The following is a 55861-nucleotide window of genomic DNA, read 5'->3' on the forward strand; positions in this document are numbered from 1 at the left end:
CAGCAGCTTGGGCAGCCCGCGCCGGTAGTGCCGCGAGTAGGAGCCGCGCAGCTTGACCCGCACCCGGGTACGCAGCTCCTTCTCATTCGCCTTGGCCTCGGCGATGATGTCAGCCAGCGTGGCCGTGCCCACCACCGGATAGATCGCCGTACGGACGAGTTCCTCCGGCAGGTCCAGCGCCGCCTGTGCCAGCCGCGCCAAGATGCCGTGCTTGCCCTGCACCCGCCGGAACTCGCTACCGAGCTCGTTCTCCACCTTCCGCTCGGCCCGCACGCTGATCTTGTGCACGATCTGGATCAGCAACTCGACCAGGCCGTCGATCATCTCGGTCTTGCGCACCCAGCACAACGCCGCCAGCAGGGTCAGCCTGATCGCGTCCGGCGCGGCGGCGAAGTCGGAGGGGTACATGCGCATCGCCCGCGCCCGCCACGCCTCCACGACCTTCTCCGAGGTCCCCTCGAACAGCGTCTCCGGCAGCCCGATCGCCTTGACCCGCTCCAGCTTGACGATCTCGGCCAGCAACGTCTCCAACTGCAGCGGTCCGGGGTCCTCCTTCAGTTCCTGCAAGAAGCTGCGCATCGCCGCGCCGCCCTCTCCCTCGCCGTCCGGGACGGGATCGGGGACCGCGATCAAGTCCTCCAGCGCGGCGACCGCCGCGGCCGGCAACCGCTGAGCCGTGGTGGCGGTGAACTCGCGCTCGAACATCGCCTCGGCCGCTCCAGCGAGACGTTCGACGCGCTTGGCCGCGGGAGGCTCCATCCGTTCCTCCCGGCAGCGGGCCAGCAGCGCGGCCCGCAACCGCTCCCGCGCGGTCTCCACCGGGCAGATCTCACCGGCCAGCCAGAAGATCAGCTTGTCTTCATCGGCAACCGTCGGCTGCCGGAAGCCGTGGAACTGGCGGACCTGGGACCGGTGATACTCGATCGTGCTGCCCGACCACTGGTACTGGGCGAACAGGGCCGGATCGACCTTCACCTGGCCCGCCATGTAGTCCACCGCCGCCTTCGGAACGTCCTCGCGGCGAGGAAAACGCCCCTCCAGCTCGAAATACTTAAGGATCAAGGCGAACCCAAGACGGGTGGCACCGCTCTTGTTCGCCAGCAGATCGATCTCGCCCTCATCGAGAGTCCAGCACTCGATGAGGTCCTCCAGCTGCCACTCTCTGCGCATCGGCAGGGATCCCTTCTCCCCCGATCGCACTGAAGATGCGCAAGCCACCCTGCTCGGCACGGACGTGTCTACGGTCCGGTACCGCCCAGCTGTAACCACTACGTGTTGAACCAGAAACATTACACAGCGTTACTTTGGGGCTGGTGGCGCGAACCCGAGCGGTGGGCCTGGTCGGGCGTGCCGGGCGGGTAGCCGCCTACCGGATCGGTCACGAAGACGCCGACGCCGATCAGCCCGATCGCGTACGCCCCGACCAGCAGGGCCCCAGGTCGAGGGTCGTCCAGCGGCGCGAAGACGTCGGCGTAGGCCGATGGCGAAGAGAAGCATCAGCAGGCCGGCGGTGACGAAGTTGGCGATCTGTGTCCACCCGGACGAGCCCAGCGCCAAAAAACTGACCGGATGCCGGATGGGGCCGTAGTCGGCGCGTAATGCGCCCTCGATGAGGAAGGCGATGACGAACAGGCGCTGGCCGTCAGGGCCGGGCGCGCGTGCTAAATTGGCCGTATGACCAATTTGGCCGAACGACCAAATTCGGCACGTGGGGACCGGCGGCGTGAGCAACTGGTGGAGACCGGCCTCGCGCTCCTGAGTGAGCACGGGTGGCCCGGCGTCACCGCGCGCGCCGTGGCCGAGCGCGCCGGCACCAATCCCGGCCTGATCCACTACCACTTCGGCGGCCTGCCCGGCCTGCACGCGGCGATCTTCCGGCGCGGCACCGACCTTCTCGTCAACCCCCTCGTCGACGAGCTGCTGACCGCCGGGGGCGAGCGGGCCGCGCTGGCCTCCATCCGGACCCTGCTGCCGCGGACCGCCGGTGACGAGCCCGCGTCCCGGCTGGCCGCCGAGCTGATCATCGGCGCGACCCGCGACCCCGCGCTCGGCGCCGTGCTCCGCGACGAGCTCCGCCAGGCCCGGCAGCAGATCGCCGACCGGCTGCGCGCGCTTCACCCCGGCTGGTCGGCCGGCCAGGCGCTCGGGGTCGCCACGCTGACCGTCGCCTCGATCGACGGGCTGATGCTGCACCGCATGATCGACGGCGAGCTGCCCACCGGCGAGGCGCTGGACGTGGCGGAGCGCCTGCTCCCCGGGGATGCGACGTGAGAGTCCTCATCAGCGGGGCCGGGATCGCCGGGCTCACGCTGGCCTACTGGCTGCGCCGTCGCGGCATCGAGGCGGTGGTCGTGGAGCACGCGCCGCACGGCCGCCTGGGCGGCTACGGGGTGGATTTCTTCGGTACCGGCTACGACGTGGCCGCCCGCATGGGCATCCTCGACCGGCTGACCCCACACCGGCTGCCCGTCGACTCGGTCGAGTTCGTCGACGCCTCCGGCCGGTCCTCGGCCCGGTTGTCGGCCGGCCTGCTGGAGCGGGTCATCCGGGGGCCGCACCTGCCGCTGATGCACACCACGCTGGAAGGCGCCCTGCTCGACGCCGTCGCCGGCGAGGTGGAGATCCGCTTCGCCGACAGCGTCGCCGAGCTCCGCGACACCGGCGACGCAGTCGAGGTCGGCTTCGCCGGTGGCACCGGCGAGCGGTTCGACCTGCTCGTGGGGGCCGACGGCATCCACTCGCGGACGCGGGACCTCGTGTTCGGCGCGGAGTCGCGGTTCGTCCGCCCCCTCGGCACCCGTCTGGCCTCCTACCCGGTGCCCGACCGCTACGGCTGGGGCCGCGTGCGGGCCCACTACACCGAGCCCGGCCGCCAGGTCGTCGTCTATCTCAGCGGCGAGCCCGGCACGCTGGTCGCCCTGCTGCTGTTCCGCTCGCCGCACAGCGGGAGCGTCCCGCGCGACCAGCGGGCAGGCCTGCTGCGGGAGCGCTTCGCCGGCACGGGCTGGCTCACGCCGTCGCTGCTGGCCGACGCGCCCGCCGGGGAGTCGATCTTCATGGACGCGATGGCCCAGGTCGTCATGCCCGCCTGGTGCCGCGGCCGGGTCGCCCTGGTCGGCGACGCTTGCGGCTGCATGACCATGGTGTCGGCCCAGGGCGTCTCCATGGCGATGGCCGGGGCGTACGCGCTGGCCGAGGCGCTCGCCGCCGGGCCCGGCCACGAGCGCGCGTTCGCCCGCTACGAGGCCCGGATGCGCCCCGAGGTGCGGCGGCGCCAGCGCAACGCGCTCCTGTTCGCCCGCATGCTGCTGCCCTCCGGCCGGGCCGGGCTGGCCGTGCAGGACCTGGCCAACCGAGCCATCACCCGTCAGGCGTTCGCGCCCGTGCTGCGCAGGCAGTTCGGCGCGGGGAGCATCCTGCCGCCCGCGACATCCGCAGAAAGGTGACATCATGGAGATCGTCAAGAGGCCCGCACCACCGACCGGGCTGCGCCGCAAACTGTGGCGCCTGCCCATCCCGCTCTACCGGCTGGGCCTGGGCGCCCTGCTGGGCCACCGCGTCATGCTGCTCACCCACACCGGCAGGGTCTCCGGCCTGCCCCGCCAGGCCGTCATCGAGGTCGTCGAGCACGACGAGCACGGCTACGTGGCCGCCTCCGGATTCGGCGCCAAGGCCGACTGGTATCGCAACGTCATGGCCTCCCCCGAGGTCACCATCCAGGTCGGCGGACACGTCCACCACGTGACGGCCACTCCCCTGCCCGCCGGGGCCGGCCCGGAGATCATGGCCCGGTACGCGTCCCGGCACCCGGCCGCCGCCCGGCGGCTGTGCAAGCTCATGGGCTACGCCGTCGACGAGAGCCAGGAGGACTACCGCGAGGTGGGGAAGCACATCCCGTTCGTCCGGTTCGTCCCGCACCGGGACAGGCGATGACCGCAGGCCATTCGGCGGGCGATCGAGCTGGTGCGAGAGGTGGTGCCCCCAAGGCGGTTCGCAGCCATTGCGGTGATGGCTGGCCCGGGCTGGAAGACCTCAGCGGACGCCCCAAGTGGCGTCGTACCAAGCCGGACCAGATCGCCACCGACCTGGTCCACCGCGCCTTCGCCCGGAAGGGGCCCGACCAGCTGTGGGTCACCGACATCACCGAACACCCGGCGCGCGGGGGCAAGGTGTGCTGGTGCGTGGTGCTGGATGCGTACTCGAGCCGAGTGGTCGGCTGGTCGATTGACCCTACCCAGACTGTCACGCTGGTGACTAGCAGGGTTGCAATGACTGATTGAATCCGAGCAGTTCGGCTCCTGGGCCTTCACCCAGCGCGCCAAGGACGCAAGGCCTGCGGCCGACGACGGATTGCGCCGCCGGCGCCGGTTCCGGCTGACCGCGGCCGGGCTGGCCGCTCGCGGGGCGGGCTGAGCAGCAAGGTGCATCTTGCGGCCGACCGTCGCTACCGCCCGCCGGCCTTCGTCCCGACGCCCGGCCAGGCCGGAGACAGCCCGCAGTTCCGCGCCGTGCTGGAGCGCATCACGATCCGCCTGCCGGTCGGCCGGGCGCGCACCAGGCTGAGAGCGGTGGGCGCCGAGGTGTACTCCTCCCGTGGCAACTGCGCCTACCTGCGCCGGCGCCGGATCAAGGGGGTCATCCTGGAGAAGACCGACCAGGCGGCCAACCGCAAGAACCAGGGCTCTCGCGACGGTCGGTCGGTCGGTCATGATGCCGAGTATGGATCCGAAGCCTCCGACCGGCCTAAAGGTCCGAACGTCGTACAGGCTCTAGCAGCGCCCCACCAGCATGACCAAAGCGGCGGCGGTCATCGGCGTGACCTCGCGCTCCTCGCCGCCCCTCTCGGGGGACCGCACCTCGTCGAGCGCCTCGGGCAGTCGCGGCGGGCTAGGAGTCGAGCCAGAGTCCACAGGTCGGCGGGAATTCGCGCGAGCATCAGCGGCAGCCAGGACACGCGTGGCCGGTGGCGCAGTCCTTTCCCCCGGCGTACAAGCACCGCCGGCCACGCGTACGCCCGCCGCTATGAGTGCCCCCGGCTACCATCTCGACGGGCAGTTAGGAACTGATCAGGTCCAAGTAGCCGCCGAACAGCAGCAACCACAACATGACGAATGCGTACCGTTACCGCGTGGCCGCCCCGAGCACCCGCGTGTGCGAACACCGGCTGGGACGTGGTGGGCCAGCGCGCGGGGGTAGGGAATGGTGAGGTCTCGAAGAGCAGGGGATCCGGGTTGCGGGGCGAGGTGGTGCTCCGGCCGAGCCTGAGCACCGTGCATCGGCCGAGTTCGAGAAACGAGGCGCCCATGAAATTTGCCCGCTTCGACGACTTGTCGCGACTGGCCGGTCGACGCAGAAGACGGCGGGGTGTCGCCCGTGACATCTGGCGGACACGGCTCTGGCCGCTTCCCGCTGCGGGGGTCGTTCTTGCGGTCCTGCTCGGTGTAGGACTGCCTATCTTCGATGCCTGGATGATCGACAATCTACCCGCGCAGGCGACCGCTCTCCTGTTCGGCGGCGGGCCGGAGTCGGCACGCACGGTGCTGTCGGCGATCGCGACTTCACTGATCACCGTGTCGTCGCTGACGTTCTCCTTGACGGTGGTAACGCTGCAACTGGCCAGCAGCCAATATTCTCCGCGCCTGTTGCGGACCTTCGCCCAGGACCGCTTCGTCCATGTCACGCTGGCACTGTTGCTGTCCACCTTCACGTATGTGCTGACGGTGCTGCGTGCGGTGCGTGCCTCGCTGGAGTCGCACTCGGCCTTCGTGCCGCAACTGTCGGTGACCCTGGCCTACCTGATGGCACTGGTGAGCGTGGTCACTTTGGTGGCGTTCCTAGCGCATCTGGCGCGGCAGATCCGGGTGGAGACGCTGCTGGACAGCGTACACACGGAGACCCTGCAGACGATGCGGCGATGCGCGGACGGCTGCGGGCAGACCGAGGAAGCCTCGACCGTGGTGACTCCGGAGACCGGAACTGTGCTGCTGTGCGGCACCGTATCGGGCTTTCTCACCTCGGTCGACGAAGAAGCGCTGCTGCGTACCGCCGTCGACACGGGCAGTGTGGTGGTCCTCGATCCTTTCCCTGGCGCTTGGCTGACCGCCGGCACCCCGATCGCCGTCGCCTGGCCTGTCACCGAGGGAAGGGCCGAGCGGGATCGCCTGGATGCCGCTGGCCTGTCGCACCTCCTGTCGGCTGCGATCCAGACCGGAGCTGAGCGCACCGCGGCGCAGGACATCGCGTTCGGGCTGCGCCAGATCGTCGACATCACGATCAAGGCGTTGTCCCCGGGGATCAACGATCCGACCACCGCGGTGCACGCCCTGTCCCATGCCGCCGCACTCTTGTGCGAAGCGGCCGGCCTGAACCTCGGACCGCTCATGTTGCGCGATGACCGCGGCAGAGTCCGCGTCGTCGTACCACGTCCTGATATGCCCGCGCTGCTTGACCTGGTGATCTCTCAGCCTCTCCTCTATGGCGCCGCCGACCCGCACGTGACCGCGCGGCTCTTCACTCTGCTGGGGGAGGTCGCCTGGTCTACCCGGCGACCCGAGCACCTCGCGGCAGTACACAATCAGCTCCTCCGACTGCGTGCCGCCGTGGACCGTCAGGAATACGACCGCGCCGAGCGGGCGTGGATGGAGGATCTGGTTCGACTGGTGCAGGCAGCCTTGGCCGGGCGCTGGGAACAGGGCGCGTTCCGACAGTCCTAGGGAGATGCCGGCCGGAGTCAGTCCCGGAGCCCGGCCCTGGCCAGTGCGTGCTGATCGGCCAGGGCGATGGCAAGTTGCCCCGCCACTGTGGGGTGGAGAGGGGCCTTGTCCGACAGGCCTTGGACGAACGGCGTGTAGCTGCACACACCGTGCCCGGCGAAATGCTGCCGCACTGCCGTGAAGCCGAAGGTCTTGGCGCCCTCGGCCAGAACGGTGTTGAGGACGTCCAAGAGCGAGCGGAGTGCCTTGGCCTTGGCCAAGGTCATGCCCTCCGGCTTGAGGCAGCCTACGTTGTTCGACAAGGGGTCGTAATACTCGTTCACCAGCACCGCTGGACGTTGTGGTAGAGCCGCCAGTTGGCGCAGCAGTGCGGCGTAGGCGCGGGAGAAGGCGGCCAGCTGCTGTTGAAAGTAGGCGGTGGTCAGCCGGTCGGCGCAGGTACGGGAGGCGGCGCACACCTTGATGATCTCCGGCCATCCCAGATCGTTCGCGCCAACGCTGACGATGATCACGGATGCGGTGGTGGCGCGCTGGGCCACGGCCAGCTGTGGTGGGGCCACCCGGTCGCCGAGGATCTGTGGGCCGAGGAGGCCGTCGCGGACCGTGGCGCCGCTGCAGGCCAGGTTGATGACATTCCACCCGTTGGCCGCGGCCAGGTAGGCGGCATAGGAATCCTTGCTGCGCCCACATGCTCGATCCAATGTGTCCGGCCGCTCCACCAGCGGGTTGCCGACGGCGGCGGCCGTCGAGTCACCGATCACCACGGCTTGCACTCCGCTCAAGGGCGGCCCCTGCGCCGGCGGAGTCGGCCGCGATGGGCTCAGCCCCACCAAATCCCCCAGGCTGTGCACCTGCCGGAGAGCGGCAGGTGTGTTGGCGGCCATGAGGTAGGCTGCGGCGGCGTTCACCACGCACACACCCACTACTCCGGCAGCAACTGCCTTAAGCGTGCCGACAGGAGTGGAGCGGCGCACAGCGGCCGCTGCGGCGACGAAGAGAGCAGCGAAACCGCCTGCCACAGCGATCTCTTGTATGCAGTAGCGCCTCCATCCGGAGGCCAGCTCGCGGCTGAGCCGCAGTTCCAGATTCCGATGGTCGCCGGAGCGGATGAGCGAGGCGACCTGGGCATCGACAGTGATGCGCGCCAACTCCAGGCGAGGGCGAATCGGCCCCGGAAACTGCAGTTGCGTCGGTATCGTCTGGCCGAACAGGTCCAGTTCCCCCGGCCCGGACAAAGTGATGCCCGGCAATGCGGCCCCGACCCGGACAGTCTGTCCGGCCGCGGACACCTCCGCCATAGGAGTCACTCGTATCGACAGCCAGATCGAAACAGCGCACAACACCACGAGTGCACCCAGGCCGAGCGCGGCAGCGCGTGTCAGGTGCAGCAGGCGGCGTCTCATGCCCGCACTCCTTCCCGCTGGTCAGGGGCCCAATGCGGCTTGCTCATGCCATGGGACTCGGCAAGGAACCGACACGACGATCTTGAGATTGTCGGGAACGGTCGCCGGATCGATCCGGCCTCATGGCTTGCCGAGGAACACCTCATGCTCGTGGTTCATCCGGCCTTCCGCGCCATCGTCCGGTGATGCCGTGCCAAGCCGGTACGTCCCGCTCGTCCTCGAAGCCACGGGCGACCACGATGTCAGTAGAAGAGTGCAGCAGTATCGACGCCACGATGGTGACAGCCACGATTTGGAACACCTGCTGTGCTGCGGCGATGCCGGAGCCAAGCACGAGCAGGCCGTAGACGACGGAGGCGAAACCTTTGGGGCCGAACCAGGCCACTGCCGCCTGCTCGCGTACGGACAGTCCCGAGCTCAGGAAGGACAGCCAGATGGCGATCGGGCGGGCCAGCGCCAGGGCGCCGATCGCGAACAGCCAGCCCTGCCACCCCACCGAGCCGAGCAGTGACGGGGTGATGAGCGCGCCGAACACCAGCAGCGCCGCGAGCTTGAACACCTCGGCGATGAGCTCACCGAAGTGCTCGAAGGACTCCCGCTGGCGCTGTCCGCAAGTAGCGACTGTGACGCCGGCGGAAAAGGCGGCCAGAAACAGGTTGCCGTGCGTCACCTTGCCGACCGCGAGCACCAACAGGCCGATGGCCAGGGCGTTCAAGGGTTCGTAGGCAGTGGAGGCGGAGAACCAGCGGGTCTGCTCCAGCTTGATCGCCGCCCACGGCATGGCGACCCCGATGAGTATCCCGAGCCCGAGTTCCAGTCCCAGCTCGCCCAGATGCAGATCCTCTGATCCGGACGCGACGGCCAGGAACACGATGACGAACGGCAGCGCCAGCCCATCGTTGACACCGGACTCGACGTTGAGGAGCTGCCGCAGCCGGGGGGGCACCTTCTCGTTGCCGACCAGTGCGGCGGCGAACACCGGGTCCGTGGGAGCCAGGATCGCGCCGACCAGCAACGACTCGATCCAATCCAGCCCGACCAGGTAATGCGCTCCCGCGGCGGTAATGACCAATGTGAGCGGCAGGCCCCAGCCGAGCGCCCGCCCTGGCAGCCGCCAGGCGCTGCGCAACTCGGCCCAGCCCACCCGCATGCCGTCGGTGAACAGCACCGTGAACAGCGCCAGTTCGGCAAGGGTGGCGACCAGGTGGTCGCCGGGCCGGAGCGAGACGACGCCGAACACGCCGTCGCCCAGCAGGAACCCGGCCACCAGGAACAGCACCGCCGTGGAAAGGACGGTGCGGCGAGCCAGGCTGGACAGTAGCACGGCCAGCAGCAACACACCTGCGAACGCGAGCAGTAGTGCACCCATCAGGGGCACCCAGGGCAACAAGACACCGCAAGCCTCCGGCCGAGATGCTTCACCAATCTCGCCGACCAGCCTTCCCGGCACGCCGGCGCTCACCCTAACAACGCCGTAGATTCGACCGGCCGCGGAGGCCCCCTGGCCGCGGCGTACCCGCCTTCAATGGCCGCCATGGGGGACCGAACAGTGCGGGCACCCATAGAGGTCTGGACACCACCATCCTTGCACCGAGCACCGGATACAGGCTGCGCGCTGCGGGTAGCCCGGGAGCGACCAATAGGACCGGGAAGGAGACGACGATGTCGTTCGATTCCTGGGGCGGGATCATCCGGGTCGTCATCGCCGCCATGACCGCCTACGCGTTCCTGGTGACGGTGCTGCGTGTGTCGGGCAAGCGCACCCTGTCCAAGATGAACGCCTTCGACCTTGTGATCACCATCGCACTGGGCTCCATCCTGGCCACCATCGTGCTCTCGGCCGACGTCGCCCTCGCTGAGGGCGCACTGGCACTGGTCCTCCTCGCGGCCCTGCAGTTCGCCGTCGCCTGGCTCGCGGCGCGTTCGGCGCGGGTACGGAGGCTCATCAAATCCGCGCCCACCCTGCTGCTACGCGACGGACGGCTGCTGGAGCAGCCGATGCGCGAGCAGCGTGTCACCGCCTCTGAGGTGCGCCAGGCGGTCCGTTCCACCGGATCCGGCGCCATGGAGGACATCTCCGCCGTCATCCTGGAGACCGACGGCACCTTCAGCGTCATCGCTCACAACAGGCTCGGCTCCGGCAGCGCGCTCGCCGACCTGACCGATCACGCCGATCCAGACGCCGAGCCCGACGGTTCGCGGCATGCTCCAGGTCCACCTGGGTGAAGAGGCGACTCGCGTGCCGCCGGGAGATGCCCCCGATCGGGGTCGTGGTAACCGCAGAGCCCTCGCTCCTGCCCCGCCGACAAGTGGCCGCCGCCCGCGATATCGACGCTCCGAGCGGCCTTGATGCCTCCTTGCCGTAGGCACCAGCGGATGAGGTCCGTAGCGGCGCCGGGGGCGCAGTCGCCGCCCGGCCGACACGTACGCCCGCCAGAAGCGCTTCTCCGATGCTGATGACATGGCCCGCAGGCGCCGGCCCGCCGAGTTCGATCAGCAGGACGGTAGGGCGTCCGCGTACCCATCTCTGAGCCGGAGGCGACGCCACGGCGGCGAACTCAGGGAGCCGAGGAGCCGGATTCGGTGTGTCCACGGAGGTTTTCGCCGCTGAGGGCGGACAGGCGTATAAGCTCTGCGCGCACTTCTTGCAGCTCGGCGAGTACGGACCGTCTCCACCGCTTGCGGCAGGCCCTTGAGCCCGTCACAGACCAGCATGAGCACATCGTCGACGCCGCGGTTCTTCAGTTCGGTCAGTACCGCCAGCCAGTGCTTGGCACCCTCACCGCCGTCGCCGGCCCAGATGCCCAGGATGTCACGGTGCCCCTCGACGGTGACGGCCATGACCAGGTAGATGGGCCGGTTGGCGACGTGACCGTCTCTGATCTTGACGTTGATCGCGTCCACGAACAGGACCGGGTACACGGCTTGAGCGGCCGGTTCTGCCATTCGGCCATGCCGTCCATCACCTTGTCGGTGATGGTGGAGATGGTCTGCTTGGACACGTTCGCCCCGTAGACCTCGGCAAGGTGGGCGGAGATCTCCCCGTGCGTGAGGCCCTTGGCCGACAGCGACAGGACCATTTCGTCCACGCCGGACCGCCGGCGCTGCCGTTTGCGCACCAGCTGGGGCTCGAAGGTGCCCGCCACATCGCGCGGCACCCGCACCTGGACCGGGCCGACGTCGGTCACCACGGTCTTGCTACGGGTGCCGTTGCGGCTGTTGCCGCTGTTCTTCCCGGCCAGGTCGTGCCGGTCATAGCCGAGGTGATCGGTGATCTCGCCTTCCAGGGCCGACTCCAGCACCCGCTTGGTCAGCTGCTGCAGCAGGCCGCCTTCACCGGTCAGCTGCAGCCCCTCGCTACGCGCTCGATTGACGAGCATCGAGATCAGTTGCTCGTCCGTCATCGAGCGGTCCGGCTCGACAGGCAGTTCGTTCATCGACAGCGACTCCACGGCGGTCTCGGACATCAAGCGTCTCTTCCTTGATCATCAGATCCGCCGTTAGTTTTACAGTCCCGAATGTGAAAACGAGACTTTCCATGATCGTCTGTGTCGTTTTCAGAAGTCGTCTGCACGGATGCGCGAAGTAGTCTGCACGCTGCGGGCGTGCAGACCATCCGCTGGTACTCCCGGCGACGCGATCAGCGGCTCAGACCAGTGCGCTGGCCAGCAGGAAGATCGCGGTTCCGTGGGCGAGGGCGGCCGGGATGACGCCGTTCCGTACCCACAGGAAGGCGCAGACCAGCCCTTCGTAGAAGGTGGTGAGACGCTCGATGTGTATGTATGGGTGGCCTTCTGCTCGCACGACGGTCTGGGAGATCCGGGACCTGCTGGAGCTGTCGGTTCTCCAAACGGCGAGCAGGAGGTCCGCGACAATTTGGCCACCCGGGTGTGGGCGACAATCGAGTGGCCGCGAGTGCGTACGTGCTTGCCCCAGACGCCCACCACCCTGCACAAGCCTGCTCCCCTCCAGCAGCCGACCTCACCCCTTGGGGACGGCGGTGCACCTGATGGCGTCCGATCCGCCGGATGCTTCCGGGCTCACCGTGTTGTTCGGCGGTCAGCTCTCCGGAGCGAGAGGGCCCAGATCGCGGACCACCTCGGCCAGGGCCCGGATGGGCTCGTTCTCCGACTCGCTGCGCCATACCAGCGCGAACGGCAGCTTTTCCATGCCGGTGACCGGCAGGTAGGTGATGTCCGGCCGTACCCAGTAGCGGGTCATGTGGGAGGGGAAGAGCACGACGATCTCGGCCATGCCGGCGAGAGTGATGGCCTCTTCGGTGTTCTGCACCACAGGGCCCCGCTCGATCGTGCGGCCGCGGCGGGTCTCGCGCGGAACGAAGGCGTCGTACCAGTAGCCGGGCGCGGTGCTGGCCTGCGGATGCTGGAAGTCGGCGGCCATCTCTAGCGAGACCGACGTGCGGCGGGTGAGCTCGTGACCGGTGGAGACGGCCAGCACCCGGGGTTCGGCGAGCAGGACCGGTCCCACGGCGAGGTCGGGCTCGTCGACGGGCAGCCAGGCGACCAGGACGTCGATGTCGCCGCGACGCAGCGTGGCGAAAGCGTCGCTGAACTGGGTGCTTCGGACGCGCAGCTTCCACTGTGGGTGCCGGAAGCGGAAGACGTCCCAGTAGGCGCGCAGGTCGTAGGCGTTGGCGGGCAACATGCCGACACGCAGGATGCCGGTGATGCCCTGGCCGGCGAGCTGGGCGCGCTCCACGCTGTGCTTCAGCCCGGCGTAGAGAGGCCGCAGGTCGTCGCGGAGCTGCCGGCCGACCGGCGTCAGCCGTACCGTGCGGCTGGTGCGCTCGAACAACGGTGCGCCGATCTGCCGCTCCTGCTTCTGGATCGCCTGGGTGACGCGAGCGGGTGACAGGCACAGCCGGGCGGCGGTACGGCCGAAGTGCAGTTCCTCGGCCAGGGTCAGGAAGATCTCGATGTCGCGCAGTTCCACGCCTGACCTGCTCCGTTCACTCTCACTGAAGGTGATCTTTCAAGATTCGTCGTTGTTCCGGGCGTTCACCGTACTTGATCCTCGAATCGCACGAATCGTTTATTCGATGGAGCATGGTGATGGACGTCCTCATTTCCGGCGCCGGCGTCGCCGGGACCGCTCTGGCGTACTGGCTGCGCCACCACGGTTTCACCCCCACCGTGGTCGAGCGGGCCCCGCGGGTGCGCGCGGGCGCAGGCGTGGTGGGCTTGCGCGGCGAGGCTCTGGACGTGCTGGACCGCATGGCCCTGCTGGAGCAGGTCAAGGCGCTGCACACGCACCTGGGCGGCACGCCGAGGCCAGACGGTGACGGCGACCCGCCCGCGGTGGCCTTCGCGGGCGACCTGCAGATCCTCAGAGGTGACCTGGTCGGCCTGCTTCATGAGGCCGCCTGTCAAGAGGTGGAGTACGTCTTCGCTGACTCGATCGCCTCGGTGGAGCAGGACCCTGCCGGCGTGCGGGTGACGTTCGAACGCGGCCGGCCGCGCCGCTTCGCCCTGGTGGCCGGCGCCGACGGGCTGCACTCGCGCACCCGCTCGCTGGCCTTCGGGCCGCGCGAGCGGTTCATCCGGCACCTGGGCATCTACACGGCGACCTTCAGCCTGCCCGGCCACCTCGGCCTGCCCGGCTCCGACCGGCTCCCCGGCATGGCGGGCAAGGCGGCCGGCGTCCTCACCATCCGCGACAACGCCAAGGCGCACGCGGCGCTGCACTTCGCCAGCGGACCGCTGGCCTACGACCGTGACGACGTCACGCAGCACAAACGCATCGTGGCCGGACGGTTCGCCGGCGAAGGCGGGCCCATCCCGCGCCTGCTGGAGGAGACGAGCAGGGCGCAGGACTTCTTCTTCGACGTCAACGCCCAGGTGGAGATGGACCGCTGGTCCTCGGGTCGGGTGGTGCTGCTCGGGGACGCCGGCTACTGCGCGGCGCAGACCTCGGGCCTGGGCGCCTCCCAGGCGCTGATCGGCGCCTACGTCCTCGCCGGCGAACTGGCCGACGCCAGCGGCGAGCACACGGCGGCGTTCGCCGTCTACGAGCGGGAGATGCGCGGCTTCGTCGCCGAACATCAGCAGATGGGACGCGAAGGCGCCGACCGGTTCTTCATGGGCACGCCCCTCCATGAAGGGGTTGGCATGGTCGCCGCCAACGTACCGGAGGTTGCCTGTGGCCAGATCGTCAGGCTGAAGGACTACGCGCCCAGCTTCGCCGCGACGCGACCGTGACCGATGCAAACCATGGAGGCTCGTTCTCCACCGGCCCTCACGCTCACCGCCACCAGGCGGTGTCTTGTCAGCGGTCGCGTCAGGACGGCGACGGCTTGGTGTCAGCGCGGTCGGCGATTGTGGATGCCATGAACGATCCGGCGAAGACGCGTCCGTCCGATCACGTGATTTTCGTAACGAGTATGAAGGAGCACACAGCCATGTCGATCACCCTTTCCGAGCAGAACCAGCTCACCTTGCGGACCGCCGCGTGGGGCGCCGTGTCGCTGATGTCGGCCGCCGGTGCCGCCGGCTCGGCGCACAAGGCCGCCACCGAGGGCTCCATCGCCCTGACCTCCGCGACCGGCCTGGTCGGGCACGTACTTGCCAAGGCCCCCAAGGGTGTGAAGTACGGCAAGACCGTAGCCGAACTCGCCGACCAGGTGCTGCCCGCCCTAACGCAGTCCATGAGCCTGCTCCAGCAGCGGGACCCGGCCGAGGCCGCCGACTTCCGCCGCACCGTCCTGGTCGCCGTCCAAGCGTCCACCCGGGGTGAGGCCGGCCCTGCCATGGCGGAGATGGCCCGCAAGATCACCGCGGCCCTCGACGCCGCCTCCGTCTCACCCGGCACGGTTGCCGCGGACAGCGTCCCGGCCGTGCCGGAGGCCGGCCAGGACCGCCCGGAGCTGGACAAGGTCCTCCAGGAGATGGTCGATGCCGGTTTCGTCGGAGTGTCGCTGCGGGTGCACGACGAGCGGGGCGAGTGGGCCGGCAGCGCCGGAACGGCCGAGCTCGGCGGCACCGAGGCGGTGCCGGTGGACGGGCACGTGCGGATCGGCAGCAACACCAAGACCTTCACCGCCACCGTGGTACTGCAACTCGTCGCCGAGGGCTGGATCGACCTGGGCTCCCCCGTGGACGACTACCTGCCCGAGTTCGGGCTGGACCGGCGCATCACCGTGCGGATGCTGCTGCAGCACACCAGCGGGATCTTCAACTTCACCGGCGACTTCGACCCCGACGGCACGTTCGCGCCGGGTATCCCCGCCACGCCTGCGGGCAAGGAGTGGGTGGACAACCGGTTCACGACCTACCGGCCCGAAGAGCTGGTGCGGCTGGCGTTGTCGAAGCCGGCGCGGTTCGAGCCGGGCACCGACTGGAGCTACGCCAACACCAACTACGTGCTGGCCCGGCTGCTGATCGAGAAGGTCACCGGCCGCCCGGTCGCCGAGGAGATGCACCGGCTGATCCTGGGGCCGCTCGGTCTGACCGGCACCGTCCAGCCGGCCGGCGAGACGGATATCCCCGAGCCGCACGCGCACGCCTACTACCGCTACGAGGAGGACGGTCAGACCCAGACAGTCGATGTCACTCGGCACAACCCGTCCTGGATCTCCAGCGGCGGGGACATGATCTCCACCACCCGTGACCTGCACACGTTCATCTCCGCCCTGCTGGGCGGCAAGCTGCTGCCGGCCGAGCTGCTGGCCGAGATGTGCACCCCCGAAGCCAAGGCCGGCTACGGGCTGGGCGTGTTCGTGCAGGAGGCGCCCGGCGGCGGCACCCTCATCACCCACAACGGCGGCATGGCCGGCCACGCCGCGCTCATGTACAGCACGCCCGACGGCAGCAAGACCCTGACCGCCGCGCTCAACTACGTCGACGACGCTGCCCTGTCCCTGGGAGCGGCCTTCCAGCAGGCGACCCAGCGCCTCGTCGCCGAGGTGTTCGGCAGCGGGCAGGCCGGACCGGCTCAATAGCCGGACCGGAGCACCAGAAACACGCCCGGGACATCTCGGTAGGCGAGCCGGCGAGCGCGCGGCCGCCTACTGAAACCCGGCCTCCCCACCCCCGCATTGCCCGGCGAACGGTTCGCTGAGCACGACTTTGAAGACGAGGAACCATGAGAACCCAACGCCTACCCGCGACCAAAGCCCTGCGGCGCATGGCGGTCACAGCGCTGGCGGCCACGCTGCTGGCCGGGACGGCCACGCCTGGGCCGGCCACCGCGGACAGCAGCGTGACCGTGTCGGCGGCCTCCGGGCAGGACCGCCCGGAGCTGCGGAAGGCCATGCAGGCATTCGTCGATGCCGGCTTCACCGGAGTGCAGCTGCGCGTGCACGACGAGCGGGGCGAGTGGGCCGGCAGCGCCGGAGTGCGCAAGCGGGGTGCGACCGCGAAGCCGCCCACGAACGGTCGGTTCTGGACGGGCAGCATCATCAAGCCCTTCACCGCGACCCTGGTGCTGCAACTGGTGGCCGAGGGCAAGATCGTCCTGGACGCCCCCGTGGCCGGCTACCTGCCCGAGCTCGGGCTGGACCGGCGAATCACGGCGCGGATGCTGCTGCGGCACACCAGTGGCCTGTTCAACTACACCGGCGACTTCGACTCCGACGGGACGTTCGTGCCGGGCATCTCCGCCAACGGCGACGCCTGGCTGCCCGACCGCTTCCGCTCCTACCGGCCCGAAGAGCTGGTCAGGGTGGCACTGGCCAAGCCGCTACGGTTCGAGCCGGGCAGCGACCAGCAGTACACCAACACCAACTACACCCTGGCCATGCTGCTGATCGAGAAGGTCACCGGCCGCTCCTACGCCGAGGAACTGCGGCGGCGCATCCTGCGGCCGCTCGGCCTGAAGGACACTTCGGTGCCGGGTGACCGGACGCGGCTGCCCGGGCCGTACGCCCATGGCTACTACCGGTATGAGGACGCCGCCGGCCGGGAGCAGGTGGTCGACATCTCGCGTCAGAACCTCTCCCTGCTGGCTGGCGCCGGTGACCTGATCTCCAGCACCCAGGACCTGCACACCTTCATCTCCGCGCTGAACGGCGGCAAACTCCTGCCCGCCCCGCTGCTCGCCGAGATGCGCACGCCGCACCCCAAGATGGGCTACGGCCTCGGACTGTTCGTCCAGGACCTGGGCCCGGGCTGCGGCAACGTCTACCAGCACATGGGCAGCCCTCCGCACGGTTACGGCGCGCTGATGTACAGCTCGCCCGACGGCCGGACGACCGTGACCGGCTCGGTGACCTGGGTGGACGAGGCCACCAGGGGCCCAGGTAAGGATTTCCAGAAGCTGGTGGACGCGCTCGTCAAGGAGGTCTTCTGCGACGGGCAGGGCGGGCCGCGTCAGTAGACGCGGCCGAGCACCGACAGTGTGCGTGGCCTGACGGCCCCGGACTGAGCGACCAACAGCGCCAGGGCGCTGTCAACCTTTCTTTCCTGCGCCCCCGCGCCGGGGCCTGCTCCGCCGCGCCCACCTGTCCCTGTGGGGGAGGGACCCGGCCCATTCCGCGGCCGACTGCGGTGATCACGTCGATGATGACGGCAGTGGTGGCGTCGCCTGCGGCCAGATCGTGGAAGTTCGACACTGCGAGCTCGGCCCAGAAGCGGGCATTGCGCGATTGCCGCTCCAGGACGCAGTCGGTCAGCGCGTGGCGCTCCGCTTCGTGCAGACCGTAGGTGTCGGCGAGGAGGCGGACCTGCGCCGCCTGGTCCTCCAGCGCCATCGTTTGTTTCGACGAGATCGACCAGGTCCACGCCATGTAGGCGACATCTTCAAGGCGGCCACCCGGGGTCGCCTGCTCGAAGTCGATGAACGCAACCCGCAGGTCGCTCTGGAAGACAGCGTTGTTGGGGCCGGGGTCATGGTGGCACACCACATCGAAGCGACCAGCCAAGTCACTTCCGCGCGTAGCGTCATGCATCTGGCGCAAAAGGCGGGCCGCTGCGCCCACCTGGCCATCGGACCAGGGCCGGAATTTCGCGGGCACGTCACCCGGAATATAGGTGAATATATCCTTGCCGTCCACCTGGCCCAAATACTTCGGGGCACCCGTGAAATTCTGCTGTTCGAAAGTTTTAAGAAGTGCAGCCATGAATTCGGAGGAATTCGAGGCGGGCCGCAGAACCGTGTCGTTCCTTCGGAGGACTTTCGACGCCATGCGCCCTCCGGTCAGTGCGACCGCGCCTTCAGAGACATCAGTCATTCTCGTCGCTCCACACCTTGAGTGCCGATCGGTTCATATAGAACACCCTCGTTGTCCGCTTCGAACTCGACGATGGCACATCCCCGATCAGGCCCCCGCACCGCCGACCGCGTGGGCACCCTCCACTTCCACAACTGCCCCTGTCCGTCCTGGCACCCTCCAGGACGTCTTGGCGTGGACGCTCCCCCCACTCGCCTTGCCAGGCTTCGCAGAGTTCCAGGGCCAGCGCCGCCGAAGGCCGGCAGCGCCGCGTCACCGGGGCGAGCGCCGTGGGGTCGGGCGCTACACCCAGACCTGTAAGCAAGACTAGATGATTTTCATCTAGTCTTGCTAGACGAATCCTGTACCGTCTGCCTAGAGTTCCAGGGCATGAGCCACTTCGACGGGATCTTCGACGAGCCCGAATCCCACGGCGACCCGGACGAGTACGCAGACGTCGAGTACACCTCGTACCAGGCCATCGCGACCCGCACCGGCAAGCACTGGACCGTCAACGTCCGCGATCTCCCCGGCGGCCGGGCGGTCCTCGCCCAGGGCTCGCACTGGAACGAGGCCCGGCGCAACACCCACCAGGCCATCGTCGAGCTGCTCGGCGTCGAGCCCCACACCGTGGGCGTCCACCTGATCCCGGACGACCCCGAGATCGTCGACGCCGTCAACGCCGTCACCGCCGCCCGCACCGCCCGCGCGGACGCCGAGCAGGCCGAACGGGACGCGGTCACCAGCGCGGCCCGCCTGCTCACCCGCAAGAAGTGGAGCACCCGCGACACCGGCGGCGTGCTGAGCCTGTCACCCCAGCGCATCTCTCAACTGGCTCCCCGCGACACCGCGTAAGACGCAGACCCACGCGCCAGCCGGCTCGTCAGCGCGTGAGCCAGGTCGGCTCCACGGGCGGGCCTGTGCTTCTCGTCAGGGGACGTCACGGCTGAGGCGAGCTGGCGACGGTCCCCCTCCGCCGGCTACTAGAGCCTGTACGAAGTTCGGATCTTCAGGTCGGTCGGAGGCTTCGAATCCATAAGACGGCTCCACATAGGTGGAGGCCAGCCAAATAGTTGTCGGACGTCTTGTCGAACCGGAAGGCCAGCCCACGCCACTCCTTCATGCGGTTGATGCACCGTTCCGCCGTGTTGCGCTGCTTGTAGAGCTCGGCATCATGGGCGACCGGCCGGCCGCCGCGAGAGCCCTGGTTCTTGCGGTTGGCCGCCTGGTCGGTCTTCTCCGGGATGACGGTCTTGATCCCGCGCCGGCGCAGGTAGGCGCGGTTGCCGCGGGAGGAGTACGCCTTGTCGGCGGCCACTGCTCCCGGCCTGGTGCGCGGACGGCCGACGGGCAGGCGGATCTTGATGCGCTCCAGCACAGTGCGGAACTGTGGGCTGTCTCCGGCTTGGCCCGGGGTCAGGACGAAGGCCAGCGGGCGGCAGCGAAGGTCGGCCGCAAGATGCACCTTGCTGCTCAGCCCGCCCCGCGAGCGGCCCAGCCCGGCAGCGGTCAGCCGGAACCGGTGCCGGCGGCGCAGCCGTCGTCGGCCGTCCCCGTCCCCGTCCCCGTCGTCGCCGAAGGCGCCGTCGCGGGCGTTTTGCCCCTTTGACGCAGCCCCTTTTCCCGTTCGGTGGCTTCTTCGAGCGCTGCCGCCAGCTCACCGTCCAAGACCATCCCGGCGGCATGGTGGTGCGCGCGAGCGGTGGTGGAGTCCACGCTGACCAGGTCGAGGTCGGCCTGCCCGCGAGCCGCGGCTTCGGCGATCATCGCCTGCATCAGCCGCTCGAACACGCCGGCCAGCGCCCAGGCGCGGAACCGGTCGTAGGTGGTGGACCAGGGCCCGTACTCGGGCGGCAGGTCCCGCCACGGGCTGCCGGTGCGAAACCGCCACATCACCGCGTTGAACTGCTGCCGCAGGTTCGGGATCGGGCCCCGCTCGCCTAATGGCAGGTGAGGCTTGATCAGAGCCCACTCCTCGTCGGTGAGTTCTCCACGCGCCATGCCCGATGGCCTACCAGGATCGCCGACTGCGGCGCAGGCGATCTCACTGATCTCAACTCCGTACAGGCTCTAGCTGTTCATCGTGGATGCTCTAGGCTTTCTTGATAATTTCTATACCGAATGGGGGTTTTGTCTGTTTCGGGTGGCCGATAGAAACCAGGCGCGGCCACCCTTTCCGAGCAGCGCAAACAAGCCTATAATAGGGAAGTCGTCAAGGCCGTGGCCGACTTTCCTCCAGGCCGTCCCGGCGCCTATCGGTACGAGCCCAAGTTTGACGGGTTCCTTCTCTGAACTATGCAAGAGGGTTTGAGTTATGAGCCCCACACAAAACTGGATCGGCGACCATCCGCAGCGGCGCCCACGTCCCTGAATCGGTCCCGAAACACGAGGATCAGACTTTCCAAGATCGTCTGTTGTCGGTTTTCGAAGTCGTGTGCACAGATGCGCGAAGTGGTCTGCACGCCCGCAGCGTGCAGACCATCTGGTGATTGGCCCGGAACTCCTGCAGCTTCGGCCAGCCGCCATTCGGTTGATCAATGGGTACGGCGACGGGGTGCCAGGACTTCGGTGACCTTGGCGATGGCTTCGGCGCCGGGTTTGACGTAGCGCATGGCGGTGCGAGGGTTCTTGTGCCGGGTCTTGCCCATGATGAGCTGAAGCGGGACTTCGGCGTCGCCGAGGTGGGTGGCGGCGCTGTGGCGCAGCTGGTGCAGGTCGAGGCCGGCGTAGGTGTCGAGCAGGACCCGGGCGCGGTCGTAGCCGAGGCGGGCACGGCCGGTGTGCGGGCAGATGTCGGCGGCGGCCGGTCGGCGGGCGGGGACGGGGCGGCGTTCGGCCAGGAACAGCGGTCCGTGCGTGCGCGTGCTGCCGTCCGGGAACCTGAGGAGCCGGGGCAGCAGGTGGGCGGTGCCGGAGTCCCAGTAGACCCATTGGACGGCGCCGCCCTTGGAGCGGACGGGGGCGCGCCGGTTCTCCAGGTCGAGGTCCTCGACGTTCAGCGCCAGAATTTCAGCCGCTCTGGCCGCTGTTTCGTAGAGCATCCGCCACAGCGTCTTCTCCCGGAGGGGAATGTCGCGGCGCGACAGCAGCCGGTGGATCGTGGTCTTGGCGACCGCGCGGGTCTCGTCGGTGGTTTCCTTACGGCGTTCGGCGTCGACCGGCACCGACGGTGCGGCCCAGTGCTTCTTGGTCTGGCACCAGGTGAGCCAGGAGGCGATGGCGGCGCGGTTGCGGTTCCAGGTCGCCGGCGCGCTCGCCCCCCACAGGTCGGCGAGCGCCTGGCCGATCTCGGTGTCGGCGATCTCAGCTATCGGCCGAGCAGGGCGATGACGCGGTCGATGGCCGAAGCGTAGGCGCGGTGGGTGTTGGGGTTGGCCGTGCGCTGGGTGGCCAAGTAGGCGTCGGCGGCCGCGGCGAGGGTGACGTGCCCGCCGCATAGGGCGGCGACCTTCGGTGCGGCGCTCATGCCGGCCGCCTTGTGACGTCCGCCGCGATGTACCGGATAACGTGCTGGAGTCGCGCACCTGCCCGGCGAGGGGTTCTCCTGGTCGCCGCGTCGCCATGATCGCTCAAGTACATGATAATAATCCATTATCACGTACATCGAGCCTCTTGTGAGAGCGAGCGGGGGCTTCCGCTTTTCTGATGCATCGAATATCGTCGATTGACGATGAACGAGAACAAGGAACTCTTGCCACGGGCGGAGGCCGAGGAGTACGCGAGCTGGTTCAAGGCCCTCGCGGACGCGACCCGGATCCAGATCGTGTCGCTGCTGGCCCGGCGGCGCGCGCCGATGAGCGTGGGCGAGATCGTGGCCGCGTCCGGGGTGGGGCAGTCCACCGTGTCGCACCACCTGAAGATCTTGGCCGAGGTGCGGTTCGTGCTGGTCGACAGGCAGGGCACCTCCAGCCTGTACCGGATCAACGAGAACTGCGTGAGCTGTTTTCCGACCGCCGCCGACGTAGTCATGGGCAACCCCGCGCCGGTCGCGCCCACCTGCCAGTGAAGGAGCCTGGTCATGGCGTACGACGAGATCATCGACCACTACTCCGCGCTGGCCCGTGCCGCGGACGCCGGAAGGACGGTCGCCGACTGCGGGCAGGACGCGTTCGAGCAGGGCGGCTTCGGCCCGGCCGGCTATGAGGAGCTCGGCATGCTGCCCGAGGGTGCGGTGCGGGCCAGCCTGGGTTGCGGCAACCCGGTGGCCGTCGCCGAGCTGCGCGCCGGCCAGACGGTGCTGGATCTGGGCTCAGGCGGCGGCATCGACGTGCTGCTCTCAGCCCGCCGGGTCGGCCCGCAGGGCACGGTGTACGGGGTGGATGCCAGCGCCGACATGCTGGCACTGGCCCGGCGCAACGCCGAGCAGGCCGGCGCGCGCAACGTCGAGTTCCTGCACGGCAGCATCGAGCGGGTGCCGCTGCCAGACCAGTCGGTGGACGTGGTCATCTCCAACTGTGTGATCAACCTGTCCGGAGACAAGGCCGCGGTGCTGGCCGAGGCGTTCCGGGTACTGCGGCCGGGCGGCCGGTTCGGCGTCAGCGACGTCGTGGTCGACGGCGAGCTCGATCCGGAGCGCCGCCGGGCGGCCGAGCAGCGCATCGGCTGCGTGGTCGGGGCCCTGCCGGTCACCGAGTACCGCATGCTGCTGGCGGCGGCCGGGTTCACAGACGTGCGGATCGTGCTGACCGCCGATCACGGCGACGGGGTGCGGTCGGCGATCGTCCAGGCCGTCAAGCCCGCCATCGGGCCCGGCCTGGAGATCCGGCCGATGCGCGAGAGCGACGCCGCCGAGGTGCTGGCCATCTACCAGGCCGGGCTGGACACCGGCCAGGCCAGCTTCGAGACCACTGCGCCCAGCTGGGAGGGGTTCAGCGCGAGCCGGTTGCCGCACCTGCGGTACGTGGCGGTGGACGCCGACTCCGGCGAGGTGCTCGGCTGGGTGGCCGCCTCGGCGGTATCGTCCCGCCCGGTCTACGCCGGAGTGGTCGAACACAGCATCTACGTCCACCCCGGATGCCAGGCACACGGCATCGGCCGGGCGCTGCTGGCGGCGTTCATCGCCGCCGCCGAGGACGCCGGCGTCTGGACGATCCAGTCGGGCGTCTTCCCGGAGAACGCCGCCAGCCTGAGCCTGCACCAGGCGCTCGGTTTCCGGGTGGTGGGCACGCGTGAGCGTGTCGGTCGCCACCACGGCATCTGGCGTGACGTGCTGCTGATCGAACGACGCAGCGCTGCGGTCGGCGCCTGAGCGAGCGAGGGCCGATGTTGGCCCGGCGTTCACCCGCATGACATCGACGGCTGCCAATATCGATGAATATCGAAATCGACAGTCGTCGATATGAGCGACGTCGCCGGAGCCCTTCATGGACAGCACCTACCGCCACGCTGATCTGACCGTCGATCAGCAGCACGCCTTGCTCACCGCAGCCCGCACGCTCGCCGAGGAGTTCGCCGGCACCTTCGGCGCCGAGACCATCGAGCGGTTCCTGCACACCAGCTACGACCAGTTCGCCGGCCGTGCCGTCATCGCCAACTACCTGCCGCTGCTGGCCGAGCGGTTCGCCCGCCAGCGGCTGCGCGCGCTGGCGCGTGTCGAGGGCAAGGACGGCAGCGGCGTGCCGATCGTGCTGTTCCTGTGCGTGCACAACGCCGGCCGCTCGCAGATGGCGCTCGGCTTCTTCACCCGCTTGGCCGGCGAACGCGCGCTCGGCTGGTCCGGCGGCACCGAGCCCGGCGAGCTGATCAATCCGGCCGTCGTCGAGGTGATGCACGAGCGCGGCATCGACATCACCGGCGAGTTCCCCAAGCCGTGGACCAGCGAGATCGTCCAGGCCGCCGACGTGGTGGTCACCATGGGCTGCGGCGACGCCTGCCCGGTCCACCCGGGCAAGCGCTACCTGGACTGGGACCTGGACGACCCCGACGGCAAGACGCCGGAGCAGCTCCGCCCGATCCGCGACGACATCGAGCGCCGGGTCCGCGCCCTGCTGGCCGACATCGGCGTCCCGGCCGGCTGAGAGCACTCCCCGTTCCAAGCACGCCGAGACAGATGTCAATATAGACATGTACCTATTTCGATGAACATCTATACGGGAAGGGCAGTGGGATGGAACTGCTGGAGATCCTGGAGTGCAGCCCGCCGCTGACCCGCGAACCGCTGGACAGCGAGCAGGCGGCCGGGATTGCGCGCGTGTTCAAGGCCCTGGGCGACCCCGTACGGCTGCGCATCCTGTCCATCGTGGCCAGCCGCGCCGGCGGCGAGGTGTGCGTGTGCGACATCACCGACGCCTTCGAGCTGTCCCAGCCGACCATCAGCCACCATCTGAAGGTGCTCAAGGAAGTCGGGCTGCTGACCTCCGAGCGGCGCGCCTCCTGGGTCTACTACCGCCTGGTGCCCGAGACGCTGGGCGAGTTGTCGGCGCTGCTGACCCTGCCCGCCAGTGGGCCCGTCACTGGGCCGGCCGCTGCGGTGGCGGTGTCACGGTGATGTCGACTCAACCCGCACAGGCCACCGCGCCGTCGGCCGGTGTGATCGGCTCCCTGTCGGTACTGGATCGGTTCCTGCCGGTGTGGATCATCGCCGCCATGGGCGCCGGACTGCTGCTCGGGCGTCTGGTGCCTGGCCTGGATGCCGCGCTGGACGCCGTCAAGATCGGGGAGATCTCGCTGCCGATCGCGCTCGGCCTGCTGCTGATGATGTATCCGGTGCTGGCCAAGGTCCGCTACGACCGCTTGGGCACGGTCACCGGTGACCGTCGCCTGCTGCTCTCCTCCCTGGTGCTCAACTGGGTGCTCGGCCCGGCCATCATGTTCGCCCTGGCCTGGATCTTCCTGCCCGACCTGCCCGAGTACCGCACCGGCCTGATCATCGTCGGGCTCGCCCGCTGCATCGCCATGGTCCTGATCTGGAACGATCTGGCCTGCGGCAACCGGGAAGCCGCAGCCGTCCTGGTCGCGCTCAACTCCGTCTTCCAGGTGATCGCCTTCGGCGCGCTCGGCTGGTTCTACCTGCAGGTGCTGCCTGGCTGGCTCGGCCTGACGCAGTCGGCGCTGGAGGTGTCGGCCTTCGACATCGCCTTCTACGTGCTGGTCTTTCTCGGCATCCCGCTTGCCGGCGGATACGCCTCCCGCAAGCTGGGCGAACGCGCCCGGGGCCGCGACTGGTACGAGCGGCGCTTCCTGCCCCGTATCGGCCCCATCGCCCTGTACGGCCTGCTTTTCACGATCGTCATCCTGTTTGCCCTGCAGGGCCACACCATCACCTCTCAGCCCGGCGACGTCGCGCGCATCGCGCTGCCGCTGCTGGCCTACTTCGCCCTCATGTGGGGCGGCGGCTTCCTTACAGGCCGGGCGATCGGCCTGCCGTATGACAAGACGACCACGCTCGCCTTCACCGCCGCTGGCAACAACTTCGAGCTGGCCATCGCGGTCGCGGTCGGCGTCTTCGGCGTCACCTCCGGCCAGGCCCTCGCGGGCGTGGTCGGCCCGCTCATCGAGGTCCCAGTTCTGGTCGCCCTGGTCTACGTCAGCCTGGCCGGCCGCCGCCTGTTCACCGTCAAGGAGCCCGCCCGTGCCTGACAGCGCCACCGAGACCACGACCGGCAAGCCGTCGGTCCTGTTCGTCTGCGTGCACAACGCCGGACGATCCCAGATGGCCGCCGGATGGCTCACCCACCTGGCCGCAGGCCGCGTCGAGGTCCGCTCCGCCGGATCGGCGCCCGCCGATCAGGTCAACCCGGTCGCGGTCGAGGCGATGCGCGAGGTGGGCATCGACATCACCGCCGCCCAGCCCAAGGTCCTCACCGTCGACGCGGTCGAGGCGTCCGATGTGGTCATCACCATGGGTTGCGGCGACGCCTGCCCGATCTTCCCCGGCAAGCGCTACGAGGACTGGAAGCTCGACGACCCGGCCGGCCAGGGCATCGACGCCGTCCGGCCGATCCGCGATGACATCCGCCGTCGTATCGAGAAGCTGCTGGCGGAACTCGTGTCGGCCTGATCCTGCGCCCGCAGGGCCCCGTCGTGATCAGATGGCGGGGCCTGCGTCATGTCCGCGCCGAAGGCGACTGTCGGTGCTGGGTGGTTTCCTGGGCTGTATGACGCTGGTGAATTGGGAACGCTTACCGGGCGAGACGGTGGAGGAGTTCGTCGCGGCGATGCTGCTGCTGCGGCATCCGCACGGTAACCGGATCACTCCCTCACGCGGGGACCGCGGCGTCGACATCCGGGTCGCCAACCCAGATGGCTACGACATTTACCAGGTCAAACGCTTCTGCCGGCCGCTGACCTCCCGGCAGGTCAGCGACGTGGAGAACTCCTGGCAGCGCTTCGTCGATGAGACGCTGCCGACGTTGCCGGTCCGCTCATGGACGCTGGTCACACCATGGAATCCCACCCATGAGCGGCTGGAGTGGCTGGAGCGGCTGACCGCGGGCAGCGGGCTGCGCATCAGCTGGATGGACCGCGACCACCTCGACGGCATGGCGGCCGACCACCCGGCGCTGATCGCGTACTACTTCGGCGACGGCGGCGAGCGGATCCAGCACCTGATGGCGCAGGCGTTACAAGGCGGGCGAGACATGCCCGACTCCGGCCAGGTCCCGGCCGAGAGCCTGCTGACGGCCGCGATCGAGCGCTATGAGGGCCTGGCCGCGGCCTTGACCGACATCGATCCGTTCTACCGCTACTCCTTCGACGTACGCGAAGGGCGGGTGAGCGAGCAGCCCTGGGACGGGGACGTGCTCGGCGACGATCTGACCGCCTTCGTGCGCTACCTGCAGCTCAACGAGCGGCACTACCTGGTGATGCGCCTGGTGGCGCGAGCGGTGGAGTCGTTCAGCCTGCGTCCGATCACCGGCTCGTTGGAACTGCAGGTGCCGGTCGACTCGGCCGAGCGCCAGGCGGTGGAGGAGTTCCTCCGCTACGGCGCACCCTTCGCCGACATCGACGGCACGATCACCCACAGCTCGGGGCCGCCCGGCCTGCCGGAGGAGTCGGGCCCCGGACGGCTGAGCTTCATGGTCGCCGCCGGTGCGGCCGGTGATCGGCCTGATCTGGAGCTCCGCCTGGTCGCCGCGGACGGCACCGTGCTGCATGCGCTGGATCTGGTACAGGTACGCGCCTCACGCGGCGTGGACAGCCCCGGCATCTGGCTGGCAGGCCAGGACCCGGGCGGCCTGCTGCACCTGCAATTCCTGGTCAACGCCGGTGACCGCGACACCTTCCGCCTGCAGGTGGATCTGGACGATCTGATCGGCAAGACCCCGGCCGCGGTGTTGCCAGCGATGCGCCTGCTCGCGGCCCTGGCGCCAGACACCATCCTCCTGCTGGCCGTGCGCGGCGGCCCCGCGTACTCGCCCCGATGGCAGCCTGAGGCGTCCTCCCTGGCACTCCACGCCCGCCGGCAACTCCGCGTCCTGGAGGCGTTGCAGGTGATCCAGTCCCACAGTTACCAGCGCATCGTGATCCCCGCACCGAGCCGCACCTCCAGCGAAGAACTTGCCGAGATCATCCAGCTGGCCCACCTGCTGCAGGGCGCTCAGGTCGAAGCGACGTGGCCGCAAGTGGACTTCCCGATCCCCGCCAACGCCGGTCCGCCCCCTGAGGGCGAGTTCCCCGTCGCCATCTTGCACGAGCTGAACGCGCAGGTGGGCGGCCGCCAGATCCCTCTGGGCATGTACCAGTGCGTCACCTACCTCGCGGCGCGGATCGCTGATCCGGCAGAAGCGGCAGCGGCCCAGGCCGGCGACAGCATCCGCCTCCTGCCTGGCTCCACCGACCGAGCATTGATCACCGCCGTATCGGCCGCCGAGGCCCTCGCCGCTCTCGCCGCGCGAGATGGCGCGCCGCCGACTGGATAGCATCCACGGCACGCCGGACCGTCGCGCGTCATCATCGTCCTGACGGTGATGCGGCCAGCTCTGCGGCCTGCCGTCGAACTGGCCTTGGCCGGCTCGATGGCCCAGGTGAGGGAGTTGTGTCCCCGCTCTGGCGTTCCTCCTACGTGTTGAGCAGCATGACGGTCGCCACCAGCAGCCGGGCGGCAGCCACCAGCGTGTCCGGCTGCACGCGATCCGGGGTCTCGGCCGGAGTCTGGTAGCCGGGCATGCCCATGCCGATGCCGATCGCGGCCAGGCCGGCGGCGGCGTAGCGGCGGTTGTCGGAGGCCATCGCGCCCGCTCGCAGCGGCACGCCGACGAGGCGGGCGGCCTGGTCAAGGGTGGCCAGCCGGGCGTGGACGGGTCCGCCGGCCTCGACCGAGGCGGCCTGGTGCAGCTGCGCGGCGCCGTCGAGGTTGATCACCAGCGTGTCGGACGGCAGGGCAGCTGCGTGGTGGGCCGAGCCCCATGCCCCGCTCTCCTCGGCGTCCAGAAAGACCACCGACAGGTCGGCCCGGACGGCCGGGCCCGCCGCCAGGACGCGGGCAGCCTCCAGGACAGCGGCCACGCCGGAGGCGTTGTCGGCGGCCGCGGGCAGCCGGACGCCGGGGTCGTCGCCGACGCCGTCGTAGTGCGCGCTCAGCAGTACCCGCGGCCCGGTCCCAGCGCCCCTGGTGTGGGAGGAGGCGGGGAAGCGGGCGTGGACGTTGTGGCCCTCCGTGGAGATCTGCCGGAGCGGCATCGATCCGGTGACCTGCACCGGGCCGGCGGCCAGGGCGTCGGCCAGGCGGGCGTGCTGGTCGGTGCGCAGGGCGATGATCGGCACGGCTCGGGTGGCCGGTCCGGCGATCATCTTGGGCATCCACCCCTCGGCGTCGGTGCCGCGCGGGGTCAGTACTCCGGCCGCGCCGTGGGCCTCGGCTCGTTCGCACGCCTGCGCCCAGTCTCCGGCCTCGGCCAGCACCCATCGGCCGTGCAGGTCGGCCTCGGAGGCGGCGGCCAGCGGCGCGGTGCGTGGCTCCGGCGACTCAGCCGAGGCGAGGTGCTCGACGAAGTCCCGGCGGTGTTCCAGGCGCACTGCCTGGCCGCCTGTGCTCCATTCGAGCATCGGGGTGGCATACAGCTCTCGCACGTCGGTGACGGGGAAGGAGTCGAGTTCGACCTCGGCGCCCAGCTCGCGCAACTGCTCGGCGAGCCATGCGGCGGCGGCACGGCCTCCGGGCGTGCCCACGCGCCGACCCGCGTAGTGGTCGCGGGCCAGCTCGTGCACCGTGGCCAGCATCCGCGCCGCCGACACCCGCTCCACGACGGCGGCCAGGCCGGGTGTCTGAGGGGTGTCCGGCATGGTGGAGGTCATCCGCAGCAGCCGGTGGAGGCTGCCTCGGCGGCCGGGGTGACGGCGGGGGCCGGCGCCTGACCGCAGCAGCCGGCCTGGGCGGCCTGCTGGGCGGCGGACGTGCTGCCGCAGCAGGCGGTGGCGACCGCATCTGCCTGCTGGGCTGTGTCACTGGCCGGGGAGGGGGAGGCAGGAGCTCCGCAGCAGCCGCCGGCGGCGGGCGGTGCGAAAGCCTCTGCCAGGTCGCCGATGAAGCCGCCGCTGGTCTGGTTCGTCGTCATGGTGGTTGCCCTTCTGCCGGTGCGAGGTCAAGGTCATCAACACTTAGATGCATGTCGAATCAGGAGTCACGATCTCATGCTGTTTAGATGTTCGTCAAGATAGACGTGGGTCGAATCAACGTGTGAATATCACTGAAGTGCGTGCGCCTAGAGCTGGGCGATGACCTCTGCGGCCAGTTGGCGGGCGGTGCGGCCGGCGCCGATGAGGGTGGCCGAGGCCGGGCCGGTCCAATCGCCATAGCCGAGCAGATGCAGGCGCGGTTCGGCCAGGGCGCGGGTGCCGTCGGTGCCGATCACGCCGCCGGGGCCGCGCAGCCGTAGCGGGGCCAGGTGAGCCAGTGCAGGTCGGAAGCCGGTGCACCACACGATCGCGTCGCACGCCGCTGTGCTGCCGTCGGCCCACGCCACCCCGTCGGGGGTGATGTGGGAGAACATGGGCTCGGCCTTGAGCGCGCCCCGGTCTCGGGCCTCGCGCACGGGCGCGACGGCGACGATGTCGCCCAGGTCGCCGATGCCCTCGACGCGCTCGCCCGTCTGCGCGGCACGGTGGCGGCGGGTGGCCAGGTCGAACAGGGCGCGGCCGTCGATCTCGTCGGGCAGCAGCCGGGGCGGGCGCAGTGTCGCCCAGGTGGTCTGGGCGACCTGGGAGAGTTCGGCGAGGATCTGCGCGGCGGAGTTGCCGCCGCCCACGACCAGCACCCGGCGCCCGTGGAAGGGCTCGGGGCCGCGGTAGCCGGAGGTGTGCAGCTGCTCGCCGCGGAAGTCACCGATGCCGGGGTAGTGCGGGACGTAGGGGCGCCACCAGGTGCCCGTGGCGCTGACGACGATCCGGGCGCGCCAGGTGCCGGCGCTGCTTTCCACGGCGAGGCGGTCACCGGCACGTCGCACGGCCTGCACGGCGGCGGGGCGGACGATCGGCAGGCGGTAACGCTGCTCGTAGTCGGTGAGGTAGGCGACGACGTGGGCGGCGTCCGGATAGCCGCCGTCGGCCGGGATCGGCATCATGCGGCCGGGCAGGGAGCTGTATTGCGCGGGCGAGAACAGCCGCAGGGACGGCCAGGCATGCTGCCAGGCTCCGCCGGGCGTCTGCTGGGCGTCCAGGATGACGAAGTCGGCGCCTGCACGCCGCAGGTAGTAGCCGGCCGCCAGCCCGGCCTGTCCGGCGCCGATGACCACGACATCGGCCAGGCGGGCCGCGTCGGTCATGCGTTGAGGAGTTCCACGTCCACCGGGCCGTTCTGCGCCGTGGCGGGGGCGGCGAGCGGTGCGAACAGCGCGCCCAGCTTGTTCACCACCTCGGGGATGATCCGGTAGTAGACCCAGGTGCCACGGCGTTCGCCGTCGATGAGCCCGGCGGTACGCAGCACCTTCAGGTGGTGGGAGATGGTCGGGGCGGTCAGGTCGAAGACGCCGGTCAGGTCGCACACGCACGCCTCGCCGCCGGGGTGGGAGCCGATCATCGACAGCAGACGCAGCCGTACCGGATCGGCCACGGCCTTGAGCAGCGTGGCCAGTTCAGCGGCGTCGGCCTCGCTGAGCGGCTCGCGGGCGATCGGCGCGCAGCACTGGATCGTCACGGCGGTCATCCGCGGCTCCTTAATTCGACATTCGTCTAAATTATACGCGATGGTAGGCGACCAAGGACAAGGCGGCGGTGACGCAGACGGCGGCCACCGCGCTCATCACCCAGGTGTAGCCGACGGCCTGGGCCAGGGCGACCGCGCCGAGGGGAGCCAGGGCCTTGTCGGCGACGGAGAAGAGCGCGATGCGGCCCGACAAGGTGGCGTAGGCGGCGGTGCCGTACCGCTGCACGAGCAGGTGCGGCAGCGTGATGGAGCCGATGCCGAAGCCGAGCCCGAAGAGCAGGACGCAGCCGATCGCGCCCGCGACTCTCGCTCCCAGGACCGGCAGGAGCAGCGCCGCGACGCCTTGCAGCGCGTAGATCGCGGCGGCGATGAGAGCGGCGGGCAGACGGGTCTGCAGACCGGTGGTGACCAGCCGCCCGGTGACCGACAGGACGCCGAGCAGTCCGGCGAGCGTGGCGGCCAGGACCGGGTTGTGGCCGAGGTGGATGAGGTAGGTGACCAGCACGACGGCGACGACGGCGACCGCGCCGCCGCTGGCGGTGAAGGCGATCACCAGCAGCCAGAACGGACGGCGGCGCACGGCGGCCCTGACCAGGTCGGCGCGTTCCCCAGCGGCCTCGGGTGTGCGAGAGTGGGCCGGGCGGCGGCGGATCACCAGCGCGTGCAGCGGGATCGCCGCCAGGCCGTAGACCAGACCGAGGACCACGAGAGCCTGGCGCCAGCCGTAGGCGTCGACCAGCAGGCCGGTGAGCGGGATGAAGATCGAGGAGGCGAACCCGGCGACGATGGTGAGGGCCAGGATGCCTCGCGTACGGCCTCGTGCGTCGGCGCCGTACCAGGCGATGATGACGGCGAACGCGGCCTCGTACAGCACCATCGAGCAGGCGATGCCGATGGCGGCGAAGACCAGGTAGAGCTGCCACAGCGCGGTGACCTGTGACCAGGCCAGCACCGTCCCTGTGCCGAGCAGCGAACCGAGCGTCATCAGCGCGCGCCCGCCGTGGGCGTCCAGCCACCGCCCGGCGAGCGGCGCACAGACAGCGGCGATCAGCACGGACACCGTCAGCGCGGCGGCCACCTGGGCGTTGGTGGCGTGCAGGTCGCGGGCCATCGGGACGAGGAAGACCGAGAAGGCGTAGTAGAGCACGCCGTAGCCGATGGTTTGGGTGACGGCCAGCGCGGCCACGACCCGCCGGCCATGCCGGGAGCGCGGCGGACCGCCGCCCTGCTGTTGGAGGCCGGCGGTCTCGGCGGGGGAACTCATGCTGGACAGGCGATCAGCACGCGCCCCTCGGTCGTGGTCGCCCAGTCGCCCGCGAGGGTTTCGGCGATGAAGCCCTGAGCCTGCAGCCGCCAGGCGAGCGTTCCTGCCATCCGGGCGATCGCCGGGCCGTAGCCGGGGTTGGTGCTGGGCTTGCAGGCGGCGACCAGTTCGTCGGCCAGCCGGTGGGCGGGCATCGGCTCGTGGTCGCAGATGAGGCGCAGTGCTTCCTTCTGGGCGGCGGTGGGGTAGCCGTCAGACATCGGGGTGCTTCCTTCAGCCGCAGCAGCTGCCGCCGGACTCGGCCGACGCTCCGACGGTGGTGAGCGGAAGCGGGGCCGCCAGCAGGCCGCCGCTGATGCCGGTGGCCAGGCCGACGCGCTGCTCCTGGGCCTGGACCAGGTTGGAGGAGCACACGCCGGTCTCGGGCAGGTCGAGCTGCACGTCGCGGGCCGCCTGCCAGTCGTCGGCCAGCGCCGCCACGACCGAGCGGACCTGCTCATACCCGGTGGCCATCAGGAAGGTCGGGGCGCGGCCGTAGCTCTTGACCCCGACCGCGTAGTAGCCGGGCTCGGGGTGGGCGAGTTCGTCAACGCCGTGGGCGGGGACGGTGCCGCAGAAGTGCTGGTTGGGGTCGATCAGCGGGGCCAGGGCGCGGGTGGAGCCGAGCACCGGGTCCAGGTCCAGGCGCAGTTCGGAGGCGATGGAGTGGTCGGGGCGGTAGCCGGTGGCCGACACTATGCGGTCCACGGTGACGCTCTGCTCGTGGCCGGACGGGTCGCGGCTGATCACCTGGATGCCCTGGTCGGTGGCGTTGACGCGGTGGGTGAAGAAGCCGGTCAGCAACTTAATACGGCCGGATTCGACGTGGACGCGCAGCCGGGTGCCGAGCGCGCCGCGGGCCGGGAGAGCGTCGGCGTCGCCGCCGCCGTAGGTGCGGCTGGCGTCGCCGGCGCGGATCGCCCAGGTGATCGGCGTGTCCGGCAGCTCGGCCAGCGCGAGCAGGGTGGTGGCGGCCGAGTGGCCGGCGCCGACGACCAGCACGCGCTTGCCCTCGTAGCGGTCACGGTCTGCGCCGAGCACGTCGGGCAGGGCGTGGTCGACGAACACCTCGTGCTCGCCGTGGGCGGGCAGGCCGCTGGCGCCGAGCACGTTCGGGCTGGTGTAGGTGCCGGAGGCGTCGATGATCGCGCGGGCCTGTAGTTCGGTGCCGTCGGCCAGGCGGATGAGGAACGGCATCTGCTCGCGGCCTGTCGTGCGTACGCGGTCGTAGCCGAGGCGGCTGATCGCGGTGACCTTCGCGCCGAGCCGCACCTTGTCGCCGAACAGCTTGGCCAGCGGGACGAGGTAGTCGTCGATGAGTTCAGCGCCGGTCGGCAAAGTCGGAGTCCGGGGCCGTCCAGCCGTCGGCCTCCAGCAGGCGGCGGGCGGCGGCGTCGATGTTGTACCGGTACGGGCTGAACACCCGTACGTGTCCCCACTGCGCGACTGAGGAGGCGACGCGGTCGCCGGCTTCCAAGAGGAGGAAGTCGAGGCCGCGCTCGGCCAGGTGGGCGGCGGCGGCCAGCCCGACCGGACCTGCGCCGATCACGACGACGGGCAGGTCGTCCCACTGCCCTGAGGTGGCCTGCTGAGGGGCCGTGATCTGCTCGATCGCGATGGGGGTGGGGCCGCAGCAACTGTCGCTCATGACTGTTTCTCCAGGTGGCGAGAGGGTTAGCGGAAGGACGGGAACGTGGCGTAGAGGCGGGCGCGCTCGATGGCGGCATCGGCGCGGCAGTCGAGGTCGCACACCCGCGAGGTGGCCTTGTCGACGGTGAAGCCGGCCCGGTCGATGGACGGGCGGCGCCGGGTGAACAGAGCGCGCATCACGCACCCCTTTGAATAGAAGTTCATCTAAGCAGAAGTCATCATGCGTCACTGCTTAGACGGAAGTCAAATCAGCCTTGTGGCCAGAGTGAAGAGCCGAGCAGCCTCAGGAGCGCTCCCCGGCGCGCTGCGGAGCGCCACGCAGGTGACGGGCGAGCATCCCCACCACGTGCGCGGCGTCCGCGCCGACGCCGCGCAGGGTGTTGGAGGAGGGCGTGCGCTGCCACTCCAGGCCCAGATAGCCCAGGCCGGGATGGGTCAGCGACAGACCGCGGCGCTGGCGCGGGTGACCGCCGTTGTCCAGTGCGCCCAGGTCGGTGAGGTAGGGCAGGTTCGGCCGGTAGCCGGTGGCCAGCAGCACCGCATCGACGCGCTCGCGGCCGCCGTCGGGCCAGACCGCGTGATCGCCGTCGAGCCGGGTGAACATCGGCCGGCGCGTGTAGCGGCCCTCGCGCAGCGCCTGGCGGTAGCGGCCGTCATCGAGCACCGGCGAGGCGGGCGGGGCCTCGGCGCGGGCCAGCGGCAGCCGGTCGAACCCGGTCACGCGGAACCAGAAGTGCAGGTCACGTCCCAGCGGGCGCTGGGCCACGAAGTGGATCGGCTCCCGGCTGGCCAGCGTCACCCGGCGCCCGGTGGCCACGTCGGTGGCCATGTCGGTGGCCATGTCGGTGGCCAGCTCGTAGGCGACCTGGACCGCCGAGTTGCCCGCCCCCACCACGACGACGTGCCCGCCCGGCAGCGAGGCCGGGCAGCGGTAGTCGGCGACGTGCAGCACCGGGCCGGTGAAGGTGTCCAGGCCGGGCAGCGCGGGCCGGTTCGGGCGGCCGAAGGAACCGCTGGCCGCGATGACGGCAGGAGCGGTCAGCTCCTGCCCGTCGGCCAGGCGAACGAGGAAGCCGCTCGCGCCGGGCTCGCCGCCGGGATGAACGGCAGGATGGACGGCAAGATGGACGGCCTCGACGCGGGCGCCGGTGCGCAGCTCGGCGCCGCGCTCGATCAGGGTGGCGGCATACCGCTCCAGGTAGGCGACGACTTCGTCGCGGCGCGGGTAGCGCTCGGGGTCGCCGTCGAAGGCAAGGCCGGGCAGGCTGCTGTAACGGGCGGACGAGAACAGGGCGAGGCTGTCGTAGTAGCGCGGCCAGGATCCGGCGGCCCGATCGGAGGCTTCCAGCAGAAGGGGCCGTAGTCCCTGCTCCAGGGCGGCATGGGCGGCGGCCAGGCCGGACTGTCCGGCTCCGACGATCACGATGTTGTCGTTGTCGAGGGGCATGCCGCAGAACGTACCGTCATTTCATAATATGTCAATAACTTGAAACGAGGGATAGAGTGCCGGAGCAGAAGGGAGCACCCATGGCCGAACCCGCGACATCCCCAGCCGCGACAGCGGACGCGCCGACGGGCGCCACATGCGCGCCGCAGCTACCCCAGGCCGCTCAGGACTTCCTCAAGGCCCTGGCCAACCCCGGACGTCAGCAGATCATGCTGCTGTTCGCCCAGGGCGCCGAGCTGTCGGTCAACCAGGTCGCCGAACGCGCCGGCATCAGCCAGTCCGCCGCCTCCCAGCAGCTCGCCCTGCTGCGTCGCGGCGGCATCGTCACCTCCCGCCGCGACGGCAAGGAGGTGCTGTATCGAGGCGATCGTGACGGTGTCGCCCGCATCCTCGACGACCTGCAGGACTACCTGAAGTTCTGCTGCTGACCGCCCGTCGACGACGGCGAGCTCACCCGGCCGGGGCGGGCACGTCGTGGAAGGGGCGCAGCCCGGAGCCGACGTCAGCGCGGGTGAAGGCGTAGCGGCCCAGGAAGTTGATGTGCTCGTACTGGATCGGCGACAGCCGGGCGCACATCTCGTCGGTGACCGGGAAGCCTTGGGCACGCAGCCGCTGCACGGCGGCATCCAGATAGAGGCTGTTCCACCAGATGACCGCATTCAGCGCCAGGCCGAGGCTGCCGAGCTGGTCCTCCATGCCCTCGCGGTAACGCTGGCGCAACTGCCCGCGGTTGCCGAAGGCGATCTTGCGGGCGAGCCGGTGCCGGGCCTCCTGCACGTTCAGCTGCGTGCCGATCATCCTGCGGTAGCCCTCATCGTGCAGGAACTGCAGCAGGTGCAGAGTCTTGAAAATGCGGCCGTAGTGCACGAACGCCTCGCCCAGGCCGGTGGGGCGGCCCTCGGCCGACAGCATCCGGATCAGGTCGTAGGCGCGCACGGTACCCATCGTCAGCGAACCGGCCACGCGCAGCATGTCGCCCCAGTGGGCGCGGATCCGGTCCAGGCGGACGACGTGGCGGGACATGTGCTCCAGCGGCCCGTAGGTGGCGGCCGTGTTGGTCCGCCACAGCCGCATGTCGGCCAGGTCTGCGATACGCGGGGAGAACTGGTAGCCGCAGATCGCGAACAGGCCGAACACCAGGTCGGAGTAGCTGGCGGTGTCGGTGACCACCGTTTCGGGGCGGGGGCCGCCGTCGAGGTTGTGGATGGCGTCCAGGATGAACAGCGAGTCGCGCAGCGTGCCCGGCACCACCAGCCCGCCGATCCCCATCACCTGGTCATTGACCACGTTCAGCCAGGTCGCGCCGCGCTGCCGGCCGAAATAGATCGGGTTGTGCCCGGCGTGCAGACTGGCCACCGGGACCACGAAGCGCAGCCCGTCGGCCGAGGCGATGTGCCCGCTGCCCCAATGCCGGACGATGCCGATGCCGGCCTGGGCGCCGATCAGCCGGGCGTTGGCCGCCGCGATCGTCTCCGCCCGCAGATAGCCCTGGTCGACCTGCTGCAGCCGGGCCCGGGTCAGGGCGGGCACGTTCGGCTTCTCGATCGGGACCAGCCCGACGTTGCACGCCTCGGCCACGATGAGGGCGGCCAGGCTCATCGGGAAGTCGTCCATCGTCGCGTCGACGCCGGAGACGTGGGTGAAGTCTGCGGGCAGGCCGGTGCGGTCGAACACCTCCAGCAGCAGCTCGGGGAAGTCCAGCCGGGGCAACATGCCGTCGACCAGGCTGCGCAGCTCCTTCATCAGCGGCGGCTCGGCCAGCGGGCCGAGCTTCTCCAGCCGCAGCCGGCCGCCGGCGAACTGCACCGCGGTGTTGCTGCCGAGCCCGTCCAGCACGCGCACATAGGCGCCCTCCAGCGCGCTGGCGAGCTCGGCCAGGTGCCCGGCCGGCTCCAGCTCGAGTTCCAGCGAGGTCAGCAGGCGTGGCCGTGCCTGCTCCCATGCCTGGCCGTCCAGCAGCCGGGCTCGCGGATCGCTCCACCGCTCCGAGCCGTCGGCGAACACATCGCGCCGGCGCAGCGCGGTGTGCAGGTGCATGAGCGCGCACAGCACGAACGCGGCCTTGTCGACCTGCCCGTCGGGAAGATCGGGGTTGCGGTACACCAGCGGCCGCCACGACCCGGTGATCAGCTCGTCATGCGCGGCGATGTCACCGGGCGTGTAGCGGCGGCGGCTCTTGGCCATCGCCGCGGCGGCGCGGACCATGGCCAGCACCGGTGTGCCGGCCTCGACCGTGCGGAACCGGATCGTCTGCAGGAGCGGGTCGATGAAGCCCTGCACGGTGCGGTAGCGCTTGACCAGCTCGGCCCGCCACTGCGCGGCCGCGTCGTCATCGCTGACCGGCACGAACGCCGCCACCGTCTCCACCGCCGAGGCCAGCTTTTCGCGCGGCACGACCTCCTCGATCGCCTTCCACACCTCCACCAGCGACACCAGGCGTTCCTCGGTCGCTTCCGGCACCGCCATGAGCACCTCCATCGCCGAGGCCATCGTCCGCGCCGCCTTGCGCAACCGCGGGAAGGTGCGCAGCTGCTCGGCTTTGCCCGCCCGCTCCGCGCGGGCCAGCAGGTTGGAGGAGATCAGCAGATCCAGCACGTCCAGGGCGTCATCGACCGAGGCGGTCTCCAGGTGCCGCACCGTGGCCAGCAGCGTCGCGCCCTGCCGATCGGCGGCCAGATCCCGCAAGGTGGGTGCCTTGGCCGCCAGCCCGTATCGGGCCAGAGCTCCCAGCTTGACCGCCGGCACCGGATCGGTGGCCACCCCTCTGGCGCCGAGCTGGGCGATCTCGGCCACCCGGCGCAGTTCGTCGGCCAGCACCCGGCCCGAGGCCTTGGTCGGCGCCGTCCGCAACCGCTCCAGCTCTGAGCGGCGCTTGCCGTCCGGCACCTCCAGCAGCCCCACCAGCGCGGCGCGCATCTCGGCCGGCAACCGGCCTGACAGCAGCGCGTGCAGCCGCTCGTTCTCCGCCCGCCGCACCTCGCCGATCAGCCGCACCAGCACGGTCATGCCCGGCAGCAGGATGCGCTCCTTGAGCATGTGCACCCGGGCCCGGTCGAACAGCGCCCGAGGCCCCTCCGCCGAGGCCCACACCCGCGCCGCCACGTACTGGCGCACCTCGCTCTCGCACGAACCGAAGTCGCGGTAGTCCAATAACTCCCGGATCTCCCAGGCGTGCTCGTACACCGTCTGCTGCCGCTGCCCGTAGTCGGCCAAATGCGCCGGATCCAGACCGAGTTGCTCGGAGACGAACGCCACCGCCTCCGGCGGCACGGCCAGCGGGTCGTCGGTCAGGAACACCCCCAGCATGCGCACCGTGCCCCACTGCACGGCCCAGCCGAGCTTCGTGGCCGGACGCCGTTTCGAGGCCAGCGCATCCAAGGCAGCGCGGTCCAGCCGGAAGAACTGCTCCAGCTCAGCGGCGGAGGGCTCCTCAGGGAAGCGGCCATAGCGGGCGATCTGCTCATCAGAGAGAAATTCGAAGGGCATGGCCCAGGAACGTAAGCCCAGAGACCTGCCCAAACAGGCACTGTCGCCGAACCGGTACGAAGATCAACTCTCTACCGCTAATTTCTGCACTCAGCCTCCTCTAAGGCCCGTCGGCGCCGATCACCAGGTCGAAGCGCTCGGTGACGGTGGCGTCGGCGGCCGTGTCGTGCAGCGTCACCTCCGTCGCAGCGTCGTCCTGGACGATGCGGGTGGGCACGGTGGAGTAGCGGATCTCCACATCGTCCGGCAGTGCCTCGAACAATCCTCGCTCCACATCCCCGCGCAGCAGTGGCCGGGGGCCGGTGGCCATGGCGAAGGGGTTCATACCGGGACGGCGGCCTCCCGCGCGGTCTACCTCGTAGCTGGTGACGTGGGGGCCGCTGCGGTCTCCAATGGCCTCCAGCACGCCCAGGCGCCGGGCCGAGGCGATGCCGGCGCCGAACAGGACGATGAAGTATCCGCCGGAGCGGCGTGCCGGCGCTCGTTCCACCACGACGGGCTCCCACCCGACCTGCCGCAGCCGCAGCGCGGTGGCGATGCCGGCGATTCCCAGCCCGACCACCAGCGCCCGGCCGGTCTTTCCGATGTTCGTCATGTCGACTCCTCTCGGGGCTTCCCGCTCAGAGTAGCCGACCAACTGACCAGATTGGTCATTTTGGTCAGTTGAGACGATCTCCCGACAGCTCGTGCGGCTCCGGGCTGGGGCATGAGCGCGTCTCGGCGATCACCGCCCGCGAACCCGCCGCCTGGCGCGATCAGCTGGCCGCCGCCGATGGAGACCACCCGGGTGCTGGCCGACCACGCGCAGCGCGAGCACGTGGTCGGCGAACAGGTCGGCTTCCGCCGCGAGAGCGCCGCGATCGCCTGAGGGAAGACGTGACGACCTAGGATCGGGACATGTCCCTGACCGCGGCCGACGTCGACCGGTTCGAAGCCGCCAGGCCGCGCCTGGAGGCCATCGCCTACCGCCTGCTCGGCTCCGCCGTGGAGGCCGAGGACGCCGTGCAGGAGACGTTCCTGCGCTGGCAGGCCGCCGACGTCGGCCGCGTCGAGGTCCCCGAGGCCTGGCTGACGAAGGTCCTCGCCAACCTGTGCCTCAACCAGCTCGCCTCCGCGCGGGCGCGCCGCGAGACCTACGTGGGCCGGTGGCTGCCCGAGCCGCTGTTCGCCGGGGACCCGATGCTCGGCCCGGCCGACACCGCCGAGCAGCGCGAATCGGTCTCGTACGCGGTCCTCACCCTCATGGAACGCCTCTCCCCCAGCGAGCGGGCGGTGTACGTGCTGCGGGAGGCGTTCGACTACCCGCACCGGGAGATCGCCGGGATCCTCGACATCACCGAGGCCGCCAGCCAGCAGATCTTCCACCGCGCCAAGAAGCACGTCGCCGACGGCAGGGCCCGCACCGAGATCGACGAGGCCGCGACGAGGCGGATCGTCGAGGAGTTCCTGGCGGCCGCCGCCAGCGGCCGGATCGAGCCTCTCCTGCGCCTGCTCACCGAGGACGCCGTCGCGATCGGCGACGGCGGCGGGAAGATCCCGGCCCGCGTCAAGGCGTTCGAGGGCGCCGTCGCGGTCGCGACGTTCCTGCGGGGCCTGTTCAAGCCCGCCGCGGCCAAGCGGGCCCTGGTCGGCGGCTCGCCCGAGGTTCACGTCCGGACCGCCAACGGAGAGCCCGCCCTCGTGGCCGTCGTGGACGGCCGGGTCGTCGGCGTCATGTGTCTGGAGATCACCGCCGGGGGCATCGCCGCGTTCCGCAGCCAGTTCAACCCCGCCAAGCTCGAACGCGCGACCGCGCGGTGGGCGGCCGGCGACCACGGGGAGCCCGTGATCGCCGGCTTGTGACCCGGGATGTGAGGCGCTTCACACCCCGATCCTGTCAGGAAGCGGCGCGCTGCCCGGTTCAAGAGGCGAACCTCGCCGGACAGGAGCAAGGGCATGCAGCACCGCATCATCGTTCTCGGAGCCGGATACACCGGAGCCACCGCCGCGGGACGCCTCGCCAGGAGGCTCCGCCGCGAGGACGTCACCATCACCCTCGTCAACGCCGAGCCCGACTTCGTCGAACGTGTCCGCCTGCACCAGCTCGCGGCCGGTCAGGACCTCAAGCCCCGGCCGCTGCGGGCGATGTTCGCGGGCAGCGGGGTCGAGCTGCGGCTCGCGCAGGTCGCCGGCGTCGACGCCGGCCGCAGGACCGTGACCGTCGCCGACGCGGACGGCGTCGAAGAGCTCTCCTACGACACGCTCGTCTACGCCCTCGGCAGCGGCTGGGACGCCCAAGGGGTTCCCGGGGCCGCCGAGCACGCGTACGAGCTCGCCGGCCGTTCCGGAGCGCTGCGGCTGCGCGAGCGCCTGGCCCGCCTCGACGCCGGGCAGGCCGTGCTCGTCGTCGGCGGCGGCCTGACCGGCGTGGAGGCCGCGGCCGAGCTCGCCGAGGCCCGCCCCGACCTCGACGTCGCCCTCTCCGTCCGCGGCGGACTCGGCGACTGGCTCTCGCCCAAGGGCCGCGAGCACCTGCGGAAGGTGTTCGGCCGGCTCGGGGTCACCGTGCACGAGCGCGCCGACGTCACCGCCGTCGCAGCCGGCCGCGTCAGCACCGCCGACGGCCGGGACATCCCGGCCGCGGTCACCGTGTGGACCACCGGCTTCGCGGTCCACCCGATCGCGAGGGCGACCGCCCTGGAGGTCACCGGCACCGGCCAGATCGTGGTCGACGCGACCATGCGCTCGGTCTCGCACCCGGACGTGTACGCGATCGGCGACGCGGCCCTGGTGATGGGCCCCGGGAACAAGCCGCTGCGCATGTCGTGCGCCTCCGGGACGCCGACCGCCTGGCAGGCCGCCGACGCGATCGCGGCGCGCCTGACCGGAGGCAGGCTCCCGGCCACCACGATCCGCTACTTCAACCAGTGCGTCTCGCTGGGCCGCAAGGAGGGCCTGATCCAGTACGTCACCGCCGACGACCGCGCCGTGCCGGCGGTCCTGACCGGCCGGCTCGCCGCCGTCTACAAGGAGCTGATCTGCAAGAGCGCCGCCTGGGGCGTCGCCAACCCGACGCTCGGGCTGCCGAGCCGGCGCCGCCGCGTCACGCGGGCGCGGGCCGCCGCGGCCGCCGGTCCGCTCGGCGCGCGCCTCCCGTGAGTGATGATGACATCATTCTAGAGAAAAGCCTCTAATACCGGGAGTCGGCGGGACGTCCACAGCGCTCCACGTCGTCGAGAACTTCTACCGCGCCGCCCAGGCGGGCGACGCGCCGCGATCCTGGCCCTGCTGCATCCGCGATTCCGCGCTCATCGTGGTCACGGGTCACCACCGGGGCGTCGCCCGCGCCACCGGCCGCCCCCACCGGGCCGAGTTCGTCCTGTGGCGGGTCACCGACGGCCGGCTCTCCTGGCTGCACCAGTACACCGACACCGCACGCCGGCACGACGCCCTCGTTCCCGCCGCCGGCTGACCGCGCTCGATCAGGCGGGGCGCAGAAGCTCCTCGCGCCTGGCCAGCAGCCGGGCCCGCTCGGCCAGCAACTCGGCCCGGAGCGTCTCCAGGTACGCCCCGGTGTCGCGCACCCACTGCGCCAGCTTGTTCACCCCGGCCCTGGTCTTCTCGATGCGCTGATGCTTGAGCGCGTCGGTGATGATGTTGTCGAAGAAGGCGTCCACGAACCACCGCGTGTCCACCTTGGGCATCACCGGCCGGGCCGCGACGACCCCGGTGTCGGCCAGCTCGCGGGAGAAGACGTCCAGAGCCCGCTGGGCATGCCAGGCGGCCTGGTCGGCGCTGGTCAGCTTGCTGTGCTCGTAGGCGTCGGCGAGCAGGCCGCCGCCGAGCATGTCGAAGGTGGAGGCGTTCCTGGCGGAGCCGAGGAAACCCAGCACGACGTTCAGCGCGTCGAGTGCGCCCCGCCCCGCCTGGTGGGCCTCGTCGCACTCGCGCACCTCGGCGCTCGACCGGTCGAGCGCGGCGGCGAGGTCGGCCAGCTCGCGGGCGCGCGGATCGCCGCTGTCGATGAGCTGCCGCTCCTTCTCGGCCAACAGCCGGGCGTACTCCCCGGGCGCGGAGGCGAGCACGGCCAGCTCGGCGTCGGTCGCCGCCGCGTCGGCTTCGAGATCCGCGAGCCGGGCCCGGTGACCGTCGACCCGCTCCCTGGCCACGGCCGCCTCGGCGCGCTCGCGCTCCAGCCGCTCCTCGCGGTTGCCCAGCACCCGGGCCAGCACGGCGGACAGCCCGCCTTCAAGGCGGGCGACGTCACGCTCCTCCTCGGCCAGCTTGGACTCCAGGTCCTCCAGGGTGGCGCGGACGTCCGCGATCTGCTGTGCGGTGGTCTCGCGCAGGCGCCGGACGTGCTCGGCGCGGTGCATCCTCGCGGCCGCCTCGCGCAGCCGTTCGTCGAGTTCGGATGGGAGGGTCACACCATGACGACGAACGGGCCGCACCGGGCGTTCCTGCGTCAGTGGTCCACGGTGACGACGATCTTGCCGAACTGGTTGCCGGACTCCATGTGCCGATGCGCCTGCACGATCTCCTCCAGCGGGAACACCCGGTCCACCACCGGCCGGAACGCCCCGCTCCGCAGCCCCGAGGCGACGAACGCGGCGGCCCGGCGCAGCCGCACCGGGTCCTTGGCGATCTCCAGCATTGTGTACGTCCGCATGTTCAGGGCGGGCATGCCCAGGTCGAACCCGGGATACGGGGTCGGCTCACCGCTGAGCGCGCCCCACAGGAACAACGTCCCGTCGGCGGCCACCGCCCTGGCCAGGTCGACCACGCCCGGACCTGCGACGGCGTCGAAGACGTACCGGGCGCCCTGGCCGCCGGTCAGCTCCAGCACGCGTCCGGTCACGTCCTCCTCGTCCGAGACGATGACCTCCGCCGCGCCCTCGTCGAGCAACTGCCGGGCCTTGGCGCGGGTACGGGTGACCGCCACCGGCACGGCGCCCAGGCGGTCGGCGGTGTGGATCGCGGCCAGGCCGACGCTGCTGGAGGCCGCGTTCACCACGGCCACGTCCCCCGCCCTCATGCGGCCGATCTCCACCATCGCGCCGTAGGCGGTCAGGTACGGCATCCACACGGCCGCGCCGGAGACGGCGTCCACCTGCTCGGGGCGGTGCAGCAGCGCGGTGGCCGGCACGATCGCCCGCTCGGCGTAGACGCCGTAGTCGTTCTGGGAGAAGTTCGGCACGACGCTGACCGGCTGTCCCGGCTCGAAGCCGGTCACGCCAGGGCCGACCGCCTCGATCGTGCCGGCGGCCTCGGAGCCGAGCCTGGCGGGCAGCTGCTTGACCGGCTCGATGTAGTGACCGCTCCTGAACAGGGCCTCGGCCCTGTTGACGCCGATCGCCTCCACCCGGACGCGCGCCTCACCCGGTCCGGGCTCGCCCGGGTCCCGGTCCTCCAACCTCATCACCTCGGGCCCGCCGAGCTCGTGGAACAGCACCGTCCTGGCCATGTGAACCCCTCCATAAAAGTACGAAGACCGTCAAACTTCGACCGTCATCGTACTACGCGGCGCCGGCAGCGGACGAGCCCGATCACAACGTCAGATCCGGGTGCTCCGGCCCCGGAGCACCCGGACACCCGTCAGCCGGCGGGGCGCAGGTCGGCGGCGTCCGGGTCGGACGCCGCGGCGGCCTTGGCGCGCTGGCCGGGGAGCCTGAACGCGGCCAGGACGGCCGTCAGCATGATCGCGCCCAGCACGTAGACGGCGACCCGCATGCCTTCGGCGGAGGCGGCGCGCAGCACCTCGCCGGACAGCCCTGCGATGTCGCGGTTGGCGACGGCCACGAGAACGGCCAGACCGGCGGCGGTTCCCACCTGCAGCGCGGTGGAGGCCACCCCCGAGGCCAGACCCTGCTCGTCCGCGGGGACGCCGGTGCCGGCGGCGATCCACATGGCCTCATAGGTGATGCCCATGCCCAGACCGATGACGACGACCCCGGCCAGGACGGTGAGGACGGAGCCGTCCTCGTACATGCCGGGAGCCAGCAGCGCGGCGCCGACCGCGTTGAGCACGATGCCGGCGACCAGCGTGCTGCGGGTGCCGAAACGATGGTTCAGCCGCTCGCTGAGGAAGTTGCCGGCGGTGATCGACAGGGTCGGGCCGAGGAACGCCAGCCCGGTCTCCAGGGCACTCAGGCCGAGGACGTCCTGGAAATACAGGGTCAGGAAGTACGGCACGGACTGCGTCGTCAGCCCGAAGATGAGAATGACCATGATCGCTCCGCTGAGCGCGCGGTTGCGGAACAGCCGCAGCGGCATCAGCGGCGCCCGGCCACGGGCCTGGAGGAGCAGGAACGCCGCCAGCAGGACCACCGCCAGAACGGCCGCCGCGATCACCTCGGTCCGCGCCCAGCCCGCCTCGGAGCCGTGCGCGACCGCGAAGATCAACAACGTGACGCCCCCGGTGCCGGTCAGCGCTCCGGGCACGTCCACGCTCCCCTTGGTGGCCCGGCCGTCGGCGGGCAGCAGGGCGAAAGCGGCCGCGGCACCGGCGACGGCCAGCGGGACGTTCACGTAGAACACCGCCTGCCAGCCCAGCGCCTGGGTGAGCACCCCGCCGGCCAGCGCGCCCGCGGTGAGCCCGCCGGCGCCCGCCATGGCCCAGACCGTCAGCGCCCGGTTGCGCTCTCTGCCCTCGGCGAAGGCGGTGTTGACCAGGGCCAGCACCGCGGGGAACAGGATCGCGCCGGCGAGGCCCTGCAGGGCGCGCGCGGCCAGCAGCATCGCCGGCGCGGTCGCCAGGCCGCCCAGCAGGGACGCCACGCCGTACAGGGTCATGCCGAGCACGAACATGCGCCGGCGTCCCACCAGGTCGGACAGCCGGCCGCCGACCAGCAGGAAGCCTCCGTACAGGACGGCGTACATGGTGACCACCCATTGCAGGGTGTGCGGCGTGAAGCCGACCTCGGCCGCGATGTCCGGCAGGGCCACGAAGATGATGGTGAAGTCAAGACTGATGATCAGGTGCCCGAGCGCGAGAAGCGCGAGGCTCCACCCCGGCCGGCGGCTGCGGGCCGGGGAGTGATCGATGGACATGGGTGTGCCTTTCGTCCGTGAGGGTTCGGTGACCTGTCATGGCTGCACCGGGACCGGCGGACATTTGTTGGCACACCCCTTCAACGCGCTGGGATGGGCGGCGCCCGGGCTCGGCCCGTCCGGTCCGAACATCGCCCCTCCCCCCTATGTCGTCGTGTGCGGTACGACTATGGCGTCCGCCACGGCCCACGGCATCGGACGTCGGTCGGGCATGATCCGGGACCTTGGACCTAGGACCCGCGTTCAGCCGGGGATGGGGAAGTTGCCGCGGATCGTGTCGTGGGGGTCGTGGCGGCGTTTGACGTCGCGCAGCCGGTTCAGCGTCGCGGGGGTGAAGGCGTCGGCCACGCTCTCTCCGGGCCTGAGGAAGGTGAAGGGCTTGCGGCCGCTCACCGGCAGGGCCTCGGCGAGCTCGCGCTGCCTGACGGTGACGGCCTCGGCCGTGGCCGGGTCGGCCGGCACGCCGAACAGGTAGAGCGCGTACGGTTCGAGCAGCGGTCCGTGCGGGCTGTCGGACGGGCGGGCGAACGCGCCGCCGAGGTGGCGCACCTGCGCCATCATCAGCGGGGCGACGGGGTCGGCCAGCAGGGTCTTGGCCGTGGTGTCGTCCAGGTCGGTGAGCAGCTCGGCGCGCGAGGAGCCGGCGCCGGGGTCGGTGGGCTCGCCGGTGATGGTGCCGAGTTCGGCGGCGGTCATGGGGCGCCTGCCGTCGGCGAGGGGATGCGGGAGGCGCTCCAGCGGGCTCAGCAGGTCCCGGGCTTCCGCGGCGCCGCCGAGGTAGGTGGCGTCCACCGCGATCATGGGGTCGGAGCCGGGGAAGTGCAGCAGCTCCAGCCAGAGGGACAGCTCGTCGGGGGCCGTGGCGGTGATCTGCCGGAAGGCGTCCATCACGTCCGGGGCGTGCGCCGCCGCCCACAGCACCCGGCCGCCGTACAACTGGGGCGCGCGGTGAAGGGACAGCTCCAGGGCGGTGACGACGGCGAAGGAGCCGCCGCCGCCCCGCATCGCCCAGAACAGGTCGGCATCGGTGCCGGCGGTGACGCGCCGCTGCCGCCCGTCGGCGTCGACCACGTCGAACGCCGTGACGCTGTCGGCGACCCAGCCGTGCTTACGGCCGAACCAGCTCAGCCCGCCCCCGAGAGCGACGCCCGCGACGCTGACGACGGGGGAACTGCCCGGAAGACCGGTCAGCCCGTACGGGGCCGCGGCGGCCTGGAGGCTGCCCGACGCCACACCCGCGCCGACGCGGGCCCGGCGGCCGGCCGGGTCGATCTCCAGGGTGTCCAGCCGCCGGGTCCGCAGCAGGATCGCGCCCTCCGGCTCCCCGGTGGCGCCATGCCCGTTGGGCTGGGCCGAGACGGCCAGGCCGCGCGCGCGGGCGAAGCCGACCACGGCCGCGACGTCGGCCGCGTCCGCCACCTCGACGACGGCGGGCACGCGCTGTTCGACGGCCAGGTTCCAGGGACGCCGGGCCTGGTCGAAGCCGTCGTCACCGGGCAGCAGGACCCGTCCCCGGACGAGGGAGCGCAGGTCGTTCAAGTCGTTGCTCATCGTTCTTCCTCATTCGTGCAGGTCGGAGGACATGCGAGTGGTCCCACTCTCGGGCGGGACGAGGAGCTGATCAATCCGTACCTGTGGAAGGATCGTGAAGCTGGGCTTAACGACGAGGAGGACGGCCATGCTGGAGCGGCACGAGCTGGAGGCGTTCCTCACCCTCGCCGAGGAGCTGCACTTCGGCCGCACCGCCGAGCGCCTGCACGTGTCCACCGCCCGGATCAGCCAGACGATCGCCAAGCTGGAGCGCCGCATCGGGGTCCCGCTGTTCAACCGGAGCAGCCGCCGCGTGGAGCTGACCGCCGTGGGACGGCAGCTGTACGGGGAGATCCGGCCCGCCTGGCACCAGATCATCGCCGCGTACGAGCGGGCGATCGACACCGGGCGCGGCCTCACCGGCACGCTCCGGGTCGCCTTCGTCGGCGCGGCGGGCGGGCACCTGCTCGTCGGGGCCGCCGAGCTGTTCCGCCGCCGCCAGCCCGACTGCGACGTACAGGTGCGTGAAGCGCAGATGGTCGACCTCATGCCCTGGCTGCGCGCCGGCGAGGTCGACCTCGCGCTGGGCACCTTCCCGGTCGACGAACCCGACATCGTCACCGGGCCGGTCCTGGTGTCAGAAGCACGGATGCTGGCCGTGCCCGCGCGGCATCCGTTCGCCCGCCGTCAGAGGATCTCCATGGAGGATCTGGCCAGGGTGAAGCTCCTTCAACTGCCCGACTCGCTGCCCGGCTCCCTGCGGGAGGACCGCACCCCGCCCGCCACCCCGCAGGGGAGACCGATCGAGCCCGGCCCGTCGGCCTCGACGTTCAACGAGATGCTCACCCTCATCGGCGCCGGCCTCGGCGCCTTCCCCGTCGGCGCGCAGGCCAGGCGCTACTACACCCGCCCCGACGTCGCCTACGTCCCCATCAGCGACGCCCCGCCGCTGCGATGGGGTCTGCTGTGGCGGGCAGAAAGCGCCACAGCCCGGGTACGCGCCTTCGCCGAGGCGGCCCACGACCTGCTCACGGCCCCGGGGGCTTGTTGACCTGTCGTGGCCGATAACCCATTGCGGTGGGACCGGCGGGATTGGTGGGGTGTCCGCATGGACGGTGGGACGGCTCGATGGCGTGGGCCAGCGGTGCTCGCGGCTCTGATGCTGGCCGCCTTCACCTTCAACACCGCGGAGAACCTGCCGGTCGGCCTGCTGGAGCTCATCTCCGCCGACCTGCGGGTGTCCCTGTCGGCGGCCGGCCTGCTGGTCACCGGTTACGGCGTGACGGTGGCCGTCGCGTCGGTGCCGATCGCCCACGCCGTGCGGGCCGTGCCCCGGCGCCACGTGCTCACGGGGCTGCTGGCCGCGCTCGTGGTGTCCAGCCTCGTCGCGGCGCTGGCCACCTCCTACTGGCAGCTCCTCGGAGCGCGGCTGCTGACCGCGCTCGCCCAGGCGCTGTTCTGGGCCGTCATGGGGCCGGTCGCGGTGGGGCTGTTCGCGCCCGAGGTCCGGGGACGGGTGGTCGGGGCGCTGTCCGTCGCCGGCTCGCTCGCCCTCGTGCTGGGTGTCCCCGCGGGGACCTGGCTGGGGCAGCAGAGCCACTGGCAGGCGCCCGTCGCCCTGCTGGCGGCGCTGGGGTTCGTCTCGCTGGTGACGATCGCCGTGCTGCTGCCGACGTCGCGCCCGGAGGAGGAGCCTGCCGCCTACGCGACCGGCCCCGACGTACGGCGGTTCTGGACGGTGCTGGCGACCGGAGCCCTGTCCGCGGCCGGGGCGTTCACGGGATACACCTACATCGTGACGTTCCTGGGCGAGGTGGGCGGGTTCTCCCCTGGCACGGTCAGCGTCCTGTTCGTGGGGTTCGGGGTCGCGTGCCTGGCCGGGGTGGGCGTCACGGGGGCGTTCCTGGACCGTTTTCCGCAGTCCGCGCTGGCCGCCGCCGTAGCCACGCAGGCGGCGGGCATGCTCGGCCTGTACGCGCTCGGCGCTCACCAGGCGGCGGCGGTGGTGTGCCTGATGCTGATGGGCGGCGCGCTCGGGCCGGTGTTCATGGCCACGCAGAACGCGATGCTGCACTGCGCGCCCGGCCGTACGGACATCGCCCTGGCGGCGAACTCCGGCGCCTACAACGCCGGCATCGCGGGTGGCGCCGCGCTCGGGGCACTGGTCCTGCCGCTCGCCGGGGCACGGGGCACCTTCCTCGCTGGTGGGCTGCTGACCGCAGGGTCCTGTGTGGTCCTCCTCGGTGGGCGGCTGCTGGGCGGGCACCGGCATCGGCTTTAACCGAGGGTGCCCGCAGTTCTCCGTGATTGTGGTGGCCGCTCGGGTCGGCTTGCCGCCTTCGGGGGCGATGAGCTGCCGGCCACGACGCCGCGTCGTGAAACCCCGCTAGGCATGCTCGGACGGCGGCGCGTCGCCTGCCACCGGCTCGTCTGCCACCGGCTCGTCTGCCACCGACCGCTCTGTCACCGACCGCTCTGTCACTGACGCGGTGGAACTGGGCGCCCAATCCGACGACGGTTCTGCCGGTGCTGCTGCGGTCCCGTCCGTGCTGTCGGGCGCAGGGTCGGCGTGACCTGGAGGGTCGGCGTGGGCGGGCGGGGGTGCGGTGTCCCGCGCGCGCAGCAGGGCCTGCGCCACGGCGGCGGCGGTGACCGCCTCCTCGCGCTGCTGCCGGGCCGTCTTCAGCGTGCTGGTGACGTCGGCGAGCTCGGCCCGCAGCCGGTCGGCCTCGGCGGTCGCCGCGGTCGCGGCCTGCTCGGCGGCGGCGCGGCCCTGCTCGGCCACGGCCGCCGAGGTGACCGCCTGCTCACGCCGCCGCTGTTCGGCGGCCAGTTCCCGAAGGAGCCGCTCGGCCTGTTGAGCGTGGGCCGTGGCGGTGCCGCGGGCCTGGTCGCGTTCACGCTCGACCTCGCGCGTACGTTCCTCCTGCTGCCGGGCCTGCTGGCGCAGGCCGTCCAGCTCGCTTCGCCGGTCGGCCGTCTCCCGCTCGAGTTCGGCGATCCGGGCGAGCGCCGCGGTGTGGAGGTCGGTGAGCTCGGCGGCCCGCTGCCGGGCGGCGTCGCGATCCTGTTCGGCCTGACGCTGCCGGTCGGCGGCCTCGGCGGCGGCTTGCTCCGCCCGGGTGCGGGCGGCCTGGTGCTCGCCGACCTGCCGCCAGGCGTCCTGCTCACGTTCTTCGGCGCGATCGCGGGCGTTCTCCGCCTGAGTCCGAGCCTGTTCGGCGGCGGCGATCCGGTCGGTGGCGGTGTTCATCGCCTCCGTGGCGCGTTGCCCGGCCGCCGCCGCGGCGGCCCGCGCCTCCTCCGCGGCCTGTTCGGCGGCCTCGACCTGGGCCAGCGCGCCGCTGCTCAGCTCGGCCAGCTGCGCGCGCAGGGCGTCTTGGGCGGACTGCCGCTGCTCCCCCACGGCCAGCAGCGGCCCGAGCAGATCCTGCGTCCGTAGCAGCGCGTTGGCCACGGGCGCGGCGTGCGCGGTGGTCCGGGCGCGGTAGGCCAGCCGCGCCTTCACCCCCCGCACATGATCGAGCACATGCGTCACAGGATCGCCGAGATCACCAACGAGCTGATCGGCGACCTGAAGGACGAGGACGACCTGGTCGCCGCATTGGCCTACCCGCTCCCGGTCCGGGTGATCAGCGAGATTCTCGGCGTGCCGCCACTGGCCCGCGAGCGCTTCGGCGCCTGGAGCCAAGCCCTCGCCCGCGGCCTTGACGCGGAGCTCACGGGTTCCGAGCAGGCGCTGGCCGAGCGAGACCGCGCCCGCGAGGCGTTCCGCGGCTACTTCACGGAACTGCTGGCGGAGCGCCGTGAGCGGCCGGCCGGAGACATGCTGAGCACCCTCGTCCAGTTGGACGAGCTGACCACCGACGAACTCCTCACCACCTCGAGCGACCTGCTCGTGGCGGGACATGAGACCACCGTGAGTCTGATCGGCAACGGCGTGCTGGCGCTGGCCCGCGCGGGGCAAAGCGGCTATCTCGCCCGGCATCCCGAGCGCGCTCCCGCCGTGGTGGAGGAGATCCTGCGCTACGACCCGCCGATCCAGCTGATCCCGCGGGTCGCCCTCGAGGACGTGGAACTGCACGGCCAGGTCCTGCGCGCGGGCGAGCCCGTCCTCGCGCTGGTCGGCTCAGCGAACCGCGACCCCGAGGTGTTCGACGATCCGGACCGTCTCGACCTGACCCGCGAGCCAGGCCGCCACCTCAGCTTCGGGCTCGGCGTGCACTACTGCCTGGGCGCCCCGCTGGCCCGCATGGAGGCCGCGATCGCGCTGACCACCCTGTCCGCGGCGGCCCCTGACCTTGCGCTGGCCGACCCCGTACCGCCGTACAGGGAGAACCTGTTCCTGCGAGGACTGGCCTCGCTCCCGGTACGGCGCCACGGGCGGGCGGCCTGACGACCTATCCGGACACCGCCGTCATCGCGACGCCGACCGGGTTCCGGCAAGAGGTGATCGTACGGCAGCGGCCGGTGAGCCGCAGGAAGGGCGCGTCGGCAAGGTGACGCCCTCGGTCGAGAAGAGCGCGGCGGGCCAGGTGCTCGTCCACCGGCCCGACGCGACCTTCACCAACAACTCCGCCTACCGGAACGGCTACGCCAACGTCAGCAGCACAATCAGCGTGACGTTCTCCTCAGGAACCGACAGCCGAGGCGCGACGTGCCCGGCCGACTGCCTCGCTCACAACCGTGGACACCCGCGTAACGCGAGGGTTACTGCGTGGTGGTCGCGGTCGCCGGTGCCGGGGATCACGTCAGCCTGTGATGGTCACGGGGCCGTAGTCGGAGAGGTTGGTGATGTTCATCTGGCTGAGTGACGTGGCCGAGGTCGAACTGCCGGGCATGTACACCCGGTCCAGCGTGACACCGGTGATGGGAGCACCGGGCTGGCCGTTGATCCGGCCCGGTGTCGTGCCGGCGTTCCGGATCCGCGCGTTGGTCACGGTGACTTCGCTGACTGGGCCGACGCCGTGGGTGTTGCCGGTCCACAGGGCGAGCCAGGTGCGGTTGCCGTCGTTGCTGTAGCTCAGCCGTTCCACGTCGACGTCCTCGAAACGTATCTGGGAGGCCGCGCCCGAGCCGTACTTGTGGTGGACGCCCATGCCGACGGCGGCGTCGTAGACGACCGCACGGCGGAACGTCACGCTCTCCTGGTTCTGGAAGACGCCCTGGCCGACCTTGAGCCCGTAGCAGAACGTCCACGACAGGAGGTCTTCGAAGGTCACCCTGGAGAGCGGCCTGGGGTCGCCGGGCACATTGCGGAACAGATCCACGGTGTTGTCCCAGGTCTTGGTGCTGAAAGGATCGTCATGGCCGATGCCGACCGCGTTGCTGACGATCACGTCCGACGACTCCATGACGTCGATACCGTCATTCTCGCCCATGCCGAAGCGGTTGAAGATCTTCAGGTTGCGGAAGGTCATGTTCGACGAGCGAGTCGGCATGATGGCCCAGCTGCTCGACTCGCGGAAGGTGACCCCGTCCACGGTGAACCCGTTGGTGTAGATGGGCGTGAGCAGGTTGACGCCAAGATTGCCGGGCTGCAGCGACGCCGCCCCGTTGCCGTCGATGACTCCACGCCCGTAGATCGAGATGTTGTTTGACGAGTAGCGGGTCGATATGAACCAGGTGACGTCGCGGTTCTGGGAATCCTTGTGCCAGTGCGCGGTGTAGTTGGCCCGCTCGCCGGTGTAGCGCAGCACGGCGCCTTGCTCCAGGTAGAGCGCAAGGTCGCTGCGCAGGTACAGGTTGCCGACCGTGTAGACGCCGGGCGGCACGTAGACGATGCCCTGCCGGCCGTTGGCCGAACCCCACGCGGCGGCGTCGTTCAGCGCCTGCTGGAACGCGGTGGTGACGTAGCCGCTGCCCGGCTGCACGGAGTACGGGGCGTTGCGGACGTTGAAGATCCCCGTTCCGCTGGACGGGGGTCGATCATTCTCCCCCGGGTCGATCGCTATGACGAGGTCGGGCCGGCCATCGACCTTGACGATCAAGTAGGCGTTGTCGTGCACCGTGAAGGTGAGGGTGGGACCGCTGACGGTGCCGACGATACCGAGCTTCTGCGGGCTGATGCTGTACGCGCCGATGTTCGTGTTGTTGATCTTCGTGACCGCCAGGGTGGCGTCGCCGTCGCCCATGGCGAACTGTGCGACGTCGTAGCCTTGGTAACCGTTGTAGCCGGCGTGCTTCTGCACCGGCACGTTGCGGCCGTTGACGGTCAGCCGGTAGTCGGTCGACAAGGGGTAGATCGACTGCACCGGGTAGATGGACGTGTCGGCGACCGCGGCTACGGCAGTCTGTGGTGTGACGACGACAGCCACCATGCCGACGAGGACGGACGCGGCCGCGAGCACGCGGGAGACGAGAGACGGCCAGGGACGGTGGTGGGGTCCAAGGTTCATGTGAGACTCATTCCTAGTGACGCGTACGGTGACGACCGGGAATGGCGTGTCGCAGCGAGCCTGCACGGCGACGTGCGAAAGGAGGCGTCAACGGCTCGGCAGCGGGGTGGCCACGCGGACGTCGTCGAAGTCGACGGCCGCGCGGCCCGTGACGAGCTGCACATATCCCGGCCCGTTGATCGGGTCCGGGTCGGTGACGGTGACGCGGGGTTCCGGGTCCACGCCGACGAAGGCGCGGATCTCGGCCCCACGGAGCACCACCCGGAGCGTTGTCGGTCCGGTGACCGCCGCCCCGGTGCCCGTCGCGATGACGCCCGTGCCGGCGCGGAAGACGTCCACCGAGCCGTTGGGGCGGAGATAGATCATGTATCCGGACTGCGTGTAGGCGTCGCCGGGCTTCACCGTCCGCACCTGGATGCCGCCGAAGGCGGTCGAGGTCGCGAGTGTCCGGAAGTGAATGCCGGCCTCGACGGAGCCGTCGCCGATCTTCAGGTCGTCGACGACGGACTTCCAGCCCGTGCGTGTCGTGTCCTGCTGGCGATACACGCCGTCCGTCACGGTCCAGACGCCGTCGACGGCGCTCCACGCCTCGTACGTCGCCGCCGACGAGAAGCTGTCGCGGAAAACCACGCCCTGGGCGTCCGGCACGATCTCCACCTGGAAGGTGTCGACCTCGGTCGTCCCCGTGTCACGCACCGTCTCGGCCGTGAGCCGGCACGGTCCGGGGAGCATCGTCTCCCGGATGGCGACCTTCACCTCGCCGGGGCCGGAGGTGGTGCCGTCGCCGGTGAGGCACGGTCCCGAGACCGTCACCTCGGCGATGCTTCGCCCTGAGATCCCTACCGCAAGCTCTTGCCCGGCCACGACGTTCGCCTGGCCCGGTGCGGCGGTGACGAGGTCGCGCCCCACGTCGGAGCGGGCCGCGGCGACCACCAGGCGTGCGGCGTCGCGCCGGCTCAGCACACGCTTGCGGACGACCGCGTCGGCGGTCTTCGTGGCGTGGACGACGAACGCGGCGTGGCTCTCCCATTGCTCGCCGGCCCGCAGAAGGTCGGCGACCGTGCAGCCGGTGCCGTCGTCGGGGTTGGCGACACCGGTGTCCCGGTTGCCGATGAAGACCGTCGCCCGCTCGTCCGACCCGGAGCAGGCGTCGTCCAGGATCCGGATGTCGTAGGCGAGCCGCCCCGTGGCCTTGATGTCGAGGACCTGCAGCCTACGGTTCCCGTCCGCGACCGGGAAAGCCGACGGCCACAGCGTCGCCGCGCCCGCGCCGGTCCAGCGGATCTCCACACTCCGGCCGTCCCGGTTCACGACGAGCCCGGTGACGTTCTCGGCCGTCGCCTGGGAACCGACCTTCAGCGCGACGGCCGGGCCGCTGCTGATCCACTGCAGCGTGTCGCCCTCCTCCAGGACGAGCGGGACACGTTCGAAGAACTGCGCGGAACCGGCCTCGACCCGCACCTGGAGCCGGTCCCCGAGAGTCACGGACTTGGACACGGGCCCGCCCGCCGCGGCGTAGCGGATCTCCAGCGGATCAAGATCGCCCACGGTCGCGGGATCGACGGGGGATCCGTCACGGAAGAACGTGGGAACGGGCTGGTCGTAGGCGTCGAAATGCACACCGTCCGCCGCGGTCCAGCCGGTGCCCCACGACAG

At 70.5% G+C, this 55861-nt stretch carries 53 protein-coding genes and 4 pseudogenes (2 of these 57 only partly in view); 26 read left to right on the forward strand and 31 right to left on the reverse strand.

Annotation, left to right across the window (positions count from 1 at the left end; all coding sequences use genetic code 11):
- Positions 1–1170, reverse strand: the 5' end (the start) of a protein-coding gene (locus ABD292_RS40805; protein ID WP_344217271.1) for a Tn3 family transposase. 1848 nt of this gene lie to the left of the window's left edge; 1170 of the gene's 3018 nt are visible here — the first part of the coding sequence; it begins with the start codon at positions 1168–1170; its stop codon lies beyond the left edge, outside the window.
- 119 nt (positions 1171–1289) lie between these two features.
- Positions 1290–1839: pseudogene (locus ABD292_RS49105) on the reverse strand (DUF998 domain-containing protein).
- Between ABD292_RS49105 and ABD292_RS40810 the strand changes: the two are divergent.
- From ABD292_RS40810 to ABD292_RS40830, 5 genes and pseudogenes are all read left to right on the forward strand, one after another.
- Positions 1735–2271: a TetR/AcrR family transcriptional regulator gene (locus tag ABD292_RS40810; protein WP_344217274.1), complete on the forward strand. Its 537-nt coding sequence runs from the start codon at positions 1735–1737 to the stop codon at positions 2269–2271. The pseudogene ABD292_RS49105 and the gene ABD292_RS40810 sit on opposite strands and share 105 nt — an antisense overlap.
- The gene (locus ABD292_RS40815) at positions 2268–3446 is read left to right on the forward strand and encodes an FAD-dependent monooxygenase (protein ID WP_344217276.1); all 1179 of its coding nucleotides are present in this window, start codon (positions 2268–2270) and stop codon (positions 3444–3446) included. The genes ABD292_RS40810 and ABD292_RS40815 overlap by 4 nt, the downstream gene beginning before the upstream one ends.
- Positions 3447–3450: 4 nt before the next feature.
- A complete protein-coding gene (locus ABD292_RS40820; RefSeq protein WP_344217278.1) occupies positions 3451–3933 on the forward strand; it encodes a nitroreductase family deazaflavin-dependent oxidoreductase in 483 nt (160 codons plus the stop codon).
- Positions 3930–4280: a DDE-type integrase/transposase/recombinase gene (locus ABD292_RS40825; protein ID WP_344217280.1), complete on the forward strand. Its 351-nt coding sequence runs from the start codon at positions 3930–3932 to the stop codon at positions 4278–4280. The genes ABD292_RS40820 and ABD292_RS40825 overlap by 4 nt, the downstream gene beginning before the upstream one ends.
- A gap of 70 nt (positions 4281–4350) precedes the next feature.
- Positions 4351–4730: pseudogene (locus tag ABD292_RS40830) on the forward strand (transposase family protein); the annotation flags it as partial.
- 39 nt (positions 4731–4769) lie between these two features.
- Here ABD292_RS40830 and ABD292_RS40835 read toward each other — a convergent pair.
- The gene (locus tag ABD292_RS40835) at positions 4770–4910 is read right to left on the reverse strand and encodes a hypothetical protein (protein ID WP_344217424.1); all 141 of its coding nucleotides are present in this window, start codon (positions 4908–4910) and stop codon (positions 4770–4772) included.
- A 393-nt stretch (positions 4911–5303) separates the two neighbouring features.
- Here ABD292_RS40835 and ABD292_RS40840 point away from each other — a divergent pair, with 393 nt between their 5' ends.
- Positions 5304–6713, forward strand: coding sequence for a DUF2254 domain-containing protein (locus ABD292_RS40840; protein WP_344217282.1), 1410 nt, complete (start codon positions 5304–5306; stop codon positions 6711–6713).
- A gap of 17 nt (positions 6714–6730) precedes the next feature.
- On the opposite strand, the gene ABD292_RS40845 is transcribed toward ABD292_RS40840, so the two are convergent.
- Both ABD292_RS40845 and ABD292_RS40850 read right to left on the reverse strand, forming a co-directional pair.
- Positions 6731–8116 carry a GDSL-type esterase/lipase family protein gene (locus ABD292_RS40845; RefSeq protein WP_344217284.1) on the reverse strand — a complete coding sequence of 462 codons (1386 nt, stop codon included), beginning with the start codon at positions 8114–8116 and terminating at the stop codon, positions 6731–6733.
- Positions 8117–8258: 142 nt separating this feature from the next.
- Positions 8259–9485: a cation:proton antiporter gene (locus ABD292_RS40850; RefSeq protein WP_344217286.1), complete on the reverse strand. Its 1227-nt coding sequence runs from the start codon at positions 9483–9485 to the stop codon at positions 8259–8261.
- A gap of 293 nt (positions 9486–9778) precedes the next feature.
- Between ABD292_RS40850 and ABD292_RS40855 the strand changes: the two genes are divergently transcribed.
- A complete protein-coding gene (locus ABD292_RS40855) occupies positions 9779–10342 on the forward strand; it encodes a DUF421 domain-containing protein (protein ID WP_344217288.1) in 564 nt (187 codons plus the stop codon).
- A 438-nt stretch (positions 10343–10780) separates the two neighbouring features.
- On the opposite strand, the pseudogene ABD292_RS40860 reads toward ABD292_RS40855, so the two are convergent.
- From ABD292_RS40860 to ABD292_RS40870, 3 genes and pseudogenes are all read right to left on the reverse strand, one after another.
- Positions 10781–11520: pseudogene (locus ABD292_RS40860) on the reverse strand (IS256 family transposase); the annotation flags it as partial.
- Positions 11521–11764: 244 nt separating this feature from the next.
- Positions 11765–11920 (reverse strand): hypothetical protein, encoded by a 156-nt coding sequence (locus tag ABD292_RS40865; RefSeq protein ID WP_344217290.1) that lies wholly within the window; start codon positions 11918–11920, stop codon positions 11765–11767.
- Between the two features lie 255 nt (positions 11921–12175).
- Positions 12176–13069 (reverse strand): LysR family transcriptional regulator, encoded by an 894-nt coding sequence (locus ABD292_RS40870; protein WP_344217293.1) that lies wholly within the window; start codon positions 13067–13069, stop codon positions 12176–12178.
- 119 nt (positions 13070–13188) lie between these two features.
- Between ABD292_RS40870 and ABD292_RS40875 the strand changes: the two genes are divergently transcribed.
- The 3 genes from ABD292_RS40875 (at position 13189) to ABD292_RS40885 (ending at position 17449) form a co-directional block, all read left to right on the forward strand.
- The gene (locus ABD292_RS40875; protein WP_344217295.1) at positions 13189–14334 is read left to right on the forward strand and encodes an FAD-dependent monooxygenase; all 1146 of its coding nucleotides are present in this window, start codon (positions 13189–13191) and stop codon (positions 14332–14334) included.
- A 200-nt stretch (positions 14335–14534) separates the two neighbouring features.
- Entirely contained in the window at positions 14535–16073 is a 1539-nt protein-coding gene (locus ABD292_RS40880; protein ID WP_344217298.1) for a serine hydrolase domain-containing protein, read from the forward strand.
- A 143-nt stretch (positions 16074–16216) separates the two neighbouring features.
- Positions 16217–17449: a serine hydrolase domain-containing protein gene (locus ABD292_RS40885; protein WP_344217300.1), complete on the forward strand. Its 1233-nt coding sequence runs from the start codon at positions 16217–16219 to the stop codon at positions 17447–17449.
- Here ABD292_RS40885 and ABD292_RS40890 read toward each other — a convergent pair.
- On the reverse strand, positions 17406–18302 hold the full coding sequence (locus ABD292_RS40890) for a phosphotransferase (RefSeq protein ID WP_344217302.1): 897 nt from the start codon (positions 18300–18302) through the stop codon (positions 17406–17408). The genes ABD292_RS40885 and ABD292_RS40890 overlap by 44 nt on opposite strands.
- A gap of 369 nt (positions 18303–18671) precedes the next feature.
- On the opposite strand from ABD292_RS40890, the gene ABD292_RS40895 reads away from it, so the two are divergent.
- Complete coding sequence (locus ABD292_RS40895; protein WP_344217304.1) at positions 18672–19136, forward strand: hypothetical protein; 465 nt, start codon at positions 18672–18674, stop codon at positions 19134–19136.
- 154 nt (positions 19137–19290) lie between these two features.
- Here ABD292_RS40895 and ABD292_RS40900 read toward each other — a convergent pair.
- The 3 genes and pseudogenes from ABD292_RS40900 to ABD292_RS40910 all read right to left on the reverse strand — a co-directional run bounded on the left by ABD292_RS40900 (position 19291) and on the right by ABD292_RS40910 (position 21747).
- Positions 19291–20282, reverse strand: a pseudogene (locus ABD292_RS40900) (IS5 family transposase).
- Positions 20283–20815: 533 nt separating this feature from the next.
- Entirely contained in the window at positions 20816–21445 is a 630-nt protein-coding gene (locus tag ABD292_RS40905) for a tyrosine-type recombinase/integrase (RefSeq protein ID WP_344217306.1), read from the reverse strand.
- Between the two features lie 143 nt (positions 21446–21588).
- Entirely contained in the window at positions 21589–21747 is a 159-nt protein-coding gene (locus ABD292_RS40910) for a hypothetical protein (protein ID WP_344217308.1), read from the reverse strand.
- Positions 21748–21951: 204 nt separating this feature from the next.
- Between ABD292_RS40910 and ABD292_RS40915 the strand changes: the two genes are divergently transcribed.
- The 7 genes from ABD292_RS40915 (at position 21952) to ABD292_RS40945 (ending at position 28141) form a co-directional block, all read left to right on the forward strand.
- A complete protein-coding gene (locus tag ABD292_RS40915; RefSeq protein ID WP_344217310.1) occupies positions 21952–22287 on the forward strand; it encodes an ArsR/SmtB family transcription factor in 336 nt (111 codons plus the stop codon).
- Between the two features lie 12 nt (positions 22288–22299).
- Positions 22300–23529 (forward strand): arsenite methyltransferase, encoded by a 1230-nt coding sequence (gene arsM, locus ABD292_RS40920; RefSeq protein WP_344217312.1) that lies wholly within the window; start codon positions 22300–22302, stop codon positions 23527–23529.
- Positions 23530–23644: 115 nt separating this feature from the next.
- A complete protein-coding gene (locus tag ABD292_RS40925) occupies positions 23645–24298 on the forward strand; it encodes an arsenate reductase ArsC (RefSeq protein WP_344217314.1) in 654 nt (217 codons plus the stop codon).
- Between the two features lie 89 nt (positions 24299–24387).
- The gene (locus tag ABD292_RS40930; RefSeq protein ID WP_344217316.1) at positions 24388–24768 is read left to right on the forward strand and encodes an ArsR/SmtB family transcription factor; all 381 of its coding nucleotides are present in this window, start codon (positions 24388–24390) and stop codon (positions 24766–24768) included.
- Positions 24768–25859: an ACR3 family arsenite efflux transporter gene (arsB, locus tag ABD292_RS40935; protein ID WP_344217318.1), complete on the forward strand. Its 1092-nt coding sequence runs from the start codon at positions 24768–24770 to the stop codon at positions 25857–25859. The genes ABD292_RS40930 and arsB overlap by 1 nt, the downstream gene beginning before the upstream one ends.
- On the forward strand, positions 25852–26280 hold the full coding sequence (locus ABD292_RS40940) for an arsenate reductase ArsC (RefSeq protein WP_344217320.1): 429 nt from the start codon (positions 25852–25854) through the stop codon (positions 26278–26280). Before arsB ends, ABD292_RS40940 begins: the two co-directional genes overlap by 8 nt.
- Before the next feature lie 136 nt (positions 26281–26416).
- The gene (locus tag ABD292_RS40945; protein WP_344217322.1) at positions 26417–28141 is read left to right on the forward strand and encodes a hypothetical protein; all 1725 of its coding nucleotides are present in this window, start codon (positions 26417–26419) and stop codon (positions 28139–28141) included.
- Positions 28142–28280: 139 nt separating this feature from the next.
- On the opposite strand, the gene ABD292_RS40950 is transcribed toward ABD292_RS40945, so the two are convergent.
- From ABD292_RS40950 to ABD292_RS40995, 10 genes are all read right to left on the reverse strand, one after another.
- Complete coding sequence (locus ABD292_RS40950; protein WP_344217324.1) at positions 28281–29516, reverse strand: M28 family metallopeptidase; 1236 nt, start codon at positions 29514–29516, stop codon at positions 28281–28283.
- Positions 29513–29776 carry a hypothetical protein gene (locus ABD292_RS40955; protein WP_344217326.1) on the reverse strand — a complete coding sequence of 88 codons (264 nt, stop codon included), beginning with the start codon at positions 29774–29776 and terminating at the stop codon, positions 29513–29515. The genes ABD292_RS40950 and ABD292_RS40955 overlap by 4 nt, the downstream gene beginning before the upstream one ends.
- Positions 29777–29923: 147 nt before the next feature.
- On the reverse strand, positions 29924–30982 hold the full coding sequence (locus tag ABD292_RS40960) for an ArsO family NAD(P)H-dependent flavin-containing monooxygenase (protein ID WP_344217328.1): 1059 nt from the start codon (positions 30980–30982) through the stop codon (positions 29924–29926).
- Entirely contained in the window at positions 30979–31362 is a 384-nt protein-coding gene (locus ABD292_RS40965; RefSeq protein WP_344217330.1) for a metalloregulator ArsR/SmtB family transcription factor, read from the reverse strand. The genes ABD292_RS40960 and ABD292_RS40965 overlap by 4 nt, the downstream gene beginning before the upstream one ends.
- 31 nt (positions 31363–31393) lie before the next feature.
- Positions 31394–32626 (reverse strand): MFS transporter, encoded by a 1233-nt coding sequence (locus ABD292_RS40970; protein ID WP_344217332.1) that lies wholly within the window; start codon positions 32624–32626, stop codon positions 31394–31396.
- Positions 32623–32886, reverse strand: a complete 264-nt coding sequence (locus ABD292_RS40975) for a hypothetical protein (RefSeq protein WP_344217334.1) — start codon at positions 32884–32886, stop codon at positions 32623–32625. Before ABD292_RS40975 ends, ABD292_RS40970 begins: the two co-directional genes overlap by 4 nt.
- A gap of 13 nt (positions 32887–32899) precedes the next feature.
- A complete protein-coding gene (locus ABD292_RS40980; protein ID WP_344217336.1) occupies positions 32900–34003 on the reverse strand; it encodes an NAD(P)-binding domain-containing protein in 1104 nt (367 codons plus the stop codon).
- On the reverse strand, positions 33987–34313 hold the full coding sequence (locus tag ABD292_RS40985) for an FAD-dependent oxidoreductase (RefSeq protein WP_344217338.1): 327 nt from the start codon (positions 34311–34313) through the stop codon (positions 33987–33989). Before ABD292_RS40985 ends, ABD292_RS40980 begins: the two co-directional genes overlap by 17 nt.
- Before the next feature lie 26 nt (positions 34314–34339).
- Entirely contained in the window at positions 34340–34492 is a 153-nt protein-coding gene (locus ABD292_RS40990; RefSeq protein WP_344217341.1) for a hypothetical protein, read from the reverse strand.
- A gap of 106 nt (positions 34493–34598) precedes the next feature.
- Positions 34599–35762 carry a flavin-containing monooxygenase gene (locus tag ABD292_RS40995; protein ID WP_344217343.1) on the reverse strand — a complete coding sequence of 388 codons (1164 nt, stop codon included), beginning with the start codon at positions 35760–35762 and terminating at the stop codon, positions 34599–34601.
- A gap of 80 nt (positions 35763–35842) precedes the next feature.
- Between ABD292_RS40995 and ABD292_RS41000 the strand changes: the two genes are divergently transcribed.
- On the forward strand, positions 35843–36190 hold the full coding sequence (locus ABD292_RS41000; RefSeq protein WP_344217345.1) for an ArsR/SmtB family transcription factor: 348 nt from the start codon (positions 35843–35845) through the stop codon (positions 36188–36190).
- A 22-nt stretch (positions 36191–36212) separates the two neighbouring features.
- On the opposite strand, the gene ABD292_RS41005 is transcribed toward ABD292_RS41000, so the two are convergent.
- Positions 36213–39248 (reverse strand): Tn3 family transposase, encoded by a 3036-nt coding sequence (locus ABD292_RS41005; protein WP_344217347.1) that lies wholly within the window; start codon positions 39246–39248, stop codon positions 36213–36215.
- Positions 39249–39348: 100 nt separating this feature from the next.
- Positions 39349–39843: an FAD-dependent monooxygenase gene (locus ABD292_RS41010; RefSeq protein ID WP_344217349.1), complete on the reverse strand. Its 495-nt coding sequence runs from the start codon at positions 39841–39843 to the stop codon at positions 39349–39351.
- A gap of 111 nt (positions 39844–39954) precedes the next feature.
- Between ABD292_RS41010 and ABD292_RS41015 the strand changes: the two genes are divergently transcribed.
- From ABD292_RS41015 to ABD292_RS41030, 4 genes are all read left to right on the forward strand, one after another.
- On the forward strand, positions 39955–40116 hold the full coding sequence (locus ABD292_RS41015; protein ID WP_344217351.1) for a hypothetical protein: 162 nt from the start codon (positions 39955–39957) through the stop codon (positions 40114–40116).
- 29 nt (positions 40117–40145) lie between these two features.
- Positions 40146–41090, forward strand: coding sequence for an RNA polymerase sigma factor SigJ (gene sigJ, locus ABD292_RS41020; protein WP_344217353.1), 945 nt, complete (start codon positions 40146–40148; stop codon positions 41088–41090).
- Positions 41091–41183: 93 nt separating this feature from the next.
- Positions 41184–42386: an NAD(P)/FAD-dependent oxidoreductase gene (locus ABD292_RS41025; protein WP_344217355.1), complete on the forward strand. Its 1203-nt coding sequence runs from the start codon at positions 41184–41186 to the stop codon at positions 42384–42386.
- Positions 42387–42540: 154 nt separating this feature from the next.
- Positions 42541–42699 (forward strand): nuclear transport factor 2-like protein, encoded by a 159-nt coding sequence (locus tag ABD292_RS41030; RefSeq protein WP_344217357.1) that lies wholly within the window; start codon positions 42541–42543, stop codon positions 42697–42699.
- A gap of 10 nt (positions 42700–42709) precedes the next feature.
- Here the strand turns inward: ABD292_RS41030 and ABD292_RS41035 are convergent, their stop codons facing one another.
- From ABD292_RS41035 to ABD292_RS41050, 4 genes are all read right to left on the reverse strand, one after another.
- Positions 42710–43654 (reverse strand): hypothetical protein, encoded by a 945-nt coding sequence (locus ABD292_RS41035; RefSeq protein ID WP_344217359.1) that lies wholly within the window; start codon positions 43652–43654, stop codon positions 42710–42712.
- 38 nt (positions 43655–43692) lie between these two features.
- Positions 43693–44691 (reverse strand): zinc-dependent alcohol dehydrogenase family protein, encoded by a 999-nt coding sequence (locus tag ABD292_RS41040; RefSeq protein ID WP_344217361.1) that lies wholly within the window; start codon positions 44689–44691, stop codon positions 43693–43695.
- A gap of 131 nt (positions 44692–44822) precedes the next feature.
- On the reverse strand, positions 44823–46277 hold the full coding sequence (locus ABD292_RS41045; protein ID WP_344217363.1) for an MFS transporter: 1455 nt from the start codon (positions 46275–46277) through the stop codon (positions 44823–44825).
- Positions 46278–46520: 243 nt separating this feature from the next.
- A complete protein-coding gene (locus ABD292_RS41050; RefSeq protein ID WP_344217365.1) occupies positions 46521–47828 on the reverse strand; it encodes an FAD-binding oxidoreductase in 1308 nt (435 codons plus the stop codon).
- 127 nt (positions 47829–47955) lie between these two features.
- On the opposite strand from ABD292_RS41050, the gene ABD292_RS41055 reads away from it, so the two are divergent.
- Together ABD292_RS41055 and ABD292_RS41060 are read left to right on the forward strand one after the other, a co-directional pair.
- Positions 47956–48858 carry a LysR family transcriptional regulator gene (locus ABD292_RS41055; RefSeq protein WP_344217367.1) on the forward strand — a complete coding sequence of 301 codons (903 nt, stop codon included), beginning with the start codon at positions 47956–47958 and terminating at the stop codon, positions 48856–48858.
- A gap of 93 nt (positions 48859–48951) precedes the next feature.
- Entirely contained in the window at positions 48952–50088 is a 1137-nt protein-coding gene (locus tag ABD292_RS41060; protein ID WP_344217369.1) for an MFS transporter, read from the forward strand.
- Positions 50089–50193: 105 nt separating this feature from the next.
- Here ABD292_RS41060 and ABD292_RS41065 read toward each other — a convergent pair whose 3' ends face one another.
- Positions 50194–51324, reverse strand: coding sequence for a coiled-coil domain-containing protein (locus ABD292_RS41065; protein ID WP_344217371.1), 1131 nt, complete (start codon positions 51322–51324; stop codon positions 50194–50196).
- A gap of 12 nt (positions 51325–51336) precedes the next feature.
- Here ABD292_RS41065 and ABD292_RS41070 point away from each other — a divergent pair, with 12 nt between their 5' ends.
- Positions 51337–52203, forward strand: coding sequence for a cytochrome P450 (locus ABD292_RS41070; RefSeq protein ID WP_344217373.1), 867 nt, complete (start codon positions 51337–51339; stop codon positions 52201–52203).
- Positions 52204–52558: 355 nt separating this feature from the next.
- Here ABD292_RS41070 and ABD292_RS41075 read toward each other — a convergent pair whose 3' ends face one another.
- Together ABD292_RS41075 and ABD292_RS41080 are read right to left on the reverse strand one after the other, a co-directional pair.
- Positions 52559–54157 (reverse strand): glycosyl hydrolase family 28 protein, encoded by a 1599-nt coding sequence (locus tag ABD292_RS41075; RefSeq protein WP_344217375.1) that lies wholly within the window; start codon positions 54155–54157, stop codon positions 52559–52561.
- A gap of 135 nt (positions 54158–54292) precedes the next feature.
- Positions 54293–55861, reverse strand: the 3' portion of a protein-coding gene (locus tag ABD292_RS41080) for a prenyltransferase/squalene oxidase repeat-containing protein (protein ID WP_344217377.1). The gene runs 1494 nt beyond the window's last position; the window shows 1569 of its 3063 coding nt (coding positions 1495–3063); its start codon lies off the right edge, out of view; the stop codon is at positions 54293–54295.

The organism is Nonomuraea bangladeshensis (assembly GCF_039529455.1).
Classification (GTDB): domain Bacteria; phylum Actinomycetota; class Actinomycetes; order Streptosporangiales; family Streptosporangiaceae; genus Nonomuraea; species Nonomuraea bangladeshensis.

Coding starts and splice junctions, on each gene's coding strand:
- ABD292_RS40820 (WP_344217278.1), top strand. CDS start 3,451: ATGGAGATCGTCAAGAGGCCCGCACCACCGACCGGGCTGCGCCGCAAA.
- ABD292_RS40825 (WP_344217280.1), top strand. CDS start 3,930: ATGACCGCAGGCCATTCGGCGGGCGATCGAGCTGGTGCGAGAGGTGGT.
- ABD292_RS40840 (WP_344217282.1), top strand. CDS start 5,304: ATGAAATTTGCCCGCTTCGACGACTTGTCGCGACTGGCCGGTCGACGC.
- ABD292_RS40845 (WP_344217284.1), bottom strand. CDS start 8,116: ATGAGACGCCGCCTGCTGCACCTGACACGCGCTGCCGCGCTCGGCCTG.
- ABD292_RS40850 (WP_344217286.1), bottom strand. CDS start 9,485: ATGGGTGCACTACTGCTCGCGTTCGCAGGTGTGTTGCTGCTGGCCGTG.
- ABD292_RS40855 (WP_344217288.1), top strand. CDS start 9,779: ATGTCGTTCGATTCCTGGGGCGGGATCATCCGGGTCGTCATCGCCGCC.
- ABD292_RS40875 (WP_344217295.1), top strand. CDS start 13,189: ATGGACGTCCTCATTTCCGGCGCCGGCGTCGCCGGGACCGCTCTGGCG.
- ABD292_RS40880 (WP_344217298.1), top strand. CDS start 14,535: ATGTCGATCACCCTTTCCGAGCAGAACCAGCTCACCTTGCGGACCGCC.
- ABD292_RS40885 (WP_344217300.1), top strand. CDS start 16,217: ATGAGAACCCAACGCCTACCCGCGACCAAAGCCCTGCGGCGCATGGCG.
- ABD292_RS40890 (WP_344217302.1), bottom strand. CDS start 18,302: ATGACTGATGTCTCTGAAGGCGCGGTCGCACTGACCGGAGGGCGCATG.
- ABD292_RS40895 (WP_344217304.1), top strand. CDS start 18,672: ATGAGCCACTTCGACGGGATCTTCGACGAGCCCGAATCCCACGGCGAC.
- ABD292_RS40910 (WP_344217308.1), bottom strand. CDS start 21,747: ATGAGCGCCGCACCGAAGGTCGCCGCCCTATGCGGCGGGCACGTCACC.
- ABD292_RS40915 (WP_344217310.1), top strand. CDS start 21,952: ATGAACGAGAACAAGGAACTCTTGCCACGGGCGGAGGCCGAGGAGTAC.
- arsM (WP_344217312.1), top strand. CDS start 22,300: ATGGCGTACGACGAGATCATCGACCACTACTCCGCGCTGGCCCGTGCC.
- ABD292_RS40925 (WP_344217314.1), top strand. CDS start 23,645: ATGGACAGCACCTACCGCCACGCTGATCTGACCGTCGATCAGCAGCAC.
- ABD292_RS40930 (WP_344217316.1), top strand. CDS start 24,388: ATGGAACTGCTGGAGATCCTGGAGTGCAGCCCGCCGCTGACCCGCGAA.
- arsB (WP_344217318.1), top strand. CDS start 24,768: ATGTCGACTCAACCCGCACAGGCCACCGCGCCGTCGGCCGGTGTGATC.
- ABD292_RS40950 (WP_344217324.1), bottom strand. CDS start 29,516: ATGACCTCCACCATGCCGGACACCCCTCAGACACCCGGCCTGGCCGCC.
- ABD292_RS40955 (WP_344217326.1), bottom strand. CDS start 29,776: ATGACGACGAACCAGACCAGCGGCGGCTTCATCGGCGACCTGGCAGAG.
- ABD292_RS40960 (WP_344217328.1), bottom strand. CDS start 30,982: ATGACCGACGCGGCCCGCCTGGCCGATGTCGTGGTCATCGGCGCCGGA.
- ABD292_RS40965 (WP_344217330.1), bottom strand. CDS start 31,362: ATGACCGCCGTGACGATCCAGTGCTGCGCGCCGATCGCCCGCGAGCCG.
- ABD292_RS40970 (WP_344217332.1), bottom strand. CDS start 32,626: ATGAGTTCCCCCGCCGAGACCGCCGGCCTCCAACAGCAGGGCGGCGGT.
- ABD292_RS40975 (WP_344217334.1), bottom strand. CDS start 32,886: ATGTCTGACGGCTACCCCACCGCCGCCCAGAAGGAAGCACTGCGCCTC.
- ABD292_RS40985 (WP_344217338.1), bottom strand. CDS start 34,313: ATGAGCGACAGTTGCTGCGGCCCCACCCCCATCGCGATCGAGCAGATC.
- ABD292_RS40990 (WP_344217341.1), bottom strand. CDS start 34,492: ATGCGCGCTCTGTTCACCCGGCGCCGCCCGTCCATCGACCGGGCCGGC.
- ABD292_RS40995 (WP_344217343.1), bottom strand. CDS start 35,762: ATGCCCCTCGACAACGACAACATCGTGATCGTCGGAGCCGGACAGTCC.
- ABD292_RS41000 (WP_344217345.1), top strand. CDS start 35,843: ATGGCCGAACCCGCGACATCCCCAGCCGCGACAGCGGACGCGCCGACG.
- ABD292_RS41005 (WP_344217347.1), bottom strand. CDS start 39,248: ATGCCCTTCGAATTTCTCTCTGATGAGCAGATCGCCCGCTATGGCCGC.
- ABD292_RS41010 (WP_344217349.1), bottom strand. CDS start 39,843: ATGACGAACATCGGAAAGACCGGCCGGGCGCTGGTGGTCGGGCTGGGA.
- ABD292_RS41015 (WP_344217351.1), top strand. CDS start 39,955: ATGAGCGCGTCTCGGCGATCACCGCCCGCGAACCCGCCGCCTGGCGCG.
- sigJ (WP_344217353.1), top strand. CDS start 40,146: ATGTCCCTGACCGCGGCCGACGTCGACCGGTTCGAAGCCGCCAGGCCG.
- ABD292_RS41025 (WP_344217355.1), top strand. CDS start 41,184: ATGCAGCACCGCATCATCGTTCTCGGAGCCGGATACACCGGAGCCACC.
- ABD292_RS41040 (WP_344217361.1), bottom strand. CDS start 44,691: ATGGCCAGGACGGTGCTGTTCCACGAGCTCGGCGGGCCCGAGGTGATG.
- ABD292_RS41045 (WP_344217363.1), bottom strand. CDS start 46,277: ATGTCCATCGATCACTCCCCGGCCCGCAGCCGCCGGCCGGGGTGGAGC.
- ABD292_RS41050 (WP_344217365.1), bottom strand. CDS start 47,828: ATGAGCAACGACTTGAACGACCTGCGCTCCCTCGTCCGGGGACGGGTC.
- ABD292_RS41055 (WP_344217367.1), top strand. CDS start 47,956: ATGCTGGAGCGGCACGAGCTGGAGGCGTTCCTCACCCTCGCCGAGGAG.
- ABD292_RS41070 (WP_344217373.1), top strand. CDS start 51,337: ATGCGTCACAGGATCGCCGAGATCACCAACGAGCTGATCGGCGACCTG.